This is a genomic window from Saccharothrix sp. NRRL B-16348, from assembly GCF_001280085.1.
Lineage (GTDB): Bacteria > Actinomycetota > Actinomycetes > Mycobacteriales > Pseudonocardiaceae > Actinosynnema.
The window spans coordinates 1-55,454 of record NZ_LGED01000203.1; the positions used below are offsets into that span (position 1 = coordinate 1).

General features: G+C 71.7%; 55 protein-coding genes and 1 pseudogene (1 of these 56 running past the window's edge). 26 read left to right on the forward strand and 30 right to left on the reverse strand.

Annotated features, from left to right (window positions below):
• The 5 genes and pseudogenes from ADK67_RS52680 to ADK67_RS22675 all read left to right on the forward strand — a co-directional run.
• A pseudogene (locus tag ADK67_RS52680) lies at nucleotides 1-1,135 on the forward strand (hypothetical protein); the annotation flags it as partial.
• Nucleotides 1,135-1,692, forward strand: a complete 558-nt coding sequence (locus ADK67_RS22660; protein ID WP_053718488.1) for a hypothetical protein — start codon at nucleotides 1,135-1,137, stop codon at nucleotides 1,690-1,692. The pseudogene ADK67_RS52680 and the gene ADK67_RS22660, both read left to right, overlap by 1 nt.
• A gap of 318 nt (nucleotides 1,693-2,010) precedes the next feature.
• Nucleotides 2,011-2,862 (forward strand): hypothetical protein, encoded by an 852-nt coding sequence (locus ADK67_RS22665; RefSeq protein ID WP_053718489.1) that lies wholly within the window; start codon nucleotides 2,011-2,013, stop codon nucleotides 2,860-2,862.
• Between the two features lie 218 nt (nucleotides 2,863-3,080).
• Nucleotides 3,081-3,665 (forward strand): hypothetical protein, encoded by a 585-nt coding sequence (locus tag ADK67_RS22670; RefSeq protein ID WP_053718490.1) that lies wholly within the window; start codon nucleotides 3,081-3,083, stop codon nucleotides 3,663-3,665.
• Between the two features lie 36 nt (nucleotides 3,666-3,701).
• Complete coding sequence (locus tag ADK67_RS22675) at nucleotides 3,702-4,358, forward strand: RES family NAD+ phosphorylase (RefSeq protein ID WP_053718491.1); 657 nt, start codon at nucleotides 3,702-3,704, stop codon at nucleotides 4,356-4,358.
• Here the strand turns inward: ADK67_RS22675 and ADK67_RS22680 are convergent.
• The 5 genes from ADK67_RS22680 to ADK67_RS22700 all read right to left on the reverse strand — a co-directional run bounded on the left by ADK67_RS22680 (nucleotide 4,340) and on the right by ADK67_RS22700 (nucleotide 9,389).
• Nucleotides 4,340-4,903 carry a GNAT family N-acetyltransferase gene (locus ADK67_RS22680; RefSeq protein WP_053718492.1) on the reverse strand — a complete coding sequence of 188 codons (564 nt, stop codon included), beginning with the start codon at nucleotides 4,901-4,903 and terminating at the stop codon, nucleotides 4,340-4,342. The two genes, ADK67_RS22675 and ADK67_RS22680, sit on opposite strands and share 19 nt — an antisense overlap.
• 33 nt (nucleotides 4,904-4,936) lie before the next feature.
• Nucleotides 4,937-5,533, reverse strand: coding sequence for a hypothetical protein (locus ADK67_RS22685; protein ID WP_053718493.1), 597 nt, complete (start codon nucleotides 5,531-5,533; stop codon nucleotides 4,937-4,939).
• 70 nt (nucleotides 5,534-5,603) lie between these two features.
• Nucleotides 5,604-6,287, reverse strand: a complete 684-nt coding sequence (locus tag ADK67_RS22690; protein ID WP_053718494.1) for a Crp/Fnr family transcriptional regulator — start codon at nucleotides 6,285-6,287, stop codon at nucleotides 5,604-5,606.
• Between the two features lie 124 nt (nucleotides 6,288-6,411).
• Nucleotides 6,412-8,322: a S9 family peptidase gene (locus ADK67_RS22695; RefSeq protein WP_053718495.1), complete on the reverse strand. Its 1,911-nt coding sequence runs from the start codon at nucleotides 8,320-8,322 to the stop codon at nucleotides 6,412-6,414.
• A 53-nt stretch (nucleotides 8,323-8,375) separates the two neighbouring features.
• A complete protein-coding gene (locus tag ADK67_RS22700) occupies nucleotides 8,376-9,389 on the reverse strand; it encodes a TerC family protein (RefSeq protein WP_053718496.1) in 1,014 nt (337 codons plus the stop codon).
• 275 nt (nucleotides 9,390-9,664) lie between these two features.
• Between ADK67_RS22700 and ADK67_RS22705 the strand changes: the two genes are divergently transcribed.
• Nucleotides 9,665-12,541, forward strand: coding sequence for an alpha/beta fold hydrolase (locus ADK67_RS22705; protein ID WP_053718497.1), 2,877 nt, complete (start codon nucleotides 9,665-9,667; stop codon nucleotides 12,539-12,541).
• Complete coding sequence (locus ADK67_RS22710) at nucleotides 12,538-13,464, forward strand: ABC transporter permease (protein ID WP_053718498.1); 927 nt, start codon at nucleotides 12,538-12,540, stop codon at nucleotides 13,462-13,464. Before ADK67_RS22705 ends, ADK67_RS22710 begins: the two co-directional genes overlap by 4 nt.
• A gap of 54 nt (nucleotides 13,465-13,518) precedes the next feature.
• Here ADK67_RS22710 and ADK67_RS22715 read toward each other — a convergent pair whose 3' ends face one another.
• Nucleotides 13,519-13,866 carry an MmcQ/YjbR family DNA-binding protein gene (locus ADK67_RS22715; RefSeq protein WP_053718499.1) on the reverse strand — a complete coding sequence of 116 codons (348 nt, stop codon included), beginning with the start codon at nucleotides 13,864-13,866 and terminating at the stop codon, nucleotides 13,519-13,521.
• A 36-nt stretch (nucleotides 13,867-13,902) separates the two neighbouring features.
• On the opposite strand from ADK67_RS22715, the gene ADK67_RS22720 reads away from it, so the two are divergent.
• The 3 genes from ADK67_RS22720 (at nucleotide 13,903) to ADK67_RS22730 (ending at nucleotide 16,293) form a co-directional block, all read left to right on the forward strand.
• On the forward strand, nucleotides 13,903-14,292 hold the full coding sequence (locus ADK67_RS22720) for a hypothetical protein (RefSeq protein ID WP_063797692.1): 390 nt from the start codon (nucleotides 13,903-13,905) through the stop codon (nucleotides 14,290-14,292).
• A 151-nt stretch (nucleotides 14,293-14,443) separates the two neighbouring features.
• Entirely contained in the window at nucleotides 14,444-15,067 is a 624-nt protein-coding gene (locus tag ADK67_RS22725) for a sigma-70 family RNA polymerase sigma factor (RefSeq protein ID WP_197289577.1), read from the forward strand.
• A complete protein-coding gene (locus tag ADK67_RS22730; RefSeq protein WP_053718500.1) occupies nucleotides 15,064-16,293 on the forward strand; it encodes a hypothetical protein in 1,230 nt (409 codons plus the stop codon). The genes ADK67_RS22725 and ADK67_RS22730 overlap by 4 nt, the downstream gene beginning before the upstream one ends.
• 545 nt (nucleotides 16,294-16,838) lie before the next feature.
• Here ADK67_RS22730 and uvrB read toward each other — a convergent pair.
• Nucleotides 16,839-18,998, reverse strand: coding sequence for an excinuclease ABC subunit UvrB (gene uvrB, locus ADK67_RS22735; protein WP_053718501.1), 2,160 nt, complete (start codon nucleotides 18,996-18,998; stop codon nucleotides 16,839-16,841).
• Nucleotides 18,999-19,060: 62 nt separating this feature from the next.
• Entirely contained in the window at nucleotides 19,061-20,392 is a 1,332-nt protein-coding gene (locus tag ADK67_RS22740; protein WP_053718502.1) for a DUF5685 family protein, read from the reverse strand.
• Between the two features lie 108 nt (nucleotides 20,393-20,500).
• Here ADK67_RS22740 and ADK67_RS22745 point away from each other — a divergent pair, with 108 nt between their 5' ends.
• Both ADK67_RS22745 and ADK67_RS22750 read left to right on the forward strand, forming a co-directional pair.
• Complete coding sequence (locus ADK67_RS22745; protein ID WP_053718560.1) at nucleotides 20,501-21,013, forward strand: DUF402 domain-containing protein; 513 nt, start codon at nucleotides 20,501-20,503, stop codon at nucleotides 21,011-21,013.
• Between the two features lie 136 nt (nucleotides 21,014-21,149).
• Nucleotides 21,150-21,668, forward strand: coding sequence for a DUF402 domain-containing protein (locus tag ADK67_RS22750; protein ID WP_053718503.1), 519 nt, complete (start codon nucleotides 21,150-21,152; stop codon nucleotides 21,666-21,668).
• Here the strand turns inward: ADK67_RS22750 and coaE are convergent.
• From coaE to rpsA, 3 genes are all read right to left on the reverse strand, one after another.
• Nucleotides 21,644-22,819: a dephospho-CoA kinase gene (coaE, locus tag ADK67_RS22755; protein ID WP_053718504.1), complete on the reverse strand. Its 1,176-nt coding sequence runs from the start codon at nucleotides 22,817-22,819 to the stop codon at nucleotides 21,644-21,646. The genes ADK67_RS22750 and coaE overlap by 25 nt on opposite strands.
• Nucleotides 22,820-22,847: 28 nt before the next feature.
• Nucleotides 22,848-23,456 (reverse strand): hypothetical protein, encoded by a 609-nt coding sequence (locus ADK67_RS22760; RefSeq protein ID WP_231648315.1) that lies wholly within the window; start codon nucleotides 23,454-23,456, stop codon nucleotides 22,848-22,850.
• A gap of 140 nt (nucleotides 23,457-23,596) precedes the next feature.
• Nucleotides 23,597-25,093, reverse strand: coding sequence for a 30S ribosomal protein S1 (rpsA, locus tag ADK67_RS22765; protein WP_033442914.1), 1,497 nt, complete (start codon nucleotides 25,091-25,093; stop codon nucleotides 23,597-23,599).
• A 192-nt stretch (nucleotides 25,094-25,285) separates the two neighbouring features.
• Between rpsA and ADK67_RS22770 the strand changes: the two genes are divergently transcribed.
• The 5 genes from ADK67_RS22770 (at nucleotide 25,286) to ADK67_RS22790 (ending at nucleotide 30,252) form a co-directional block, all read left to right on the forward strand.
• Complete coding sequence (locus ADK67_RS22770) at nucleotides 25,286-26,116, forward strand: class I SAM-dependent methyltransferase (protein WP_053718506.1); 831 nt, start codon at nucleotides 25,286-25,288, stop codon at nucleotides 26,114-26,116.
• A 10-nt stretch (nucleotides 26,117-26,126) separates the two neighbouring features.
• Nucleotides 26,127-27,050 (forward strand): GNAT family N-acetyltransferase, encoded by a 924-nt coding sequence (locus tag ADK67_RS22775; RefSeq protein WP_053718507.1) that lies wholly within the window; start codon nucleotides 26,127-26,129, stop codon nucleotides 27,048-27,050.
• A 96-nt stretch (nucleotides 27,051-27,146) separates the two neighbouring features.
• Nucleotides 27,147-27,770 (forward strand): hypothetical protein, encoded by a 624-nt coding sequence (locus ADK67_RS22780; RefSeq protein WP_053718508.1) that lies wholly within the window; start codon nucleotides 27,147-27,149, stop codon nucleotides 27,768-27,770.
• Complete coding sequence (locus tag ADK67_RS22785; RefSeq protein WP_053718509.1) at nucleotides 27,767-29,662, forward strand: YhgE/Pip domain-containing protein; 1,896 nt, start codon at nucleotides 27,767-27,769, stop codon at nucleotides 29,660-29,662. Before ADK67_RS22780 ends, ADK67_RS22785 begins: the two co-directional genes overlap by 4 nt.
• Complete coding sequence (locus ADK67_RS22790) at nucleotides 29,659-30,252, forward strand: TetR/AcrR family transcriptional regulator (protein WP_053718510.1); 594 nt, start codon at nucleotides 29,659-29,661, stop codon at nucleotides 30,250-30,252. Before ADK67_RS22785 ends, ADK67_RS22790 begins: the two co-directional genes overlap by 4 nt.
• Nucleotides 30,253-30,255: 3 nt before the next feature.
• Here ADK67_RS22790 and ADK67_RS22795 read toward each other — a convergent pair whose 3' ends face one another.
• From ADK67_RS22795 to ADK67_RS22820, 6 genes are all read right to left on the reverse strand, one after another.
• Nucleotides 30,256-31,035: a hypothetical protein gene (locus ADK67_RS22795; protein WP_053718511.1), complete on the reverse strand. Its 780-nt coding sequence runs from the start codon at nucleotides 31,033-31,035 to the stop codon at nucleotides 30,256-30,258.
• Nucleotides 31,036-31,042: 7 nt separating this feature from the next.
• Complete coding sequence (locus tag ADK67_RS22800) at nucleotides 31,043-32,023, reverse strand: P-loop NTPase fold protein (protein WP_053718512.1); 981 nt, start codon at nucleotides 32,021-32,023, stop codon at nucleotides 31,043-31,045.
• 89 nt (nucleotides 32,024-32,112) lie between these two features.
• The gene (locus ADK67_RS22805; RefSeq protein ID WP_053718513.1) at nucleotides 32,113-32,706 is read right to left on the reverse strand and encodes a hypothetical protein; all 594 of its coding nucleotides are present in this window, start codon (nucleotides 32,704-32,706) and stop codon (nucleotides 32,113-32,115) included.
• Nucleotides 32,703-33,299 carry an AAA family ATPase gene (locus ADK67_RS22810; protein ID WP_053718514.1) on the reverse strand — a complete coding sequence of 199 codons (597 nt, stop codon included), beginning with the start codon at nucleotides 33,297-33,299 and terminating at the stop codon, nucleotides 32,703-32,705. The genes ADK67_RS22805 and ADK67_RS22810 overlap by 4 nt, the downstream gene beginning before the upstream one ends.
• 9 nt (nucleotides 33,300-33,308) lie before the next feature.
• The gene (locus tag ADK67_RS22815; RefSeq protein ID WP_053718515.1) at nucleotides 33,309-34,601 is read right to left on the reverse strand and encodes a Gfo/Idh/MocA family protein; all 1,293 of its coding nucleotides are present in this window, start codon (nucleotides 34,599-34,601) and stop codon (nucleotides 33,309-33,311) included.
• Nucleotides 34,602-34,671: 70 nt separating this feature from the next.
• Complete coding sequence (locus tag ADK67_RS22820; RefSeq protein WP_331459337.1) at nucleotides 34,672-35,256, reverse strand: TetR/AcrR family transcriptional regulator; 585 nt, start codon at nucleotides 35,254-35,256, stop codon at nucleotides 34,672-34,674.
• 56 nt (nucleotides 35,257-35,312) lie between these two features.
• Between ADK67_RS22820 and ADK67_RS22825 the strand changes: the two genes are divergently transcribed.
• Nucleotides 35,313-35,768, forward strand: a complete 456-nt coding sequence (locus ADK67_RS22825) for a DUF1453 domain-containing protein (RefSeq protein ID WP_231648316.1) — start codon at nucleotides 35,313-35,315, stop codon at nucleotides 35,766-35,768.
• A 57-nt stretch (nucleotides 35,769-35,825) separates the two neighbouring features.
• Here the strand turns inward: ADK67_RS22825 and ADK67_RS22830 are convergent, their stop codons facing one another.
• Both ADK67_RS22830 and ADK67_RS22835 read right to left on the reverse strand, forming a co-directional pair.
• The gene (locus tag ADK67_RS22830) at nucleotides 35,826-37,127 is read right to left on the reverse strand and encodes a hypothetical protein (protein WP_231648317.1); all 1,302 of its coding nucleotides are present in this window, start codon (nucleotides 37,125-37,127) and stop codon (nucleotides 35,826-35,828) included.
• Nucleotides 37,128-37,141: 14 nt separating this feature from the next.
• The gene (locus ADK67_RS22835; protein WP_053718518.1) at nucleotides 37,142-37,645 is read right to left on the reverse strand and encodes a GNAT family N-acetyltransferase; all 504 of its coding nucleotides are present in this window, start codon (nucleotides 37,643-37,645) and stop codon (nucleotides 37,142-37,144) included.
• A gap of 77 nt (nucleotides 37,646-37,722) precedes the next feature.
• On the opposite strand from ADK67_RS22835, the gene ADK67_RS22840 reads away from it, so the two are divergent.
• Nucleotides 37,723-38,178, forward strand: a complete 456-nt coding sequence (locus ADK67_RS22840) for a winged helix-turn-helix transcriptional regulator (protein WP_053718519.1) — start codon at nucleotides 37,723-37,725, stop codon at nucleotides 38,176-38,178.
• Here the strand turns inward: ADK67_RS22840 and ADK67_RS22845 are convergent.
• Nucleotides 38,167-38,616 (reverse strand): hypothetical protein, encoded by a 450-nt coding sequence (locus ADK67_RS22845; protein WP_053718520.1) that lies wholly within the window; start codon nucleotides 38,614-38,616, stop codon nucleotides 38,167-38,169. The genes ADK67_RS22840 and ADK67_RS22845 overlap by 12 nt on opposite strands.
• Nucleotides 38,617-38,897: 281 nt before the next feature.
• On the opposite strand from ADK67_RS22845, the gene ADK67_RS22850 reads away from it, so the two are divergent.
• On the forward strand, nucleotides 38,898-39,260 hold the full coding sequence (locus ADK67_RS22850) for a hypothetical protein (RefSeq protein WP_053718521.1): 363 nt from the start codon (nucleotides 38,898-38,900) through the stop codon (nucleotides 39,258-39,260).
• A 27-nt stretch (nucleotides 39,261-39,287) separates the two neighbouring features.
• Here the strand turns inward: ADK67_RS22850 and polA are convergent, their stop codons facing one another.
• On the reverse strand, nucleotides 39,288-41,963 hold the full coding sequence (gene polA / locus ADK67_RS22855) for a DNA polymerase I (RefSeq protein WP_197289578.1): 2,676 nt from the start codon (nucleotides 41,961-41,963) through the stop codon (nucleotides 39,288-39,290).
• A 51-nt stretch (nucleotides 41,964-42,014) separates the two neighbouring features.
• Between polA and ADK67_RS22860 the strand changes: the two genes are divergently transcribed.
• Together ADK67_RS22860 and ADK67_RS22865 are read left to right on the forward strand one after the other, a co-directional pair.
• The gene (locus ADK67_RS22860) at nucleotides 42,015-42,437 is read left to right on the forward strand and encodes a hotdog fold thioesterase (RefSeq protein ID WP_053718522.1); all 423 of its coding nucleotides are present in this window, start codon (nucleotides 42,015-42,017) and stop codon (nucleotides 42,435-42,437) included.
• A 62-nt stretch (nucleotides 42,438-42,499) separates the two neighbouring features.
• Entirely contained in the window at nucleotides 42,500-43,072 is a 573-nt protein-coding gene (locus ADK67_RS22865) for a DUF4352 domain-containing protein (RefSeq protein WP_231648318.1), read from the forward strand.
• A 24-nt stretch (nucleotides 43,073-43,096) separates the two neighbouring features.
• Here the strand turns inward: ADK67_RS22865 and ADK67_RS22870 are convergent, their stop codons facing one another.
• The 7 genes from ADK67_RS22870 to ADK67_RS22900 form a co-directional block, all read right to left on the reverse strand.
• Entirely contained in the window at nucleotides 43,097-43,801 is a 705-nt protein-coding gene (locus ADK67_RS22870; protein WP_053718523.1) for an ABC transporter ATP-binding protein, read from the reverse strand.
• Complete coding sequence (locus ADK67_RS22875) at nucleotides 43,791-44,531, reverse strand: ABC transporter ATP-binding protein (RefSeq protein WP_157620774.1); 741 nt, start codon at nucleotides 44,529-44,531, stop codon at nucleotides 43,791-43,793. The genes ADK67_RS22870 and ADK67_RS22875 overlap by 11 nt, the downstream gene beginning before the upstream one ends.
• Nucleotides 44,532-44,563: 32 nt before the next feature.
• A complete protein-coding gene (locus tag ADK67_RS22880; protein ID WP_053718525.1) occupies nucleotides 44,564-45,727 on the reverse strand; it encodes a branched-chain amino acid ABC transporter permease in 1,164 nt (387 codons plus the stop codon).
• Complete coding sequence (locus ADK67_RS22885; protein ID WP_053718526.1) at nucleotides 45,724-46,686, reverse strand: branched-chain amino acid ABC transporter permease; 963 nt, start codon at nucleotides 46,684-46,686, stop codon at nucleotides 45,724-45,726. Before ADK67_RS22885 ends, ADK67_RS22880 begins: the two co-directional genes overlap by 4 nt.
• A 128-nt stretch (nucleotides 46,687-46,814) precedes the next feature.
• A complete protein-coding gene (locus tag ADK67_RS22890) occupies nucleotides 46,815-47,990 on the reverse strand; it encodes a branched-chain amino acid ABC transporter substrate-binding protein (RefSeq protein WP_231648320.1) in 1,176 nt (391 codons plus the stop codon).
• 278 nt (nucleotides 47,991-48,268) lie between these two features.
• Entirely contained in the window at nucleotides 48,269-48,874 is a 606-nt protein-coding gene (locus ADK67_RS22895; RefSeq protein ID WP_053718528.1) for an ANTAR domain-containing response regulator, read from the reverse strand.
• A gap of 206 nt (nucleotides 48,875-49,080) precedes the next feature.
• The gene (locus ADK67_RS22900) at nucleotides 49,081-50,055 is read right to left on the reverse strand and encodes a hypothetical protein (protein ID WP_053718529.1); all 975 of its coding nucleotides are present in this window, start codon (nucleotides 50,053-50,055) and stop codon (nucleotides 49,081-49,083) included.
• A gap of 222 nt (nucleotides 50,056-50,277) precedes the next feature.
• Between ADK67_RS22900 and ADK67_RS22905 the strand changes: the two genes are divergently transcribed.
• The 3 genes from ADK67_RS22905 to ADK67_RS22915 all read left to right on the forward strand — a co-directional run bounded on the left by ADK67_RS22905 (nucleotide 50,278) and on the right by ADK67_RS22915 (nucleotide 53,485).
• The gene (locus tag ADK67_RS22905) at nucleotides 50,278-51,861 is read left to right on the forward strand and encodes a thiamine pyrophosphate-binding protein (protein ID WP_053718530.1); all 1,584 of its coding nucleotides are present in this window, start codon (nucleotides 50,278-50,280) and stop codon (nucleotides 51,859-51,861) included.
• A 10-nt stretch (nucleotides 51,862-51,871) separates the two neighbouring features.
• The gene (locus tag ADK67_RS22910; protein ID WP_157620765.1) at nucleotides 51,872-52,381 is read left to right on the forward strand and encodes a DinB family protein; all 510 of its coding nucleotides are present in this window, start codon (nucleotides 51,872-51,874) and stop codon (nucleotides 52,379-52,381) included.
• Nucleotides 52,382-52,651: 270 nt separating this feature from the next.
• Nucleotides 52,652-53,485, forward strand: coding sequence for a S1 family peptidase (locus tag ADK67_RS22915; RefSeq protein ID WP_053718532.1), 834 nt, complete (start codon nucleotides 52,652-52,654; stop codon nucleotides 53,483-53,485).
• Here the strand turns inward: ADK67_RS22915 and ADK67_RS22920 are convergent.
• Complete coding sequence (locus ADK67_RS22920; RefSeq protein ID WP_053718533.1) at nucleotides 53,482-54,756, reverse strand: PI-PLC domain-containing protein; 1,275 nt, start codon at nucleotides 54,754-54,756, stop codon at nucleotides 53,482-53,484. The two genes, ADK67_RS22915 and ADK67_RS22920, sit on opposite strands and share 4 nt — an antisense overlap.
• A gap of 91 nt (nucleotides 54,757-54,847) precedes the next feature.
• Between ADK67_RS22920 and ADK67_RS22925 the strand changes: the two genes are divergently transcribed.
• The gene (locus ADK67_RS22925; protein WP_053718534.1) at nucleotides 54,848-55,267 is read left to right on the forward strand and encodes a CoA-binding protein; all 420 of its coding nucleotides are present in this window, start codon (nucleotides 54,848-54,850) and stop codon (nucleotides 55,265-55,267) included.
• On the opposite strand, the gene ADK67_RS22930 is transcribed toward ADK67_RS22925, so the two are convergent.
• Nucleotides 55,268-55,454, reverse strand: the end of a protein-coding gene (locus tag ADK67_RS22930) for an MFS transporter (protein ID WP_053718535.1). Its footprint extends 1,010 nt past the window's final position; only the last 187 of its 1,197 coding nucleotides appear in the window; its start codon lies beyond the right edge, outside the window; the stop codon is at nucleotides 55,268-55,270. It lies immediately after the preceding gene.

Consider the following 55,454-nt stretch of genomic DNA (forward strand, 5'->3'; position numbering starts at 1 on the left):
CACCGGCGCCGACGTCCTCGCACCCACCAAACCCGCCTGGACCGACACCAACGGCCGCGTCTACACCAGCGACGCCGACATCGGCCCCGACGGCAACCGCCAACCCAAAATCCCACCCAACGGCGAATGGCAAACCCACCACCCCGACGGCACCACCACCAAAACCGGCGACGACGGCTACGCACCCGGCACCAACGACACCGACAAGACCGACCACACCGACGCCGATGGCGCGGCGGATCGCGGCGATGTTGGCGACAACCCGGACAACGACAACCCCAAGGACGACCACAACGACCGGGACGACGACGACTCGTCGCCAGTCGACACGTCCAGCCCGGAGTACGAGCGACAGCGCGAGCAGGACTTCGGGGAAGTCGCCGACCGGAACCGCGAACTGCGTGAAGAGGGTGCCACCAACGTCCAGGAGATGAACGGTGGCACCGACCCCGACCTGGACGTCGAACGCAGGCCGAACGAACGCGCGCTGACCACCATGCGCTTCCGCCCCGATGACGGTGGTGCCGCTTCCGACCTGCACGGCTACAGCGGCAAGTCGCACGACTGGCCGCCCGCCGACGAGACGGCGGAGCGCCCGCCCAAGAACCGTCGACTGTTCGAGGACAAGGAAGCCGGTCCGTACGACGCGGACTCGCCGACCGGGCGCAGCGAGCGGACGTCGCCGCGCACCAACGACTCCGAGGTGAAGTTGCTGGAGGAGCTCACGCGGCAGCAGTTCGAGTCGCTGAGCGGCCTGTCCCGGCATGAGGTCGACGTGGCCATCCAGCGCGCGTGCAAGGACGTCGCCAACGACATCAAGTTCGGCCACAAGGAGTACCCGGATCACCTCGAAGGGGAGGTGGAACGGGTCAGGGACCGCGTGGAGAAGACGATCGAGCACCTCAACAAGATCGCCGAGCGCAACGCGGCGCGCGACGGCACCGACTACACTCCGTTCACCGTCGAGGACATCAAGGGCGACCTCCGACTGGTGGTCGACCTGCCCTCCGGTCGCAACGATCCGCTCGAAACCCAGATCTGCCAGTCCTGTCAGGACGTGATCACGCAGTACGAGGCGGTGTTCCCCGGCGTCCGCGTCGAGGCCCGCAACCTGGCCCAGGAGAACCTCATCTGATGAACCCCGAAGACCAGCAGGCGGTGGATGCGATCCGCGCGACGTTCGACCGGGTCGTGTCCGAAGGGCTGCGGGCCGAGTCCGTGGAGGGCGCCTCGGACGCGGAGATCGACGCGATGGCCGCCGCCCAGGGCGTGGACCGGGTGCCGACCGCCGTGCGCGAAGTGCTGCGGCGCATCGGCGTCAAGAACGGCTTGTGGCTGGGCGGCACGGCGCTCGGCGTGCACAAGATCGGTGAGAAGCAGAAGCGCAACGCCCTGGCGACGCTCGCCCAGCTGGGCGAGAACCCGTTCGCCGCCGCCGGGGAAATGCTGGTCCTCACCGAACACCAGGGGTACACCTACGACGTCGTGGACGGCGCGGACCTCGACAAAGCCGACCCGCCGGTCTGGGTGATCTCCGAAGGCGAGTACGCGAAAGTGTTCTGGCCGAGCGTGTCGAGCTGGTTCGAGGGCAACGCGCCCAGCGTCGCGGAGTACCGGTCTCGGCTGCGCGTGATGCGCCAACTCGGGAAGAAGCGAATGCCGCTCTGGGCCGCCGACATCCGCGTCGACTGAGCCCGTGCCTTCCGGGACGACAGGAGGGGTCGTCGGCCGCCGCTGGTCAGGACTGGCGGAACGTGGGAGTGGGTCCAGTGAGCGGTTATTCGGAACGGGGCACCGGCGAGCACGGTGCGCTGCAGGCGGCGTTCGACTCGTTGCAGGAGCGGGGCCGGCACGCGAGGGGCAGCTCGTACCGGTTCGACCTCTGATCCACCAGGTGGACCCGGTGGTGTCCGCCGGCCTGGGGACTCACCCAACCGGACCACGAGGGCGGGTCGTGGCCGTTAAGATCAGCCCACCGTGTCCGGGGGGATCCAGAGGGGTGTTCGACGCATGAGCCAGCCAGCCACACCGCTGACCGAGCAGGAGCAGAACCAGCTCGTCAAGCAGATCGGCCGCGCCATGCTCCCCGCCCTGCCGCCGGGGTGGCAGCGCATCCGGGCGGAGTACCGGGCGGCCGGTCGGCACATCGAGGTGGACCTGGCGTTCGCGGGCCCCGACGGGCAGTGGCGGCCGGTGCGCCCGCCCATGGACGTGGTGCAGCTGTTCGGTCAGCTGCGGGCCGGGATGTACGAGCCCGTGCGCGGCACGTGGCTGAGCGCGGTGTACGAGATCGAGGCGCCGGCCGCGTTCTCGGTCGACTTCAACGCCGACGACGAGCCGCGCTGGCGCAACGCGCCGCCGGTGATCGGCTTCCAGGACGAGCTGCGCACGTTCCCCCGGCAGGACGAGCGGATCCCGGCGTGGCTGCGGCAGCGCGTGGGTCTGCCGCCGCTGCCCGAGCCGGAGCCGGAGGCCGCGCCTGACCGGCAGGACGGCGAGCTGCGCACCGCGCACGTCTACGACGGCCGTGACGAAGAGGGCCGCCCGGTGGTGAACCGGCAACTGCTCGACCCGCAGCTGGCCGACGCGCTGCTGACCTACCTGGAGGGCGCACCGGTCGTGCTGGCCGCGCGCAACCTGGACGTGGACGAGTTCATCCCCGGCGACCAGGACGTGCCGCTGAACTTCCGCACCGACGGCGCCTGGATCTGGGCCGGCGCGGTGCCGCACTACCTGCGCAAGCACGGCCTCCCACCGGAGCCGGACCTGGTGGCGCACATCGTGGCCCGCGGTTTCCGGCTCGACGAGGTGGACGAGGCGACCCGGGAACGCGCGGTCACGTTGATCACCGGCGAAGCCTGACCGGCAGGACGCCGCGATTTTCAGCCGTCGCACGACCGCACGCGTGATTCGCACGTGCAACCCCCTCGGGTGACCTCCTCCCGCGAATGAGGCCCAGGTCACCATGCCCGACCTCGAATGTTTACGTAGAGTCGCTAGATGTGCGCACTCTGTCGACGCAGTCCGACGATCGGGCTACCTATGCGCACAGAAGCGCACGCTCGGGATACCCTGTGCGCATGAGTCCCGCGCTGGAGGCGGTGTTGGCCAAGGCAGGTTTGCAGGTCACCCCCGACGAGTTCCTGTCGCTCGTGGCCGACGCGGCGAAGAAGCTGGCGCCGCCACACCCGGACCCGGCGAGCTACTTCCCACCCGACCAGCGTGACGCGCTGGAGGACGTCGGGCTCGACCTGAGCCCGCACCGCGTCGCCGACGACCAGGGACGCGCGCGGACCGTGGTGGCGCACGCCGTGCTGCGCGACTCGGCGCTGACCGTCGCCGAGGCCGCCCGGCAGCTCGGCGTGGACACCAGCCGCATCCGGCACCGGCTCGGCGTCGGCCGCCTGGTCGGCTGGAAGGACCGGGGCAGCTGGCGGCTGCCCGCCTGGCAGTTCGCGGGCCCCGGCGTGCTGCCCGGGCTGGAGGCCGTGCTCGCGGCCGTGCCGCCGGACCAGCCCGCGCTCGTGGTCGCCGGGTTCATGACGACCGATCAGGAGGACCTGGTGGTGGACGGCGCGGCGACGACGCCGCGCGAGTGGCTGCTGGCCGGCGGCGAGCCCCGCCGCGTCGCGGCACTGGCCGCGCAACTGGGCACGCCCGCCTGACGGTCGAACCCCTGTCGCCGAGAACCTTGGACACGCATGTCACGGCTCCCCCAGCCGCCCTCTCCCGCTGTGCTCCAGGCGAACCTGCGCCGCACCGAGGACGTCGTGGCGGTGCACCGGGCCACCCGGTTGGTGCGCATCTTCGCCGCGAAGGGGCTGCACCCCCAGCGGTGGAACAGCTTCCGCTACACCGGTCCCCTGCCGCACGCCCGGTTCGACACCCAGCCGCCCGGCCCTGACGGCTCGCCGACGCACGCCCACGACCAGGGGGTGCTGTACTTCGGCCTGACCGTGCGGACGTCGGTGGCCGAGGTGTTCCAGGCGACGTCGGTGGTGGACCGGCGGACGCGCAGCCCGTTCCTGGTAATCCTGCGGCCGCGCCGGACGCTGCGGCTGCTCGACCTCACCGGCCTGTGGCCGACCCGGGCGGGCGCGTCGCAGGAGATCAGCGCCGGGCCCAAGGCGATCACGCAGCAGTGGGCGCGGGCGATCCGCGCGGCCTACCCCGAGCTGGACGGGCTGTGGTACCGCTCGTCGATGGACTCCGGCGACCCGGCGGTGTGCCTGTGGGACCCGCCGGGCGGCACGGGCCTGCCCGCCTCGCCGGACGTGCTGCTGCCGTTGGAGCACCCCGGCCTCGACCTGCCGCTGGCGCGGGTGTGCGAGGAGCTGAACTACACCCTGCTCGGCTGACCGCGCCTGCGCGGCGCCGGGAGGAACCGGCCGTACCTGACCTCGGGCAGCTCCTGGTCGCCCAGCTCGTAGCGGTGCACCAGCCCGTCGTGCCGCCAGCCGTGCGACTCGTAGAACCCGCGGCTGCGCGCGTTGTCCTGGAACACCCACAGGACCGCGTACCGGAACCCCTGGTCCATCAGGTGGCGCAGCCCGGCCTCGTGCACCTCGTGCCCCGCGCCCTGCCCGTGGTAGCGCGGGTCGGCGTAGATCGCCACCAGCTCCCCGGTGTGCAGGTCGGGGTGCGCGTCCGTGGTCTCGCGGACCGAGTCGACCGCGCAGTAGGCGCCGATCCGGCCGGTGCTCTCGTCGACCGCGACGAACACCCGACTGGGTTCGGGCAACCGCAGCACGCGCGCCCACGCCGGGAGCCTGCTCTCGGGCAGCATCCGGTCCAGCACCGGGTCGTCCACTATCCCGCGGTACGAGTGCTGCCACGCGTCCACGTTGATCCTGGCGATCTCGGGCGCGTCGTCGGGCCGTCCGGCCCGCACGGTCCACTGCATCCGGTGAGAGTGCCGCAACGACGCCGCCGTCCGCTAGCCATTGGCCCAACCCCGCCGGGGCGCGCCCGCGCACAGGTAGCCCGTGTACACCTGCTTCTTCGCCCGGAACCGGGTGAACCGGAACCGGGTGGGGTCGAGCTCGTGGAACCGGGTGCGCACGACGTCGTCGTACAGCTGCTGCGAGATCACCAGCACGAGGTCGTCCTCGGCGGTGGCCGCCAGCGCGTCGCGGACCACCTTGGCGTCGAGCAGCCGGCACGTCACGATCGGGGCGTCGCCGACCAGCCCGAACGCGCCCGCGGTGAGCGGGCCGCAGTGCATGGCCACGCGCATCCGCAGCGGCGTGCCCGCGCGGCGCAGGTCGGCCAACGCCTCGGCGAGCTGCCCGGTGAAGTGGGCGACCACCCACGCGGTGTCGGCGTCGGTGGGCAGCACGGCCAGTTCGCCGTCGCCGCTCACCTGCCGGTACCACAGGTCGCGGTCCAGCCCGGCCTTGCGGGCGGCCACGTCCAGCACGTCGCTCAGCCGCGACTGGACCAGCGACTGGTCCAGCGCGTCGAGCTTGCTGTAGCCCTCGACGTCCACGGCCACCACGAGGCGGTAGACCAAGCCGTGGAGGGGCCTCACCATTTCCAGCGTCACACGAGGAGCATCGCCCCGGTCCGCGCCCGGAAGTAGGGCGAACACCGGGTTTCCTGTTTCACAGTTCGGCGATCTTCCGCAGCACGTCCCGGTCCACGATCGTGGTGGTCCGGTACCCCATGGTCAGGACGCCCCGGTCGCGCAACGTGCGGAACTCCCGGCGAGCGGTGTCCTCTTCCACTCCGACGAGCGACCCGATCTCGCCTTGGGTGAGGTTGAGCTTCAACGCGATGCCGTCGACGCCTTGGTGGCCGTAGGCGTCGGTGAGGTACGCCAGCACGCGGGCCAGCCGCACGGACGCCGGGTAGCCGTTGAAGTCCATGCGCCGCTGCTCGCCCCACTCCAGCGTGCGCAGGATCATCTTGTCCAGGTCGAAGTGCGCGGCCGGGAACCGGGTGAGGTAGTCGGTGAACTGCGCCGCGCTGATCACCCGCGTGCGGGTGTCGACGCACGCGGTCACGGTCGCCGAGCGCGGCTTGCCGGTCAGGAACGCCATCTCCCCGACCAGGTCGCCGCCGACCTTGACGTTGAGCAGCGCGACCCGGCCGTTCTCCAGCGTCACCGTGGCCTTGACCAGGCCTTGGAGCAGCAGGATCACGTGGTCGGACCGCTCGGACTCGCGCACGAGCGCGTCGCCGCGCCGGAACACCTTCGGCACCCCGAGGCCCAGCAGTGCCGCGCGACCGGCGTCGGACACCGTCTCCAGGTACGTGCCGGTGGGCCAGCCCGATGGGATCACCATCTCGTTCGACCTCCTCCGCAAGGGACCAGTGTGCCGCTCGCGGAGGAGGTGGATCCGGGATTCCGACTGGTTTCGGGCCAAGTGGCGGTGTCAGGCCCAGTCGCGGTCAGGCCAAGTGCCGGTGTCAGGCCAGGTGGCGCGCCCACCAGTCCAGGACGGCCTCGAACCGCTGCGCGCGGTGGCGCGGCTTGCCCGAGCGGGTCAGCTCGTGGCCCTCGCCCGGGAACACCAGCATCTCGGCCTCGACGCCGTTGCGGCGCAACGCGACGAACAGCCGCTGCGCCTGCTCCAGCGGGCAGCGCCAGTCGTGCTCGGAGTGCACGACCATGAACGGCATGGAGATCTTCTCCGCGTAGGTCAGCGGGCTCATCGCGCGCTGGGTCTCCAGGCTCGGCCCGCAGTAGGCGTCGGCGAAGAACCAGCCGATGTCCGACGAACCGGCGAACGAGTCCCACGCGTTGACGGCGCGCTCGCTCCACGCGGCGCGGAACCGCTCGCCGTGGTGCGCGGCCAGCCAGGAGGTCATGAAGCCGCCGTAGGAGCCGCCCATCACGCCCACGCGGTCGGCGTCGAGGTCCGGGCGCTCCAGCGCGACGTCGAGCACGGCGAGGACGTCGTCCACGTCGACCGTGCCGAACCCGCCGATCACGGCCTGGCCGTGCGCCTGGCCGTACCCGGCGGACCCGCGCGGGTTGGGCAGCACGACCGCGTAGCCGGCCGCGGCGTACACCTGTGCCTCGTCGAAGAAACCCCAGCCGTGGTACATGAACGGGCCGCCGTGCACGGCCAGCACCACCGGGTGCGGCCCTTCGCCCTCGGGCAGCACGAGCCAGCCGTGCACCGGGTAGCCGTCCGGCGCGGCGCCGGTCAGCTCGACCGACGGCCGCAGCGGCACGGTCGAGCCGAAGTCGGTCAGCGTGCCGCCGCCGACGAGCTCGACCTCGCCGGTGTTGTCCGCGGTGGACACCACGGCCACGACCCGGTCGCCGTCGGCGGCGAACGACTTCACCTCGGCCTGGTCGCCCGCGAGCAGCTCGAGGTCGGCCAGCACGGCGTTGTCGGCGTCCAGCGGCACGCGGCGCAGCTCGACCGCGCCCCGGTGGCGGACCGCCACGAGCACGCCCGAGTCGGTCACGACCGGCGCGCCGGCGGCCTTCTCGCAGTCCACCGTCTCCATGTCGGTGAGCCGGGTGAGCCGCTCGCCGTCGAACCGCCACAGGCTCATGTTCCGGGCGATGGCGGCCGCGCGCGGCGCCTGCTCGGGCGAGTAGAACAGCACGCCGCCGTCGGGCAGCGCGACCGGGTGCGCGGCCCAGCCCGGGGTCTGCACGACCAGCTCGGGCTCACCGCCGGCCGCGGGCACGCGGTAGACGTCGTTGTTGAACGTCTCGGCCGCGCCGAGGTCCCGTTCGGCCAGGAACAGCACGGCCTCGCCGTCCGCGGTCCAGGCGGGCTCCGCGGCGGAGAACGTGCCGTCGGTCAGCTCGACCGGCTCGGCGTCGGCGTCGAGCGCGTCCACGGCGAACAGCCGCGAGTGCCGGTCGGCGGTGAAGCCGACGTCGTCCAGCCGGTAGTCGAGCCGGGTGATGCGCCGCGGCGCCTCGGCGTCCGGCGTCGGCGCTTCCCCGCCCTCGACGAGCGGGGCCCCGTAGCGACCGGCTTCGGGAACCCGCGCGGTGAACGCAATCCGCCGCGAGTCCGGCGCCCACACCGGCGCGCCCGCGCCGAGCTTCAGGTCGGTGAGCGCGCGCGCCTCGCCGCCGTCGGCGGGCATGACGTGCAGCTGCGGCGCCTTGCCGCGCGCCGTGACGCGCAGGAACGCGACCCAGCGGCCGTCCGGGGAGATCCGGGGTGCCAGGTCGCGTTCCGCCCACGTCCACCGCGTCGTCCCGCTGCCGTCCAGGGCGACGCGGTGCAGCCCGCCCCGGTAGGCGTTCGCGGCGACGTCCGGGGTGGAGACGTTCACCAGGACGAGGTCCCCACGCACCGACACGGAGCCGGGCTGGGTCAACGACTTCAAGTCATCGGGGCGCACGCTTCAGCACGTTACCCCAACGATTATTAGCAACGCTTACGAGATTTTGACGCTCACAGATGGTCACTGGGAGCGGGAACGTGCTTCACCGACTCGGGGTTCCGCCGCACCTTGACCAGGCTGGCGATGGTGGTGATGGCCAGCACGCCCACGATCACCGACAGCGACACCTCGATGCCGATCGTCGGCACGTGCAGCGGCTCACCGCCGTTGAGGAACGGCAGCGAGTTGGTGTGCAGCGCCTCCAGGATCAGCTTCACGCCGATGAAGCCGAGGATCACCGACAGGCCGATCGACAGGTACACGAGCTTGTTCAGCAGACCGCCGAGCAGGAAGTACAGCTGCCGCAGGCCCATCAGCGCGAACGCGTTCGCGGTGAAGACCAGGAACGGCTCCTTGGTCAGGCCGAAGATCGCCGGGATGGAGTCGAGCGCGAACAGCAGGTCCGTGGTGCCGATGGCGACGATGACGATGAACATCGGCGTGACGAACCGCTTGCCGTCGATCTTCACGAACGACTTGCCGCCCTGGTAGCTGTCCATCACCGGGTACAGCTTGCGGACGACCCGCAGCGCGACGTTCTCCTTGTACTCCTCCTTCTCCTCTTCCTCGTGGTCGGTCCGCGCCAGCTTGTAGCCGGTGTAGATGAGGAACGCCCCGAAGAGGTAGAAGACCCAGCTGAACTGCGCGATGACCGCCGCGCCGACCGCGATGAAGATGCCGCGCATGACCAGCGCCATCAGGATGCCGATCAGCAGCACCTTGTGCTGGTGGATCGCGGGCACCTTGAAGGTGGTCATGATGATCAAGAAGATGAACAGGTTGTCGACGCTCAGCGAGTACTCGGTGATGTACCCGGCGAAGAACTCGCCCGCGTAGACACCACCGGACCAGAGCCAGATGCCGAGGCCGAACAGGACCGCCACACCGACGTAGAAGGTGACCCACCGGGCGGCTTCGCCGATGGTGACCTCGTGCGGTTTGCGGTCGACGATGAAGAGGTCGATGGCCAACAGGACCATCAGGCCGGCAATCGTGGCGAACCACAGCCACACGGGAACAGACATCGACTAACCTCCGGTGCATCGCGCGCACGCCAATGACCGGAGGTCTCCTCCGCCGGCTTGAACGACCGACCGGCGGCACCGGGAACCTCACGCCAGGCTCCGTGCTGACGACACCGCCGCGAGGGAGTACTCCCCTCCACGCACCCACAGTCTCACGCATGAGTGCGGTTCCGCGCCAGCGGAGGTGATCAGAGGCACCCGACCGGGGCGGAACCGGTCGGTTCGGCTGAGAGCGCGAGGCGGTGCTGACAGCCCGTTCTCAGCTAATCACGCCTATGGTCAACTCCGTGGCCTCCCTCAACCGCCTCCGCGGCAGGTGGTCGCTCCCCGCGCTGGTCGTGCTGGTCGCCCTGGTGGGCGCCATCGTGGTCTTCACGCGCCAAGGGGACGACCCCGCCCCGGTGAGCACCCGCGACGCGGTGATCGACGTGCCGGAAAGACCGGACAGCGACCGCACCGTGCAGATCGACACCACCCTGTACCTGCCCGAACGCACACCCGCGCCCGCCGTCCTGCTGCCGCACGGCTTCGGCGGCAGCAAGGCGAGCGTCGCCTCCCAGGCCACCGAGCTGGCCCAGCGCGGGTTCGTCGTCCTGACCTACTCGGCGCGCGGCTTCGGCCGCAGCACCGGCCAGATCGCCCTGAACTCGCTCGACCACGAGGTCCGCGACGCGCAGAAGCTGCTCGACTGGCTGGCCACCCGTGAAGAGGTCGTGACCGACAGCGCCGGAGACCCGAAGATCGGCGTGACCGGCGGCTCCTACGGCGGCGCGCTCGCGCTGTCGCTGGCCGGCGTCGACCCGCGGGTCGACACCATCGCCCCGGTCATCACCTACAACGACCTGGCCCAGGCGCTGCTGCCGAACTCGGCGCGCGCCGAGGGCGTGCCGACCGACACCCCGGCGGCGGGCGCGTTCGCCGACGGGGGCGTGTTCAAGCGGTCGTGGGCGGGCATCTTCTTCTCCGCCGGCCTGTCCGGCGCGGACGCCACCAACCCCGGCCAGGAGGCCACCGAGCCTGGTCAGGAGGACGACGACGCCCAGGGCGTCGACAGCGCCGCCGCCGCGGTCACCACGCCGCCGCAGCTGGGTGGCGACAACCCCCGGCCCGTCGGACCGCTGAACGGCGCGTGCGGCCGGTTCCAGGCCGACGTGTGCGCCGCGTACACCGAGGTCGCGACCACCGGCAAGGCCGGGCCGCAGACCCTGGAGGTGCTGCGCCGCGCGTCGCCGTCGGCGGTGACGAACAAGATCACCCAGCCGACGATGCTGGTCCAGGGCGAGCAGGACACCCTGTTCGGCCTCGACCAGGCCGACGCCAACGCCCGCCAGATCGCCGCGAACGGCGCGAAGGTCAAGGTCGTCTGGTACTCGGGCGGCCACGACGGCGGCTCGCCCGGCCCCGAGCTGCGCGGCCAGATCGCCGACTGGATGGCGTTCCACCTGGAGGGCAAGGGCGCCGACCCCGGCACGAGCTTCGAGTACACCGTGGTCGGCGCGTTCCGCAGCAGCGGGACGCCGTCGTTGCGCAACGTCATCGCGCCGAGCTACCCGGGCCTGAACGGCTCGGGGGGCGTCGAGCGCCGCGACGTGCCGCTGACCGGCCGCGAGCAGGTCGTGGTCAACCCGGCGGGCGGCAACCCGGCGGCGGTGTCCAGCCTGCCCGGCCTCGGGTCGGTGGTGGCGCGGTCCAGCTCGCTGTCGTCGCGGCTGTCGATCGACCTGCCCGGCCAGGCCGCGGTGTTCCAGAGCGAGCCGCAGACCGCGCAGACGCTGCTGACCGGCGCGTCCACGGTGCGGCTGCGCGTGGCCGCCGTGCCGGGCCAGCCGGTGCCCGCCGAGGGCGCGGTGCTGTTCGTGAAGCTGTACGACGCCGACGCCAGTGGCGTGCGGACGCTGCCCGGCTCGGCGGTCGCGCCGGTGCGGGTGACCGACCTGCCGGCCGACGGCACGCCGGTCGAGGTGACCGTGACGCTGCCCGGCGCGGTGCGCCCGGTCGAGGCCGACCACCGGCTGCAGCTGGTCGTGTCGACCACCGACATGGCGTACTCGAACGCGCCGGAGCCCGCCGCGTACCGGATCTCGCTGGCCTCGGCCGCGCTGTCGGTGCCGGTGGTGCCGGGCGTGAACGCGACCAGCGAGGTGCCGACCGGCGCGCTGTGGGGCATCGCGATCGTGCTCATCATCTGCGTCATCGCGGGTGTCGTCGCGTGGTTCCGCCGCAGGCTGACCGCCGACGTCGACCCGGAGCTCGAGTCGGTGCCGCTGGTGATCGAGAACCTGAGCAAGTCCTACCCCGGCGGGTTCGTCGCGGTGAAGGACCTGTCGTTCCGGGTGGAGCACGGCCAGGTGCTCGGCCTGCTCGGGCCCAACGGCGCGGGCAAGACCACCACGCTGCGCATGCTGATGGGCCTGATCCGACCCAGCGAGGGCGGGATCAGGGTGTTCGGCCACCGGATCAGCCCCGGTGCGCCGGTGCTGTCTCGGATCGGGTCGTTCGTCGAGGGCTCGGGCTTCCTGCCGCACCTGTCCGGCGCGGAGAACCTGCGGCTGTACTGGGCGGCCACCGGCCGTCCGCTGGAGCAGGCGCACGTCGAGGAGGCCTTGGAGATCGCGGGCCTGGGCAACGCCGTGCGCCGGCGCGTGCGGACCTACAGCCAGGGCATGCGGCAGCGGTTGGCGATCGCGCAGGCCATGCTCGGCCTGCCGGACCTGCTGGTGCTCGACGAGCCGACCAACGGGCTCGACCCGCCGCAGATCCACCAGATGCGCGAGGTGCTGCGCCGCTACGCCGCGGCCGGGCGCACCGTGCTGGTGTCGTCCCACCTGCTCGCCGAGGTCGAGCAGACGTGCACGCACGTGGTCGTGATGCACAAGGGGTCGCTGGTCGCGGCCGGTCCGGTCGACGAGATCGCGACGGGCGGCGGCGAGGCGAGCTTCAAGGTCGACCGGCCGGACGAGGCGGCCACCGTGCTGAAGAGCCTGTCCGGCGTGCACGACGTGCACGTGGACGGCGAGCAGGTCCACGCGAGCCTCAACGGCACCCCCCGCGCGTCGGCGTTGCAGGCCCTCGTGGCCGCGGGCGTGGCCGTGGACCAGGCCGGTCCACGCCGCCGGTTGGAAGACGCGTTCCTCGAGTTGGTGGGCGAATGAGCGAGAACGGTGTGCACACCGATCCGGCGGCGATCTCCGATCTGACGGACGCCGCGACGGCCGAGCACTCGTCGGTCGCGCCGGACGGGTCGAAGGTCGGGTACCGGGCCGGGCGGACGTTGCCCGTGCGGGTGGAGCTGGTGCGGCAGTTGCGCCGCAGGCGGACGCAGTTGGTGCTGGGGTTCCTGGTGCTGCTGCCGTTCATCCTGGTCGTGGCGTTCGAGCTGGGGCAGGCGTCGCCGAACCGGCGGTCGGGCGGGTTCGTCGACCTGGCCACGGCCAGCGGCGTGAACTTCGTGATCCTGACGCTGTTCGTCAGCGGCAGCTTCCTGCTGCCGATGATCGTGGCGCTGTTCTTCGGCGACACGATCGCGAGCGAGGCGTCGTGGTCGTCGTTGAAGTACCTGCTGGCCGCGCCGATCCCCCGGCACCGGCTGCTGCGGCGCAAGGCGCTGGCGTCCGGGCTGATGTCGGTGTTCGCGCTGGCGCTGCTGCCCGCGGTGGCGCTGGTCGTCGGCGTGATCTGGTACGGGGCGGGCGAGGCGGTGTCGCCGACCGGTGAGGCCGCGTCCTTCGGCGCCAGCGTGTACGGCGTGGCGCTGGCCGTGGTCTACATCTCGATCCACCTGTTCTGGGTGGCCGGGCTGGCGCTGTACCTGTCGGTGTCCACGGACGCGCCGCTGGGCGCGGTGGGCGGCGCGGTGCTGGCGTCGATCGTGTCGCAGATCCTCGACCAGATCACCGCGCTCGAAGGGCTGCGGGACTACCTGCCGACGCACTACGCGCTGGCGTGGGCGGACCTGCTGTCGTCGGACGTCGACTGGTCGCAGATGGCGAAGGGCACGTTCTCCGCCTTGGCGTACGGCGCGTTCTTCACCTTGCTGGCGGCGCGGAAGTTCGCGCGCAAGGACATCACCAGCTGAGATCCGTCAGCGGGAACGGCGCACCGGGTGGTCCTGGTGCGCCGTTCCCGTGTTTCAGGACGGCCGCTTGGACCGGGGCAGCTTGTCCACGATCAGCTGGTAGGACAGGTCGAGGAGTTCGAGCAGCTCGTCGTCGGGCACCGCGCCGCCGAGGCTCACCCGGTTCCACCCGTAGCGGCCGATGTAGGCGCTGACCGCGATGTCGTCCGGGTACAGCTCGCGCCAGTGCGCCGCGTCGTCGGCGGTGGCGCCCGACTTCACGCCGACGCTGCCGCCGTCCAGCCCGATGAACGCGAAGATCTTCCCGCCGACCTTGCAGCACAGCTCGCCGTCGCCGAACGGGTACGTCTCCTCGGCGCCGGGCTTGGCCAGGCAGTGCTCGATCACCTCGTCCAACGTCATGGCACCACGCTAACCGGCGGCAATTAAGGTGATCACGTGACTGTCTACACGGACGCGGAGAGCCGGACCCTGCGCACGGCCGTCTTCGGCGCGATGGTGCTGGTGTCCACCGCCGAGCCGGGCGCGCTGGACGAGGAGAGCCACGCGGGCATCCGGGCGATGGCGGCGTTCTCGCCCCGGCTGCGGCAGGTGCTCGGCGCCGCACGTCCCGAACTGCCCGCGGGCTCGACGGCCGAGGTGGAGGCCGGTGTGCTCGACGCGTTGCGGCGCTCGGTCGACATCCTGGCCGCGAAGACGCCCGACGAGGCGACGGCGTTCCCGGCGGCGGTGCTCGCGGTCTGCGCGCAGGTCGCCTCGGCGGACGGCCGCGTCGGTGAGGCCGAGGACGCCGTGGTCGGCAAGGTCCGCGCCGCCCTGGAGGGCTGAGCGCCAGGGGGCCGATCGAGTGGTCCCGCGCCTCCCGGTGCACGGCGGGCCCGGCCGGCGCCTCTTACCCGTGACGGATCACCAACGGGGAACGGGGGGACATCCGCATGGACCACTCGACGACGGCCCGGCGTCCGCACGGCGGTGGGCGGTGAACGAAGCCGAGCTGCCCGAGGCGCCGGTCGGCAGCGCCACACCGGCGGACGTGCCCAATCAGCTCGGGCCGGGTCAAGCCGTGCCCGGTCAGCTCGGGCCTGGTCAGGCCGTGCCCGCTCGCGCGTCCGTCGGGCCGGGGCGCGAGATCGCGTTCACCGACTTCTACCGGGCCACGACGCCGTCGCTGATCGCGTTCCTGGTGTGGCAGGGCGCGCGATTGGCGGACGCGGCCGACGTGGCCCAGGAGACGATGGCGACGGCCTACCGCCGCTGGCACGACCTGGACAACCCGCGCGCGTGGGCGTTCCGGGTGGCCTCACGCGCTCTCATCCGGCGGCTGACGTCGACCCGCGAGGAGCCGTTCGCCGAGCCTCCCGAGCCGTCGCCGCTGGTGCGCGCGACCGCCATCGAGCACTGGGAGCAGCACCACGACATCGCCCGCGCGGTGACGCGGCTGCCACCGAGGCAGCGGCAGGTCATGGCGTGGACGCTCGCCGGCAGCACGCCCGCCGAGATCGCCGCCGAACTCGGCCTGAAAGCCGAAACCGTGCGGTCCACCCTGCTGAAAGCCCGCCGGGCGCTCGCCAAGGAACTGCACGGAGCCGGAGGTGGCCAGTGAACCCGAACCCGTCCGACGAGCACGAAGTCGACCGTTGGCTGACCGAGCGCACCCTCGACGCCGTGGGCGCCGCGCTGGACCTCGACGCCGGGCTCGCCGCGATCCTCCCCGCCGCGCCACGTCCACCGGCGGACGCACCGCCCCGCGGCGGAACGCCCGGGACCACGTTGCGCGAGTTCGCCGACCACCTCGCCACCCGTCCGCCGCACGAGCGCCTCGTCGCGCGGACCTGGCTGCCCCGGCTGGAGCTGGCCGCCGCGCGGTCGTTCACCCGGTCGTCGGCCGCCGTGCGGGCGTTCGACCACGACCTGGCCCGCGCCCGTGACATCGCGCTCACCGAGCGGATCGAGCACCGGCTCGCCGCGCACCCGTCCACCGACGACCTCGTGCGGGTCCGGGCCGACCTCCGGGACCGGGCCCGTGACCTGCGCCGGGACCGCGGGCTGGCCGACGTCCTCGACCGGGCGGTGCTGTCCGCTCTGGACCTCGGCTTCGGACTCGACCTCGGCCGGGCAGGGGACGGCGCGCGCGACCTGGCCCGTGGCCTCGACCTCGCCGTCACGGTGGAGCTCGCGCTGCACCAGGCGGTCACCACCGCCCTGGAGGTCACCCGTGGCCGGCCGTCGATCGACCGGAGGGTTGACGCGCTGCGGGTTCTGCTCGCCGACATCGACCAACGTGCGACGGCGGAGGGCTGTCTGGAGGTCCGTCTCGACGGGTCGATCCCCGCCCGCGTCCGGGACGCCGGTTTCGTCGGACCGCTGGTCCGCCACCTGAACACGGTCCGCGCGGCCGTCCGGGACGTGGTCTTCGCCCGTGACCGGAGCCTGGCCGACCTGCTCGCGCTCGTGCTCGGCGAGGGGCGCGACCTGGCCCTCGACCAGGCACGCGGCCGGGCCACGGCAGCCGACCACGCGTTGGCCCACGACCTGGCGACCGCGCTCGGGCACGGCGGCCGGCCGCACGACGACCGGTTCGACGCCGAGCTGGTCGACGCCGTGGACCGCATCGAGGACGCCGCCACCAACCTGGTAGACGCCGACCTCGCGCACGTGCCCTTGGACGGGATACCGCTGACAGGGCTGCGCTGGTCGACGCGGACGAGGTGGCACGTCGCCTGGCACGACCGGGTCCGGCGCGGCTCCGTCGAGCTGAGGCCGGGCCTCTTCGAGGTCCGCGGCGGGAACGTCGGCGCCGACGACGTGGTCACCGACCTGACCACGTAGCCGAACCGCCGCCCGCCGGGGTGCTCCCCACACCCCGGCGGGCGGCTGTGGCCGCTTCACGCCAGGCACGTCACGCCAGGCACGTCATACCGGACCAGCTCACGCTGGCCACTTCAACGCCGGGCTGCGTCGCCTGGGCAACCTCACGCCGGACTACCGCGCGCCTGCCTGCTCTGCCTCGGGCACTTCACGCCAGGCACCTCGCGCCGTGACTGGTGCACGCCGGGCTCCGTCGCGCCGGGCACGTCACGTTCGGCGGCTTCACCTCAGGCATCCCACGCCCGGCTGCTGCACGCCCGGCGGCTCCACCCTGGCACTTCACATGCCGGGCTGCCGTGCCGGGCACCTCACGCGGGCACCTCATGGCGTGGCCAGTTCACGCGGGCTGCGTCGCGCCCGGCAACCTCACCCCGGGCAGGTCATGCAGGGTTGCTGCACGCCCGGCAGCTTCATCCCGGGCACCCACGCCCGGCTGCGTCGTGCCCGGCGGCTTCACCTCGGCACTTCATGCCGGGTTGAGGCGCGCCGGGCACGTCACGCCGTGGTTACTTCACGCCGGCCGCGTCCATGCCGCGCAGCTCCTTCTTCAGGTCCTGGATCTCGTCGCGCAGTCGGGCGGCCAGCTCGAACTGCAGTTCGCGGGCCGCGTTCATCATCTGGTCGGTCAGCTGTTGCACCAGGTCGGCCAGCTCGGAACGGGCCATCGTGCCGGTGTCGCGGTCGGTCAGGACGCCGGAGCCGCCCCGGCCGTTCGCGCCCGGGTCGCCGGTCGGCTTCTTGCCGCGCGAGGTGTTGCGGCCCGAGCCGCCGGGGGCGATGGCGTCCTCCGCCTCGGCGTAGACCTGCTCCAGGATGTCGGTGATCTTCTTCCGCAGCGGCTGCGGGTCGAGGCCGCGTTCCTCGTTGTACGCGACCTGCTTCGCCCGCCTGCGGTTGGTCTCGTCGATCGCGTGCCGCATCGAGTCGGTGATCCGGTCCGCGTACATGTGGACCTCGCCGGACACGTTGCGGGCCGCGCGGCCGATGGTCTGGATCAGGCTGGTGCCCGAGCGGAGGAAGCCCTCCTTGTCCGCGTCGAGGATCGCGACCAGCGAGACCTCCGGCAGGTCGAGGCCCTCGCGGAGCAGGTTGATGCCGATCAGCACGTCGTAGTCGCCCAGGCGCAGCTGCCGCAGCAGCTCGACCCGGCGCAGCGTGTCGACCTCGGAGTGCAGGTAGCGGACGCGGATGCCGAGTTCGAGCAGGTAGTCCGTCAGGTCCTCGGCCATCTTCTTGGTCAGCGTGGTGACCAGGACCCGCTCGTCCTTCTCCGCACGCACCCGGATCTCGTGCACCAGGTCGTCGATCTGCCCCTCGGTCGGCTTGACCACGACCTCCGGGTCGACCAGGCCGGTCGGCCGGATGACCTGCTCGACGAACTCGCCGCCGGTCTGGCCAATCTCGTACGGGCCGGGCGTGGCCGACAGGTACACCGTCTGGCCGATCCGGTCGGCGAACTCCTCCCATGTCAACGGGCGGTTGTCCAGCGCGCTCGGCAGCCGGAAGCCGTGCTCGACCAGGTTGCGCTTGCGCGACGCGTCGCCCTCGTACATGCCGCCGATCTGCGGCACCGTCACGTGCGACTCGTCGATGACCAGCAGGAAGTCGTCCGGGAAGTAGTCGATGAGGGTCGCGGGCGCGGTGCCCGGGCCGCGGTCGTCGATGTGGCGCGAGTAGTTCTCGATGCCGTTGCAGAAGCCGACCTGGCGCATCATCTCGATGTCGTACGCCGTGCGCATGCGCAGCCGCTGCGCCTCCAGCAGCTTGCCCTGCCGCTCCAGGGTGGCCAGCCGCTCGGCCAGCTCGACCTCGATGTTGCGGATCGCCTTCTCCATGCGCTCCGGGCCCGCCACGTAGTGGGTGGCCGGGAAGATGCGCAGCTCGTCCACCTCCTTGACCACGTCGCCGGTCAGGGGGTGCAGGTAGTAGAGCTTGTCGATCTCGTCGCCGAAGAACTCGACCCGCAGCGCCAGCTCCTCGTACGCCGGGATGATCTCCACCGTGTCGCCGCGCACGCGGAACGTGCCGCGGTTGAACGCGATGTCGTTGCGCGTGTACTGGATGTCGACCAACGCCCGCAGCAGCAGGTCGCGCTCGACCTCGGCGCCGACCTCCAGCTTGATCGACCGGTCGAGGTACGACTGGGGCGTGCCGAGGCCGTAGATGCACGACACGGACGCGACCACGATCACGTCACGCCGGGTGAGCAGGCTCATCGTCGCCGAGTGGCGCAGCCGTTCGACGTCCTCGTTGACCGACGAGTCCTTCTCGATGTAGGTGTCGGTCTGCGGGATGTACGCCTCGGGCTGGTAGTAGTCGTAGTAGCTGACGAAGTACTCCACCGCGTTGTTCGGGAAGTAGCCCTTCAGCTCGTTCGCCAGCTGCGCGGCCAGCGTCTTGTTCGGCGCCATCACCAGCGTGGGCCGCTGCACCTTCTCGACCAGCCACGCCGTGGTGGCCGACTTGCCCGTGCCGGTCGCGCCGAGCAGCACGACGTCCTTCTCGCCGGCGCGGACGCGCTTCTCGAGCTCCGCGATCGCCGCGGGCTGGTCGCCCGCGGGCTGGTAGTCGCTGACCACGCGGAACTTCCCGTCGGTGCGGGGGATGTCACCGACGGGACGGTGCGACGAGTGCGCCTTGACCGGGATCTCGGTTGGGAAAGCCACGGGTACGACGGTACGCCGCGGGTACGACAATTTCCGATCCGGCCCAGGTCAGCGGGCCTTGATCAGCAGTTGCAGTCACACCCGCAGCAGTCGCAGTTGCAGTCGCAGTTCGGGCCGCAGTCGCAGCCGTTGCACCACGCTTCACGCGGCTTGCCGCTGAACGGGCCGGGGTACGGGTCGCGGCAGCAGTACTGGCACGTGCCGCACTGGTACAGCACGGCGAGGCAGCCCAGGATCGCGCCGCGGGTCACCGGCGGCGTCTTCAGCTTCGGCCAGCACCACAGCCCGCTGCCGGGAGGGGGCGGCCCGTCGCCGCGCTTGCCCTTCCTGCCGCCCTTGGGCGGGTCGGGCGGACCACCGTGACCGGGCGCGGAGGGCGGCGGCACGTGACCGGGAGGCGGCACGCTGCCGGGGTGCGGGCCGGGCTGCCCGTAGGGGCCGTGCGGTCCGGGCTGGGCGGGCGGCGGGTACATCCCCGGCGCGGGCTGCCAGCCGGGCGGCGGGGGCGGGTTGTGCGGACCCGGCCCGTGCGAGTGCGAGTGCGTGTGCGGGTCGCCGAACGCCCGCCGGATCGACTCGCGCAGCTCGTGCGCCAGCAGCACGTGCACCAGCCGGTCGTCGGCGAACTCCACCTCCGCCATCGCGAGCTTGATGCCCAACGCCGCGTCCTCGCACAGCCGCCGCGCCTCGTCCAACGTGGTGCCGGTCGCGACGAGGGGGTTCCACGCGCCGGACGCCCGGTCGGCGTCCAGGTCCTCCACCGCGTCCAGCAGGTGCGCCATCCGCCCGAACAGCCTGCCGACCTCGCGCAGCGGCGCCGCGTTGCCCGGCCGCCCGGCCAGCACCGCGGTCTGCGCCACGGCCTCGCCCGCCGCCGTCTCGGTCGGCTCCGTCACGGTCAGCACCGACGCGCCGAGGCCCGCCGCGGCCTCCACCGACGACTGCCGCCGCACGGCGTCCACCAGCACCGCCGTGTCGAAACCCAGGTCGAGCCCCGTCTCCGAGGCCTGCGCCGCCCACCGCCGCGCCACCTGCCTGCCGACACCGCGCATCGGGGCCCGCGCGAACACGCCGTCGCCGTCGGACACGTGGTCACCGACCTTCGCCGACGCCAGCACCAGGGACACCGACGCGGCCAAGCGCGCTCCCATGCCCACGGCGACGTCCGCCGACTGCATGCCCCTCAAGGCGCACGGCCCGGCGGACCGCCGCGACCGTCCGACCTGGGCCTCCACCAGCGCGGAGATGACCAGGCCGTCGTAGTTGGTGACCACGCGGGCCAGGTGGCCGTGGTCGTCGCGCAGCGCCAGGCACAGCCCGCACAGGTGCGCGAGCCACGACTCGCGCAGCTCAGGGCCCAGACGGTTGCGGCAGGGGCGGATGATGCCGAACATGGCGGGAAGAGTAAGCGATCATCCTACTTTCGGGTGACAGAAAGGGGCGTTCCGCCGATGTCGGTGCCTAAGGTCGGCGCTGTGACGTCGAGCGCCACCGGGACACGCATGCACATCCACCCGCCGAAGATCGAGTACTTCGACCTCGACGCGAAGAGCAACACCGACCCCAAGGGTCACCTGCGCGGCGTCGAGGAGTACCGGCTGACCGGGCACGGCCTCTACATGTACCGCCCGGTGACCGGCCACCCGCACCTGTCCCACTTCGAGTCGTGGCTGCTGCCCGCGCACGGCCTGCGCGTCACCCGGCAGTCGTGGCACCCGGGCCACGAGCGCGACTACGACCTGTACGTGGACGTGGTCGAGATCAGCTCCAGCGGCTCGGTGTGGAAGACCGTCGACCTGTACCTCGACCTGGTCGTGCGCACGGGTCGCAGCGTGACCGTGCTGGACACCGACGAGCTGCTGACGGCGCTCGACCACGGGCTCATCCAGGCCGACCGGGCGCAGTGGGCGCTGGAGACGACGTACCGCGCGGTGGCCGGCATCGCCGCGCACGGTCACGACGCGGTGCGCTGGCTCGCGGCCCAGGGAACGATCACCACCTGGCGTCGGCGGTAATACAGACCGTCACACTTGCAGGTCAACCGCCATCGGTGTCCGTCACCTGATAGAGACCGCTTACCACACAGACCGTGATGTAACGAATCGAACCGGATAGTTACCCGGAGCACACTTCCGGCTACCCTCGGGTCGCGTGGGAGCGGTCATCACACCTCAGCTCGTCGACGTGGTCGACACCGTCAGCGCAGTTCGCAGCTACTCCAGCGGCATGTCGCGGCACCTGTCGACGTGCCGGGTGGAGCCCTGGGGACTGCGCCTGGAGTGCCCGACGCCGGAGGACCCGTTCTCCGATTCGGAGGTCACCTGGTTGATGCCCGCGCTCGGACTGCGGCTCACGCACCAGCGACCCCGGTCCAGACACGCGCGCAGCGGCCCGAGCGTGCTCAGCGCGGTCCGCGTGCAGCGCGACGGCCGCGCGTGGCGCACCACCGACCTCCTGCTCGGCCTGGCCGTGCCCGGCGGCACCACCGCGCGGATCGTGCGCTGCGAGGAGTTCGCCGCCGCCGTCGCCGGACGCGTCCTCGGCCCCGGCGACGCCGACCAGGCGCTGCGCATCGTGCACCGGACCCTGGAGGAGGTCAGCCTCCACCGGCACGACCTCGGCTCGTGGCTGACCCACCGGGGCATCTACGACGTCTGGCCCTCCCTGTAGAAGGCGTCCACCCGCGCGGTCGCGGCGGCCATCCACGGCTCCTTCGACTCGCCGTAGGCGAAGCCCTCCGCGTCACCCCGGTGCTTCTCCGCCATCTCCAGCTTCATCGCCGCGTACTCGTCCCGCGCCACGGCGTCGGCCCGCAGCCAGTCGCGGAACCGCAGCGCCCAGTTCCACGCCGGACCGCCCTCGACCCGGACGTGCAGGTTGACCCGCCGTCCCGGATCCGCGCCCGCGTGCAGCCTCTTGTGCCAGTCCTCCGGCGCGTCGCCCTCGTACCTCACGCTGTCCTCAAGGTCGCCCAGGCACGGGAAACCCGCCTGCGCCAACGCCTCCTCCAGCTCCGCCGCCTCCGCCAACGACGTCACGCCGAGCTGGAAGTCCAGCACGTCCTTGGCCGCGAGACCGGGCACCGACGTGGAGCCGATGTGCTCGACCGTGCGGCCACCGGCGGCCAGCCGGATGCGTGCCGCGACCCGTGCCGCCTGGACGGGCCACGTCTCGTCGTACGGCACCACGATCGGGGCGCCGCCGGCGTAGCGGCGCAGCCTGACGTTCGACTCGTACCGCACCAGCCGGTCCGCCCACAGCGCGTCCACCTGCGCCAGCACCAGGTCGGGCGTGCCCGAGTTGTCCAGCCACACGTCCGCGACGGCCCGGCGGCGCGCGTCGTCGGCCTGCGCGGCGACGCGGCGGCGCGCGTCGTCCTCCGCCATGCCGCGGTCGCGCAGCCGGACGAGCCGCTGGTCGAGGTCCGCGTGCACGATCACCACCAGGTGGTACAGCGGCGCCATGTCCTTCTCCACCAGCAACGGGACGTCGTGCACGACGATCGCGTCCTCGGCCGCGGCGGCGATCAGCTCGCCCGTGCGGGCGGCGATCTTCGGGTGCGTGATGCCGTTGAGCGTGGTCAGGGCCTGTTCGTCGCCGAAGACCTTCGCCGCGAGCGCGGGCCGGTCCAGCGTGCCGTCCGCGGCGAGGACGTCCGCACCGAACGCCTCCACGACCTCCCGCAGGCCGTCGGTGCCGGGTTCGAGCACCTCGCGGGCCAGCCGGTCGGCGTCGATCACCACCGCGCCGTGTTCGGCGAGCCTGCCCGCCACCGTCGACTTGCCCGACCCGATGCCCCCGGAGAGCCCCACTCGCAACATGGCGACCAGCCTGCCACGCGGCGGATCTTCAGGCGCCCTCAATAGGTGTCATGGACTGCTGGGCGACGGCGGCGAGGAAGCCGCCGATCGCGTCGTCCGGCAGCACGCCGACCTTCGCCCGGGCCACGAACGTGGTCTTGCCGAGCCAGCCGACGAGCAGCCGCTCGTCCTTGGCGCTGATCAGCTGGCCCTTCCGCTTGCCGACGTCGACCTCGCGGACGGTCGCGCCGTCCTCGCGCTCGGCGGCCACGCTGTCGGCGACCCGGGCGGCGGCCGTCGGCTCGTCGGTGTACGTGGCCAGGCCGATGACGACGGGCGCGGCGGCGATCGGCTGCCGCTCGGGCACGCCGTAGTAACAGTCGATCTTGCCGGTGCGGCCGAGCGACGGTTCCGGGATGCCGATGATGGTCTTCAGCTCGCCGGGCAGCTCGCGGCCGAGCTTCTGGTGGAACAGCTCGACCGGGATGACCAGCTCGCAGTCGTCCGGCAGCGGCCGGTCCGTCATCTGGGGTATCCGGCTGAACGACGTCGGCGGCACGATCGTCGGGATCTGCGGCTGCGCGACGGGCTGCGTCGCCACGGCCGAGCAGCCCGCGCACGCGAGCACCACCATCGCCGCCAACACCGCCGTCCGCATGCCCATAGCATTCTCAATTTAGCGCACGGCGACGCCACGCACCCCCGAAGGAGTGAACGACGATCGCCCCCCGCCCGAGGTGGGCGAGGGGCGATCAGTGTCGTTCAGTCTGCCGGCGAGGATCCGCCGACCGGTGCTGCTCAGGCGCCGCCCGACAGCTTCTCGCGGAGCGCGGCCAGCTGCTCGTCGCTGGCCAGGGTGCCGCCGGCCTGAGCCGGGGCGCCCGTGCTGGACGAGGTCGCGGCGGCCGGAGCCTCGCCACCGGAGGAGTAGTTCGTCTCCCCGGCGGCCTCTTCCTCGGCCGCGGCGGCCTTGGCCACCTGCTTCATGTGGGCCTCGTAGCGCGTGTGGGCCTCGGCGTACTGCCGCTCCCACTCCTCGCGCTGCTTGTCGAAGCCTTCCTGCCACTCCTGGGTCTCCGGGTCGAAGCCCTCGGGGTAGATGTAGTTCCCCTGGTCGTCGTACTCGGCGGCCATGCCGTACTGGGTCGGGTCGAACTCGGAGTCGACCGTGAAGCCCTCGTTGGCCTGCTTGAGCGACAGCGAGATGCGGCGGCGGTCCAGGTCGATGTCGATGACCTTGACCATGACGTCGTCGCCGACCTGCACGACCTGCTCCGGGATCTCGACGTGGCGCTCGGCCAGCTCGGAGATGTGGACCAGGCCCTCGATGCCCTCGTCCACCCGGACGAACGCGCCGAACGGGACGAGCTTGGTGACCTTGCCCGGCACGATCTGGCCGATCGCGTGGGTGCGGGCGAACTGGCGCCACGGGTCTTCCTGCGTCGCCTTGAGCGACAGCGACACGCGCTCGCGCTCCATGTCGACGTCCAGGACCTCGACCGTGACCTCCTGGCCGACCTCGACGACCTCGGAGGGGTGGTCGATGTGCTTCCAGGACAGCTCCGAGACGTGCACCAGGCCGTCCACGCCACCCAGGTCCACGAAGGCACCGAAGTTGACGATGGAGGACACGACGCCCTTGCGGACCTGGCCCTTCTGCAGCTGGTTGAGGAACTCGCTGCGGACCTCGGACTGGGTCTGCTCCAGCCACGCGCGGCGGGACAGGACCACGTTGTTGCGGTTCTTGTCCAGCTCGATGATCTTGGCTTCGAGCTCGCGGCCGACGTACGGCTGGAGGTCGCGGACGCGGCGCATCTCGACGAGGGAGGCGGGGAGGAAGCCCCGCAGGCCGATGTCCAGGATGAGGCCGCCCTTGACGACCTCGATGACCGTGCCCTTGACGGGCTCGTCCTTCTCCTTGAGCGCCTCGATGGTGCCCCAGGCGCGCTCGTACTGCGCGCGCTTCTTGGAGAGGATCAGCCGACCTTCCTTGTCCTCCTTCTGGAGAACAAGAGCCTCGACCTCGTCACCAACCTTGACGACCTCGTTGGGGTCGACGTCGTGCTTGATCGACAACTCGCGCGAGGGGATGACGCCCTCGGTCTTGTAGCCGATGTCGAGCAGGACCTCGTCCCGGTCGACCTTGACGATGGTGCCCTCGACGATATCGCCGTCGTTGAAGTACTTGATCGTCTTGTCGATAGCAGCGAGGAAGTCCTCCTCCGTCCCGATATCGTTGATGGCGACCTGCTTCGGCGCAGCGGCAACCGGGACAGTGGTGGTGTCGGTGGACATTAGGTAGGTGGCTCCGGTACGGATTGGGGTTTGTGGCCTGCGGGTTCAACGCTACGCGGAGGGCACGCCCGACCGCGAAGACCGACTCACCAAGTGATCACCGATCGCAGGACAGCGCGAACCCACTACGCGGGCGATATCGTACGCGGCCGGAAGCCCGCCGGGCAAACCGGCACCCTTGAATGGAGCAGTGTGTCCGACCAGCACGCGAGCGCGGAACAGGCGCTCGGCACGACCGGCATCGCCAAGCGGGGCGTCGACGCGGCCGAGTCGCGCGCGGCCAACCGGATGTGGTGGGACGCCGACGCCGACGACTACCACGCCGAGCACGGCGACTTCCTCGGCGCGGCCGACTTCGTGTGGTGCCCCGAGGGCGTCCGCGAGGAAGACGCCGGCTACCTCGGTGACCTGCGCGGACGTCGCGTGCTGGAGGTCGGCTGCGGCTCCGCGCCGTGCGCCAGGTGGCTGACGTCGCGGGGCGCGCACGCGGTGGCGTTCGACATCTCGGCCGGGATGCTGCGGCACGCGGTGGCGGCGAACGCGGCGACCGGCGTGACCGTGCCGCTGGTGCAGGCCAGCGCCGACCAGCTGCCGTTCGCGTCGGGCAGCTTCGACGCGGCCTGCTCGGCGTTCGGCGCGGTGCCGTTCGTGGCGGACGTGGGCGAGGTGTTCGGGGAGGTCGCGCGGGTGCTGCGGCCGGGCGCGCCGTGGGTGTTCTCGGTGACTCACCCGATCCGGTGGATTTTCCCGGACGACCCGGGACCGGGTGGGCTGACCGTCACCCAGTCGTACTTCGACCGGACGCCGTACGTGGAGGTCGACGACACCGGCCGGGCCACGTACGTGGAGCACCACCGGACCACCGGGGACTACGTGCGGGCGCTCGTCGGTGCGGGCCTGGAGCTGGTGGACGTGGTGGAGCCGGAGTGGCCCGCCGGGCACACCCGCACGTGGGGGCAGTGGAGCCCGCTGCGCGGCAGGCTGTTCCCGGGCACCGCGATCTTCCGCACCCGAAAGCCGTAACCTGCCAGGCATGACCGTCGGTCAAGGGCTGATGGAGGCGCAGAGCGCGCGCTTCGCGAGCGTCGACCCGCTGCTGCCGCCGGCGGTCGTGCCGCCGGACGGCGACGTGATCACCGCGGCGCTGCCGGACGGGACCAGGGTCGCGGGCGTGCTGCAGCGCCAGGTGCACGACCGGCGGTCGCCCGCCCGGCTCTGGTCGGCCACCGAGGTGTGGGAGCTGACGCCGCTGCTGGGCAACGCGGGCGCGGCGGGCATGGACGTGCTGCTGCGCGCGTGGCGCAAGCGGCTCGACCTGCTGGGACCGGCCGAGCGCGACTCGGCGTGCGTGCTGACCTGGCCGAGCCGGGACGCCGAGGCGACCAGGGCGCTGCTGGACCACGGCCTGGTGCCGCTGACCGTGGTCGCGGTGCGGCAGGCGCCTCCGCCGCCGGTGACGGGCGCGGCGACGATCCGCCGGGCCACGCCGGCCGACCTGGAGACGGTGCTGGCCCTGGCGCTGGCCGAGCTGCGCTACTCGTCCATGGTGGGCTCGACGGTGCACCGGCCGGACGCGGTGGCGCTGAAGCGGCGGACGCTGGCCGAGCGGCTGGCCACGGGCGGTCCGGCGTGGCTGGCCGAGCGGGACGGCATCGCGGTGGCGCTGGCCGAGTGCGCGGTGGTGACGTCGGAGCCGGGCAACTGGACGGCGACGAGGCTGCCGCACGGCCGCTGGGGCTACGTGAACTGCGTGTCCGTGCTGCCGGGCGCGCGCGGCACCGGGGTGGGCCGGCAGCTGATGGCGCACGCGCACCGCGAGCTGCACCGGCTGGGCACGGTCGGCACCTATCTGTACTACAACCCGCCGAACCCGCTGTCCTCGGTCTTCTGGCCGCGGCAGGGCTATCGCCCGCTGTGGACGATGTGGGAGGTCCGCCCCGCCGGGGCGTTGCGCTAACCGGCCGCGCGCCACATCACACCGCGTCGAGTTGCGCGCCACCCTCGACCGGACCACTATTTGAACTGACCGGTCAGTTCAAAAGGAGGTCCCGCTGTGCAGATCCACGCACGGCGCGTCGGCGTGAACGGACCGCACGGTCCGCTGCTGAAGCCGACATCGCTGCTGGTGAAGCCGGGCGAGCTGGTGCTGGTCGCGGGCGACCCCGGCGCCGGGCACACGGCCCTCGGCCTGGTGCTGTCCGGGCGGATGCGCCCCAGCACCGGCGAGGTCTCCCCCGCCGCCGCCGACCTGCGCCGGCACGTCGTGCTGGTCGACTCACCCGACGTCAGCGAGCCCGAGGCGTCGCTGACGCTGGCCGGCGTGGTCGGCGAGGAGCTGGCCGTGAACGGCGCCCGCAGCGGCCGCAAGGCGGTGGCCGACTGGCTGGTCGAGCGCGGCGCGGACGCGCACCTGGACCACCGGTTCGAGCAGGTGCCCGCCGCCACCCGGTGCGCGCTGATGCTGGAGCTGGCCGCGGGCAGGCCCGGCGCGACGACCCTCGTGCTGGACAACCCCGACCGCTACCACGGCGACCCGAAGGGGTGGCTGGAGCTGGCGCGCGGGCACGTGACGCCCGAGCGGTCCGTCGTCGTCCTCTGCACCACCACCAGCGCCACCGTGCTCGACGTGCCCGTCGCGCGGATCGGCGCCGACAACGTTGACGAGGAGTCCGAGTGACCGCCGTCCGGATGGCGTTCAACGAGCTGCGCCGGATCACCTCCGGCACGCTGCCCAAGCTCGCCGTGGTGGCGTTGACGCTGGTGCCGCTGCTCTACGCGGCGCTGTACCTGTACGCCAACAAGGACCCTTACGCGCACCTCAACCAGGTGCCCGCCGCGCTCGTCGTGGAGGACAAGGGCGCGACCGCGAGCGACGGCACGCGCCTGGACGCGGGCCACGAGGTGGCCGAGGAGCTGGTGGACGGGGACAGGTTCGACTGGCGCCGGGTGGACGCCGCGCAGGCCGAGCAGGGCGTGCGCGACGGGACGTACACGTTCGCGCTGACCCTGCCCGAGGACTTCTCGCAGGCACTGCTGTCGTCCGGCGACTTCACGCCGCGCCAGGGCGTGATCGTGCTGACCACCAACGACGCGAACAACTACCTCGGCTCCACGATCGCCAACCAGGTCGTGGCCGAGGTGCGCCGGTCGGTGTCGGTGCAGGTCGGCGCCGAGGCCGCGGACAAGCTGCTGCTCGGCTTCTCCACCATCCGGCAGAAGACCGCAGAGGCCGCCGACGGCGCGACGAAGCTCGCCACCGGCCAGCAGGACGCCTACACCGGGGCGCAGCAGCTCGCCGACGGCACGGCGCCCTTGGCGGACGGCGCGGCGCAGGTGTCGTCCGGCCTCACGCAGCTGCGCGACTCGACGGCGGACCTGCCGGTGAAGTCGCAGCAGCTGGCGTCCGGGGCCAAGCAGGTCGCCGACGGCAACGAGACCGTCGCCAGGACCGCCGAGGACTACGCCGCCAAGGCGCAGGACCTGGTCACCCGGCTGGACGCGGTCAACGGCGACGTGGCCGCCAGGTTGCGCGCGCTCGGGTTCACCGAGGAGCAGGTGCAACGGGTGCTCGGCACGTTGGGCGAGGCCCGCCGGCCCGTGGACGACGCCAACGCCAAGGTGCAGGGCACGGCCGGGCAGCTGCGCACGCTCGCCGACGGGGCCAGGCAGGTCTCCGACGGCGCGGCCCAGCTCGCCGCGAGCACGCCCGCGTTGGCCAACGCGATCACCCGGCTGAACGACGGCGCGGCGCAGGTGTCGTCCGGCGCGGCGCAGGTGCGCGACGGCGCGGGCCGGCTGCGCGACGGGGAGGCGCAGCTGGTGGACGGGGCGAACCAACTGCGCGACGGCCTGGCCGCGGGCGTCTCGGAGATCCCCAACCCCGACGACCCGACCCGCGAGTCGACCGCGCGGACCATCGGCGACCCCGTGAACGTGCGCGGGGTGAGCCAGACGTCGGCGGGCAGCTACGGCGCGGGCCTGGCGCCGTTCTTCCTCGGGCTGGCCGCGTGGATCGGCGCGTTCGTGCTGTTCCTGCTGCTCAAGCCGCTGTCGAGGCGCGGGTTGGCGGCCGGGCAGTCGCCGCTGCGGGTGGCGCTGGGCGGCTGGCTGCCCGGCGCGCTGCTCGGCGCGGCGCAGGTCGTGGTGATGTATGCGGCGGTCACGCTGGTGGTGGACATCCGGCCGTCGCACCCGCTGGGCGCGCTGGCGTTCCTGCTGCTGGTGTCGGCCACGTTCGTGGCCGTGCTGCACGCGTTGAACGCCCTGTTCGGCGCGGTCGGCAAGTTCATCGGCCTGGTGCTGCTGATCCTCCAGCTGGTCAGCGCGGGCGGCACGTTCCCGTGGCAGACCATCCCCGTGCCGCTGTACCCGCTGCACTACGGGCTGCCCATGGGCTACGCCGTGGACGGCCTGCGGCACCTCATGTACGGCGGTTCGCTGGGCGGCGTCGGCCGGGACGCGCTGATCCTGGTCGGCTACCTGGCGGCGGGCCTTGCCTTGTCGACGCTCGCCGCGTACAAGCAGCGGGTGTGGACTCCCAGCCGACTCAAGCCGGAACTCGTGCTGTGACCGGCCCGCGCCGCGGCCGCACCGCCGCGACCAAGCAGAAGCTGTTCGACGCCGCCCTGCGGCTCGTCGGCGAGCGGGGCGCGGCCAGTGTCACGGTGGACGAGATCGCCGCCGAGGCGGGCGTGGCGAAGGGCACCGTCTACTACAACTTCGCCAGCAAGGACGCGCTGGTGGACGCCCTGCTGCGGCACGGCGTCGACCTGCTGGCCGCGCGGCTCAAGGTCGCCGAGGAGGAGGACGAGACGTCGTCGGCGATGGCGTCGCTGGTGGACGGGATGCTCGGGTTCTTCGCCGAGTACCCCGCGTTCGGGCAGCTGCTGGTGTCGGAGCTGTGGCGCACCCCCGGCCAGTGGCACGACACGTTGAGCCTGCTGCGCGACGACATCGTGTCCATCGTGCGCGGCCAGATGCAGCGGCTGTCCGACGCGGGCCGGCTGCCCGACGGCGTGCAGGTCGGCACGGCGTCGGCGGCGTTGTTCGGCACGCTGCTGGTGATCGCGCTGGACTGGCAGGTGTTCCAGCCCGAACGCAGCCTCGCCGACGTGCGCGAATCGGTGTTGTCGCTGGTGCGGGGCCTGCGGCCGGGCTAGCCGCTACCTCGGGTCGACCGACGGGACCATGTGCAGCAGGTTCCGCACCACCGGAGACAACGGCGGCCCGGCGCCCAGGAACCGCACGAGCGCCTCGTCGTCCTCGTCTCCCAGGTGCTCCTCCAGCGCCCGCAACAGGCCTTCGTCGGTCCACAGCCGGTCGACGACGTCCGGCCACACGTCCCGGAGCACCACCCACTTGGCCAGGTGGGCGGGTGTGACGGGCGAGCCCGCGTCGAAGACGCCGCGTTCCACCGCCACCACGACGGCGAGCCGGAGCTGGTTGCGCCACCGGTCGACGTCGAACGGGTCGGCCGGCTTCGGCGCGAAGTCCTGCAACGCCGCCCACGCGGCCCGGGTGCGGCTTTCGCGGGTAGCTCCCGCGGCTTCGGCGGACGGCTCGTCGGCCACCGTCACCGACGTCCCGCTCTCCGCCGCCCGATCGGGGGCCCGGTCCGGGAGCAGCCAGAACACGACCGCGAACGCCAGCGCCGCGCCGCCGATGACGACCGCGGCCGAGACCGCGGGCACGTCGCCGCCCCCGACCCAGCCCTGGAACAGCCCGCCCAGCGACTCCAGGACGACGTCGCCCCACTGGATGAGCGAGTAGACGATCATGCCGAGGAACAGGAACCCGATGAACCCGGCGAGGCTCTTCTGATCCCCGAACAGGTACCTGATCCCCATGACAGCGATGATGATCGCGACCAGAGGCGCGATGAACCCCCGGATGTCTGGCGCGATGGCCTCGCCGGAGACCGCCAACAGGATGTCCAACGTCATGTCCGGCTCACCGTTCCCAGACCTCGTCGCTCGTCGCGTGCGGCAGGGCCACGACGTTGGGGATCAGCTTGCGCACGTGCCGGCGGCCCAGGCGGCGGGCGTGCGCGGACTCCACCGGCAGCCCCGTCTTGCGGACCGCGGCCTCCTCCATCGTCCTCAGGTCGCCGAGGAACACCAGCACGACGCCGGGAGCACGCACGATCTTCTTGGCCGTCTCGCACAGCTCGAGCACGAAGTCGCCACCGCACCTGTCGATGTTCCGCACGACGACCACGAACCGGCGACCGTGCCGGCGAGCGCGCAACGCCTGGCGGACGAGCTTCGCCAACTGGTCGCGGACCTCCTCGAACGTGCCCTTCGTGGCCTCGTCCCGCACGCTCGCGGTGAACCGGGCGATCGCGGTCGTCGCCGTCCACGCCCGGCCCAGCACGACCCAGAACACCAGGGCGAGCAGGACGGCGGCCACCACCGGTGAGCGGACGGCCTGGGACGCGAGTTCGCCGACCGGGCCGCCCTTGCCCGCCATGCTGAAGACGGCGGCGCGCACGTCGGGCAGCGCGACGACGCCGGCCGCGATGAACGCCGACACCACACCGGCGAGGACCTTGCGCCGCCGTCGCGTCCGCGGCGAACTCATCTCGACGGAGATCGGCTGGAACGCCCGGCGCACCCGGTTCCGGCGTTCCCCGGCGGCACGCGCGACGCCGCGCGCCAGCAGCCCGCCGGCCGGCAGCGCGTCACCTTCCCAGTCGGCCGCGTCGAGCGAGCAGACGACGTGGGACCGCGCGGGCAGCCGCTCCCGGAGCAGATCGGCGATGTCCGGCTGTCCTCCCGTGTCCCAGCCCGTGACGGCGACCGTGATCGGCGGGTCGTCGTCGGGCCACTCGACGACCACCACCTCGATCGCGGTGACGACCGCGTCGGCGGGAGACGGTCTGGCGTGGTCGGGCTTCGCCGGCGTCGTGCTCGAGGAGGTCCCGGGCTTCATGCGCGCCTCCCCGTGAGCGTTCCGGCACGCGGAGTATCGCACCGAACACGCGACGTGAACCCGCATCGAGCGGTGTGTCGGCGGGCGGGCTAGTGGCGCATCACCCAGGTGTCGACCTCGCCCACCTGGTGCACCGACGGCGGCCGGCCGTCCAGGGCGCGGTGGACGGCTTCGAGCACGCCGACCGACGCCTCCTCGTGGCTGAGCCAGCGGGTGCTGCCGCCGTGCCGGACGAACCCCAGCACGACCTGCTGCGTCGGGTGGCCGTCCAGGGCCGGGTCGGGCACGCCGCGGACCGCGTGGATGGCGCCGCTGTCGTGCACCTCGACCACCGGCGCGTGCGGTGCGAGCAGGGGCGCGACGGCCCGCAGCACGGCGTCCCGGTAGCTCGCGTGCACCCAGGCCACGAGCAGGTCGGCGGGCCGGTCGACGACCTCCCGGACCCGCTCTGCCAGCTCGACCGGTCTGGCCCAGTCCGCCGCGACCGCGACCCGCGAGCCCTCCACGCCGGTCACGTGCGGCACGTGGCCGCGCCCGCGCAGGGCCGCCTTCGCCGCGCTGCCCAGCACGCCCTCGGGTCGCCGGCTGGGCAGCACGACCTGCCACCCCTGCGCCAGCAGCTCGTCCGCGCACCCCTTCAACATCCCGGTGCCACCCAGGACCAACGCCGTCCGCTCGCTCATCGCACCGACTCCTCGCCGCGCTCCGCCGCCCGTCGCAACGGGCCGGACCGCCATTGGTCGACCTCACGCTGCCCGCGCAGCCGCACCACCGCGAGTCGATCGGCGTGCTCGCCCCGGAGCACCGCCCGGACCCGCTCGCCGGTGCGGGCATGCGACTTCCACGCCCACCGCAACAGGTGCTCGGGATCGGTGAACACCGTGCGCAGGGGCGGTTCGACGTTGCCGTTCCACAGCTCCTCGCGGCGCAGCCGGCGCACCGCCGTCCGCACCGTCACCCGCCGCATCACCACGTGCCGCGGGTGGTCCAGCCAGAGCAGCGTGTCGGCGTGCTCCAGCAGCACCGGCCGCGCCAGGCTGTACTGCCACTCGGTGGCCCACGCGTCGCCCTTGACGAACCGGCGCACGTCGGCCTCGAACTCGGGCCTGGCCGTCCACTGTGGACCGTGGAACAGCGAGTCCATCTCCACATAGGACAGCCCGAGCGTGCGTGCGACGAGACTGGCCAGGGTCGATTTCCCGGAGCCGGACGTGCCGGCCACGAGCACCCGACGCGGCGGGTGCGGCAACTCGTCGGCTGGTCCCAGGAGCGGCACCGAGCCAGGCTACCGCCAACCGGCGTCGAGCAACTCCGCCACGCGCACGGGTTCTCCCGTCTCCAGGCTCCGGTTCGCCGCGAAGCCCGTGACCAGGGACAATGCCCCGTCGCGGTGCGTGGCCCGGCGGCCGAGCGGGTCCGGTTGGCCGGGCGGGCCGTAGAGCACCGCGGTCATCCGCGCGTCCGCGCCGCCGTGCCCGGCGCCGCCCGCCTCCAGCGGGACCTCCGCGGCCCGCCCGAACAGCGGCTGCACGGTCAGCCGGACGTGCCCCTCCTCGGGGTTGGCCTCCTTGCCGTGCACGCCGGGCTGCTGGCCGCTGACCCAGCTGTTCTCCACGACCTCCAGCTCCAGCCGGCCGCGGCTGCCGTTGACCATGAGCCGGTAGCCCTCCCACGGCGAGTAGGCCGTGAGGTGGTAGGTCAGGTTCGCGCCGTTGGCGTAGCGCACCAGCACCGACAGGTCGTCCTCAATGGACACACCGGGCGCGAACGGGTTCCGGTCGCGGTGGTAGCCGTCCTCGTGCTCGGCGTCGAGGTAGAGCCGGCGCAGCCACTTGTCGCGCTCGACGTGCAGGGCGAACGGGTCGTCCTGGGCCTCCGGCGAGCCGTGCACCCGGTCGTAGGGCCGGTGGTGGCCGTGGCGCTTGCCGTTCTCGTCGCCGTAGAAGAACAGCCGCCCGTGCGCGTGCACGACCTCCGGCGCCGAGTCGACCCACCAGTTGAGCAGGTCGAAGTGGTGGGTGGCCTTGTGCACCAGCAGGCCGCCGGAGTTGGCCTTGTCCCGGTGCCAGCGGCGGAAGTAGTCGGCGCCGTGGCGCACGTCGAGCAGCCACTCGAAGTGCACTGAACCGATCTCGCCGACCGCGCCGCCGGTCAGCAGCTCGCGGACCTTCTCGTGCACCGGGTTGTACCGGTAGTTGAACGTGACGGCGACCCGGCCGTCGGTGCGCTCGACCGCGTCGAAGACCTTGCCGACGCCCGCCGGGTCGACCGTCATCGGCTTCTCGGTGACGACGTCGCAGCCCGCGTCCAGCGCCTCCACGATGTAGGTGTCGTGGTGGCGGTCGACCGTGCAGACCACGACGACGTCGACCCGCTCGGCCTCGATCATCCGCAGGAAGTCCTCGGCGGCGTAGGTCGGCACAGGCCGGTCCAGGCGTTCGTTGTGCACGGCCATGCGGGTGGGGTTGACGTCGCAGAACGCGACCAGCTCCCCCTGCTCCGCGTGCCTGACGATCGCGTCGACGTGCAGCTCGGCGCGTGCGCCGGTGCCCACGACCGCGTAACGCCTGCGTGCCATGCGCGCCTCCTGGTAAGCGTTTTCCACACACGCTAACCCGCGCCGGCCGCACACCGTCAAGGGCGTGGTCTCACCCGGTGGTCAGCGACTCCAGGTGCCGGCGCAGCACGGCGCGCATGACGTCCGGCGTGGTGAGGTCCGGCTGGAGCACCCCGTTCACGGCGAGGCCGTCGAGCAGGGAGGCCAGCCGCTCGGTCTCCAGCGCCGCGTCCGACACCCCGCCCTCGGTCAGGACCTTGCCGATCAGCGTGCGCATCCCCTGGTGCAGCCGCCGCGCCTCGGGCCGCAACGCCGGCCGGGTGCGCGCGGCGGTGACGAAGGCCAGCCAGATCTCCGACTCGTCGCGCCGGTCCGGGTCGAGGGGCAGGAGTTCGCCGAGCAGGTCCGCGACCGCCTGCCGCCTGCCCTCGCGCGTCGGCGCCGACCTGGCCTGGGCGGCGCGGGCCAGGACGCGGCGCTCGAGCCGGTCGGTGAGCTCCTCCAGCGCGAAGCGGAGCAGGTCGTCGTGGTCGGCGAAGTAGTGCCGGACCGAGCCGATGGCGAGGCCGGCCTCGTCGGCGACGTTGCGCAGCGACGCCTGCTCCAGGCCGTGCCGGCGGACGACGCGGAACACGGCCTCGGCCACCTCGCGGCGGCGGGCTTCGGGATCGACCACCTTGGGCACGATCCTTTTTAGCACAGCCGTGCTAGATTATTTGGCACGGTCATGCCATGAACGAGGGGGACGTCGTGCTGACTTGGGTGTTGATCGCCGTCGCGGTGGTCGTGGTGGTCGTGAAGCGGTTCCACGGCGAGCGGGTGAACGCGCGCGACCTCGCCGGGCCGCCGCTGGTGCTGCTGGGGCTCGGTGTCCACGGGCTGACGGAGGTGGAGCTGACCGCGGTCGACTGGCTGTGGCTGGTGACGGGCTCGGCGGTCGGCCTGGGGCTGGGCGTGGCGCGCGGCGCGACCGTCCGCGTGTTCTCGCGCGACGGCGTGCCGTGGCAGCGGTACACGCCGTGGACGCTGCTGGTGTGGGCCGGCTCGGCCGCGGTGAGCGTGGCGCTGGGCCTCGCCGCGTCGGCGGCCGGCACGCCGGCGGACGCGCGCCCGCTGACGCTGTCGATCGGGATCGGCCTGCTCGGCGAGGCGATCCCGATCGGCGTGCGCCTGCTGAAGGCGGCTTAGTGCCGTGACCGGCAGCCTGTGCCCGGCAGACGCGGCGAAGGCTGCCGGGTCACGGCGCTAGCAGGCCGGGAAGAGGCGGCGGGTGGTGTTGGGCGCGGTGTAGGCGGCCGGGTCGCTGAACCGGCAGCCGTAGTCCGGCGCGGCGACCACGGCCGGGTCGTCCACCACGTCACCGGCGGGACGGCGGCCGGTGTCGGCCCAGGTCACCAGGTCGTCCCAGGCGGCGCCGACCTCGGTCGGGCTGAACTCGCAGTGGCCGACCGCGCGGATCGCCCGCTGCGCGAGCAGGTGGCCGCGGCCGTTGCGCTCGACGTCGCGCTCGTAGACCTGCTCCATCGAGAACGGCACGAACAGGTCGCCGAGGTCGTGCAGCGACAGCACCGGCGCGGTCGGGCGGCCGGCGATGGCCGGCACCTCGGTCAGCTTCGGCGTGAGGCGGGCCCGCACGTTCTCCGGCAGCACGCGCTGGACCTCGCGGTTGACGTCGACCGGCGCGTTCGGCTCGTACCGGGTCAGGGCGTTGGTGGCGAGCTGACCGGGATTGGTCGCCAGGCCCTCGCCGGACGACGTGGCGGCCAGGCCGAACACGAAGTCCTTCCAGTACGCGAACGCGGGCGCGGCGCCGGGACGCGGGCCGCCGCTGCGGTTCGCGACGACCGCGGCGAACTGCGCGCCGCGCTCGTTCGGCGTGCCGGTCAGCCCGAGTTCGGCCTGGATCCGGGGCACCACGGCGGACAGGTAGTCGTCCGGCGCCGGCCAGGCGCGGACGCCGCTGATGGCCTGCGCGGCCAGGTTGAAGTCGAGGATGAAGTCGAACAGCTCGTGGTCGCCCAGCACACCGCACAGCGGCAGCGCGGCTTTGTAGAAGCCGGGGAACTGCTCCAGGGACCGGCCGATGACGTGGCCGCCCATGGAGACGCCGACGATGAACGTGTCGCGGGGCTTGCCGACGAGCTTGTGGAACTGCTTGGCCAGGCCGTGGGTGCTCAGCACACCGGCCTTCACGTCGTAGTTGTTGGCGTAGTAGCTCGACGCGGCCCAGGCGAAGCCCTGGTCGAGGAGCTTCTGACGCAGGCCGTACGCGGGCGGGTCGACGGTGAGCACGGTGCTCGCGCCGCGGTAGCCGTGCGCCCACATGGCCAGCCGGCCGTTCCAGCGCGGCGGCACCTCGATCGTGTAGGCCGCGTGCTCGTGCACGCCTTGGAGCACCCGCGACGGCTCACCGCCGACCTGCGCCGGGGGCAACGGCGGGTTGTTGATCGTGTAGCCGGGCAGTGGCTGGTCACCGGGCGGCGTCGACGCCGCGGCCGGTGGCGCCAGCAGGACCAGGACGAGCGCCAACCCGAAGATCCGTCGCATGGCGCCCATTCTGCTCACCACCGCAGGTCCGCCACCAGCTCTTCGTGGGTCAACTGGTAGTTCAACGGATAGGTGACCCGGATGACGTCGTCCTCGTCGCGGGTCAGGCGCGCGCCGGGGAACACGCGGGCGACCAGCCGCAGCATCGGCTGGTTCTCCCCCAGCACGTCGCCGTGCAGCTCGGCGTAGCGCAGGTCGGTCGCCAGGCTGCCGAGGGCGGCCATGAGCCGGGTGCCGACGCCCTTGCGCTGCCACGGGTCCACCACGGCGAGGGCGATCTCCGCGGTGTCGTCACCCGTGGCGATCAGGCGGGCGATGCCGACGGGTGTGCGGTGGCGCTCCGCGACGACGGCGACCTTGCGGTGGCCGTCGAGGTCGGTCAGCCGGCGGCGCATGGACGCGGTGAGGCGGGGCACCGGCGCGTGGAAGCGCAGGTAGCGGCTCCGCGGGGACAGGCCGTCGAAGACGGTGTCGACGGCGTGGCCCGCCTCGGCGGCGTGCAGTTCGCGGACTCTCATGGCGGACGCCCCTTGGGTTCGGATTCCGAACCCTAGCTGGATCCGTTTTCCGAACGCAAGGGGTATCGTCGGTGGGCATGGCCCCCGTGAAGGTCGCCGACGAGCTGTGCACCCTGTCGCTGCCCGCCGCCCTGCTGGGCGAGCGCTGGACCTTGCTGCTGCTGAGGCAGGCGTTCCTGGGCACGCGGCGGTTCGAGGACTTCCAGACCGAGATGGACATCTCCCGCAGCGTGCTGACCGAACGGCTCGGCACGTTGGTCGAGGAGGGCATCCTGCGCCGTGAGGCGTACAAGGACGTGCGGACGCGGTACGAGTACCGGCTGACCGAGAAGGGCCTGGAGCTCTACCCGGTGCTGATGGCGTTGCGGAAGTGGGGCGACCGCTGGATGTCGCCCGCCGAGGGCCCGTCGTTCGACGTGCACCACCGCACGTGCGGCGGCGACATCGGCGTGCACGTGTCGTGCGAGGGGTGCGGCGCCGAGCTGACCGCGCGGGACGTCCGCGTCACGCCGCTGCGCGACTCACGCGCGTGACGCAAGCACCTGCTCGACGGCCGAGACGACGAAGATCAACCCGAGCAGCACGGCGAACATGACGAAGTAGACCGTGTGCTCCTGCAGCTCGGCGCGGTCGGCCGCCCACACGTCCATGGCGGCGAACGCGGTGAACCACGCCAGCCACCCGACCACGGCCGCGGCGAGCCACCGGGTGCTGCGCCGCAGCACGGCGGCCACGGCGAGCAGGCCCAGCACCAGCTCGACCAGCTTGACGACCCAGATCACCGGCAGCACCCAGTCCGGGCCCACGTCCAGCGTGGCGTCGAGGTAGCGGCCCACCTGCTGCTGCCGGTCCTTCCAGCCCAACGGGAGCTCGGCGAAGTTCAGCACGCCGAACAGGGCGAGGAACACCCCGATCGGCCCGAACAGCCTCGACCACCGGGCACTGCCGCCCAACACCGGACCACCGGACATGGCCACCCCCTCCGCCTCCCCGAATGATGACCCGGCGGCACGGTGAGCGAAGTACGGCTGTCCGCACCCCCTCGGTGACGCCCGCAGAGGTTAACGGCCCGGAAATACGTCACCAATCGTGCGCGTTACCGCCGGGAGTCATCTCTTTCCGGTGATTAACGCGTTCCACCGGACCGCGGCGCGGCACCCTAACCGGGCATTGCCGGCACAGAAAGTCGACTCCTATATTCGGACGAGCTCGATTGCGCTGACCCGAGCTTTTCCCGATGAGGAGAAATCTGATGATGAAGACGGTAAAGGCGCTGGCGGTGACCGCACTGGGGATCGCGCTCGCGTTCGGCCCGGCGGTCGCCGCCACCGCGGTGCCCGCCACGCCGGACACCGCGACCATCGCCTCGGCGAGCCCGCGGGCGGAGTACCTGGGCGGGGTGAACCTCTGGGAATTCTGCCGCAAGCTCGGCCACCGCGACGTCACCAACAATTCCCCGCACACGGTCTACAGCTGGTACTGCATCAGGAACGACGACACGCTCGAAGACATCAACATGTACGCGGCCTGCCAGTGGCAGTACAACAAGCAATGGGCCAAGCCCGCCTTCTGGGACGAGTACAACGAGTACAGCTGGTACTGCTACCTCGACTGACCGAGGCGCATTCGAGAGGCAGGGCCCTCAGTGGGCGGCGGCGTCCCAGGAACGGCCGACGCCCACTGAGACCTCCATCGCCACCGACAACTCGTACGCGCCGCCCATCTGCGCGCGGACCAGCGCCTCGACCTGCTCGCGCTCGCCCTCGGCGATCTCCAGCACCAGTTCGTCGTGCACCTGGAGCAGCATCCGCGACCGCAGGCCCGACTCCTCCAACGCGCGGAACACGCCGAGCATCGCGACCTTGATGATGTCCGCCGCGCTGCCCTGGATCGGCGCGTTCAACGCCATCCGCTCGGCCATCTCCCGGCGCTGCCGGTTGTCGCTGGTCAAGTCGGGCAGGTAACGCCGGCGGCCGAGGATCGTCTCGGTGTAGCCCTTCTTCCGCGCGTCCTCGACCACCGCGTGCAGGTAGTCGCGCACCCCGCCGAACCGGGCGAAGTACGCCTCCTTCTGCTCCCGCGCCTCGGCCGCCGAGATCCGCAGCTGCTGCGCCAGCCCGTACTCCGACAGCCCGTACGCCAGCCCGTACGACATGGCCTTCACCCGGCGGCGCTGCTCGGCGGTGACCTCCGAGGTCGGCACGGAGAACGCGCGCGACGCGACGAACGTGTGCAGGTCCTCGCCGCTGCGGAACGCCTCGATCAGGCCCGCGTCCTCGGACAGGTGCGCCATGATCCGCATCTCGATCTGGCTGTAGTCCGCGGTCATCAGCTCGGCGTAGCCCGGCCCGACCACGAACGCCTCGCGGATCCGCCTGCCCTCGTCCGTGCGGATCGGGATGTTCTGCAGGTTCGGGTCGGTGGACGACAGCCGACCGGTCGCCGCGATCGTCTGGTGGAACGTGGTGTGGATGCGGCCGTCGTCGGCCACCGACTTGAGCAGCCCGTCGACGGTGGACTTCAGCCTGGTCACGTCCCGGTGCGCGAGCAGGTGCTGCAGGAACGGGTGCTGGGTCGCCTCGAACAGGTTCTGCAGCGCGTCCGCGTCGGTCGTGTACCCGGTCTTGGTCTTCTTCGTCTTCGGCATGTTCAGCTCGTCGAACAGCACCGTCTGCAGCTGCTTGGGCGAGCCGAGGTTGATCTCCTTGCCGATCACCGAGTACGCGTCCTGCGCGGCCTGCTTCACGCCCGCCGCGAAGTGCGCCTCCAACGCCGCCAGGTGCTCGGTGTCGATCGCGATGCCGACCGCCTCGACGTCGTCGAGCACCACCATCAGCGGCAGCTCCAGGTTCGCCAGCAGCTCGCCCTGGCCGGTCGCGACCAGCTCCGCGTCCAGCGCGTCGGCCAGTTCCGCCACCGCGAACGCCCGCACGATCGCCGCCTGCGCGGTCTTCTGCCGCTCCTCCTCCTCGTCGGCCAGCAGCGACAGCTGCCCGTCGTCGGGCTCCTCGGCCCGCAGCTCGCGCTTGAGGTAGCGCAGCGCCAGGTCGTCCAGCGCGAACGACCGCTGGCCGGGCCGCACCAGGTAGGCGGCCAGCGCCGTGTCGCTGCTCACGCCGCGCAGCCGCCAGCCGCGCGCCCGCAACGCCCGCAGCGGCAGCTTCAGGTCGTGCGCCGCCTTGACCACCGACTCGTCGGCCAGCCACGCGGCCAGCGCGTTCTCGTCGGCCTCGGTCAGCGACGCGACCTCCACGTACCCGCCCTCGCCGCCGACCGCGGCCAGCGCCAGGCCCTCCAGGTCGCCGCCCGAGGAGCGGAACGCGATGCCGACCCGGCCCGACCGGGCGTGCGCGTCGAGCCACGCGGCCACGCCGCCGACCTCCACCGCGCCGCCGCGGACCGTGAAGCCCTCCTCGGCCTCCGGCTCGGCGGTGGGCAGGGTCGAGAACAGCCGGTCCCGCAGCACCCGGAACTCCAGCTCGTCGAACAGCCGGTGCACGGCGTCGCGGTCCCACTGCCTGGCTTCCAGCTCCGCCGGGCCCAGCGGCAGCTCGACGTCGCGCACCAGCTCGGTGAGCTGCCGGTTCAGCATGATGTTGGCCAGGTTGGCCCGCAGCGCGTCGCCGACCTTGCCCGGCACCTCGTCGATGTGGTCGATCAGCCCGTTGAGGGAGCCGAACTGGGTGAGCAGCTTCACGATCGTCTTCGGGCCGACGCCGGGCGTGTTCGGCAGGTTGTCCGACGAGTCGCCGCGCACCGCCGCGTAGTCGGCGTACAGCTCGGGCGGCACGCCCTGCTTCTCCAGCACCAGCTCGGGGGTGTACCGGGCCATCTCGGACACGCCCTTGACCGGGTACAGCACCGTCACCTTGTCCGTGACCAGCTGCAACGCGTCGCGGTCGCCGGTGCAGATCAGCACCTCGAAGCCGAGCGCCGTGGCCTGCGTGGTGAGCGTGGCGATCAGGTCGTCGGCCTCGTAGTTGGCCTTGGACAGCACCGGGACGTTCAGCGTGCCCAGCACGTCCTCGATGAGGCTGACCTGGCCGCGGAACTCGTCCGGTGTCTCGCTGCGACCGGCCTTGTACTCCGCGTAGGCCTCGGTGCGGAACGTCTTGCGCGAGACGTCGAACGCCACCGCGATGTGCGTCGGCTTCTCGTCCCGCAGCAGGTTGATGAGCATCGACGTGAAGCCGTAGACCGCGTTGGTGGTCTGGCCCGTGCCTGTCTGGAAGTTCTCCTTGGGCAGCGCGAAGAAGGCGCGGTAGGCCATGGAGTGACCGTCGACCAGCAGCAGGCGGGAGGCTTCTGAAGTGCTCACGGCCCGAGTCTAGGGTGAGGGTCCGACAGCGCCGCACCGACTGGAGAACACGTGACGCCAGCACCCGAGGACATCCCCGGCGCCGACCAGGCCGCCGCCCACGAGCAGCTCACCTCGAAGCTCGGCATCGAGATCACCCGATGGGATGCCGACCGGCTGGTCGGGACGATGCCGGTGAAGGGCAACCGCCAGCCGTACGGGCTGCTGCACGGCGGCGCGAACGCGGCGCTGGCGGAGACGCTCGGCTCGGTCGCGGCGGCCATGCACGCGGCGCCGGAGCGGCTGGCCGTGGGCCTGGAGCTGTCGTGCACGCACCACCGGGCCGTCGCCGAGGGCATCGTCACGGGGGTGTGCACGCCGATCCACCGCGGGCGCAGCACCGCCACCTACGAGATCGTGATCACCGACGAGGAAGGCAGGCGCGCCTGCACGGCCCGGCTGACGTGCTTCCTCAAGGATGCCCCGAAAGGGTGAACGTGCCGGTTGGGTCACCCGGAGGTGTGCAAGGCCGGGTGACCGAGGGTATGCAAGCAGTGGTGAGGCGGAGGTGGGGCGTGCGGCGCGTGCTGGTGATGATGGCCGTGGTGCTGGCGGCGGCCGGGTGCGGTGACACCCCGGTCGTGGCGGGGCCGGAGACCACGGCGTCCGCGGCGGCGACCTACCCGGTGCCCCCGCAGACGGTGCGGCCCGACGAGAAGCCGCTCAAGATCCCCACCACCGCGGACGGCGACACGGCGTTCACGCTGGTCGGCCTGACCACGGGGGTGGAGACGCTGATCGGCAGCCACGCCGAGTTCCACGCCAAGGGCCAGTTCGTGCGGATCCGGATGAGCGTGATCAACAACGGGCGCAGCAGCGTGTCGTTCGACGCGCGCCGGCACGTGCTGATCGACGACCGCGAGGCCGAATACACCGTGGACACGCAGGCCATGACCATCAAGCGGCAGCCGGAGACGATCGACCTCGGCGCGAACGTCCGCCTGGAGTACGACGTCTACTACGACCTGCCCGAGGACGCGAAGCCGCAGGCCCTGCGCGTGTACGGCGGGCCGACGCTGACCGACCTGAAGGACGAGTCGAGCACCGAGATCCCGCTGGCCCAGCCCTGACGGCCGGGCCGGCGGGTCTCCGGCTCAGTGCCCGCCGAGGTACGCCGCGCGCACCTGGGGGTCGTCCAGCAGCTCCGGACCGGGCGCGCTCTTCACGACCCGGCCGGTCTCCAGCACGTACGCGCGGTGGGAGAGCTTCAGCGCCTGCTGCGCGTTCTGCTCGACCAGCAGCACGGTCGTGCCGCGCTTGTTGATCTCCTTGATGATCTCGAAGATCTGCGCGATGAGCATGGGCGCGAGGCCCATCGACGGCTCGTCGAGCAGGAGCACCTTCGGCTTGGTCATCAGCGCCCGGCCGATGGCGATCATCTGCTGCTCGCCGCCGGACATGGTGCCGCCGAACTGGCTCTTGCGCTCCGCGAGCCGCGGGAACAGCTCGTAGACCTCGGCCAGGTCGGCGTCGAGCGCGTCCTTGCGGGTGAAGGCGCCCATCAGCAGGTTCTCCTGCACCGTCATGCCGGGGAACACACCGCGGCCTTCCGGTGACTGGCCGATGCCCGCCACGACCCGCTTGTGGCCGGGCATCTTGGAGATGTCCTGGCCGTTGAACAGCACCTGGCCGCTGGTCAGGGGGCGCAACCCGGAGATGGTCTTCAGCGTGGTCGTCTTGCCCGCGCCGTTGGCGCCGATGAGCGAGACGATCTCACCGTCCTCGACCTGCAGGCTGATGCCCTTGATCGCGGCGATCTTGCCGTAGTGGACGTGGATGTCCTTGAGCTCAAGAAGCATCTTCGGACACCCCCAGGTACGCCTCGATGACCTTCGGGTTGTTCTGCACCTCTTGCGGGAGCCCTTCTGCGATCAGCTGGCCGAAGTCCAGCACCGCCACGCGGTCGCTGACGCCCATGACCAGGCTCATGTCGTGCTCGATCAGCAGCACGGTCCGGCCGCTGTCGCGGATCTTGCGGATCAGCGCCTGCAGCGATTCCTTCTCGGCCGGGTTCATGCCGGCCGCGGGCTCGTCCAGCAGCAGCAGCTTCGGGTCCGTGGCCAGCGCGCGGGCGATCTCGAGCCGCCGCTGGTCGCCGTAGGGCAGGTTCTTCGCGGTCTCGGTCATCCGGCCGGGGATGCCGACGAAGTCGAGCAGCTCCCGGGCCAGCTCACGGCCGCGCTTCTCCTCCTTGCGGTGCCAGGGCAGGCCGAGCGTGGCGCCGATCGCACCGGTCTTGTGGTGCGCGTCCGCGCCGACCATCACGTTCTCCAGCGCCGACATGTTGTGGAACAGCCGGATGTTCTGGAACGTGCGGGCGATGCCCTGCTTGGTGATCTTGAACCGCTTGGTGCCGTCGAGCCGGGCGCCGTTGAACAGCACCTGGCCCTCGGTGGGCTGGTAGACGCCGGTGACCACGTTGAACACGGTGGTCTTGCCCGCGCCGTTGGGCCCGATCAGGGCAAAGATCTCGCCCTGGCCGACGCTGATCTTCGCTTCGCGGAGCGCGACCACGCCGCCGAAGCGCATGGTCACGTTGTCCAGCTGAAGGACGGGAGTGCTCACTTGGCCGCCTCCGTCGAGACATCGGTGTCCGGACCCGCGACCTCGGCGCCCATCGCGCCCATGCCGCCGGTGCCCTCGTGCAGTTCGGCCTTGCGCCTGCGGGAGGGCAGCAGGCCCTCCGGCCGCAACGCCATCATCAGCACCAGCACACCGCCGAACAGCAGGATGCGGTACTCGGCCGGGTCCTTGCCCAGCGCTTCCTTGAGCCACTCGACCTCGCGGAACCGCTCGGGCAGCCAGGCGATGACGAACGCGCCGAGCATGACGCCGGGCAGGTTGCCCGCGCCGCCGAGGACGACCGCGGCGAGGATGGTCGCGGACAGGATGAACGGGAACGTGCCCGGCTCGATGAACACGGCCTTGCCCGCGTAGATGCCGCCGGCCAGACCGCCGATCATGGCGCCGATCGCGAACGCGAGCAGCTTGAACTTGAACGTCGGCACGCCCATCAGCTCGGCCGCGTCCTCGTCCTCCCGGATCGCCGCCCACGCGCGGCCGACGCGGCTCTTCTGCAGCCGCACCGAGAAGACGATCACCACCACGATGGCGGCGACCATCAGGTAGTAGTACGGCGCGGGCAGCACGCCGAAGTCCAGGCCGATGGCCGGCATGTCCGTCGGGTGCGGGATGTTGGGGATGCCGCGCGCGCCGCCGATCTCGTCGGTGTTGTTCGCGGTGATGCGGATGATCTCGCCGAAGCCGAGCGTCACGATCGCCAGGTAGTCGCCGCGCAGCCGCAGCGTCGGCGCGCCGAGGATGACGCCCGAGACCGCCGCCAGGAAGATGCCGAACACCACCGTCGGCCAGTACGACCAGCCGTGCTCGGTGGCGAAGTAGGCCAGCGTGTAGCCGCCGATGGCGAAGAACGCGACGAAACCGAGGTCGAGCAGACCGGCTTGGCCGACGACCACGTTCAGGCCGATCGCCAGCAGCATGTAGGTGCCGATCGGGTAGATCAGCACCGTCGTCCAGTCCGCGCCGGGCGACATGAACGTGCCGATCCACGGCGCGGGCAGGATCAGCGCGAACACGAGCGCGCCGATGTAGACGACGAACCGCTGCCAGGTCTTGGCGCGTTCCCACCAGTCGCGTGCGCCGTCGAACAGGGCGCCGACGCGCCTCAACGGATTCGCGTTGCCAGTCACTCCGTTGCCTTTCATGCGCGGGCCTTCTGCAGGGATTCGCCGAGGATGCCGGTCGGGCGGAACATCAGCACGATCACCAGCACGGTGAACGCGATCACGTCCTTCCACTCCGAACCCAGGAAGATCGCGCCCCAGTTCTCGATGAGGCCGAGCACGATACCGCCGAGCAGCGCGCCGCGCAGGTTGCCGATACCGCCGAGCACCGCCGCCGTGAACGCCTTGATGCCGAGCACGAAACCGACGTTGAAGACGGTGTTCTCGAACTCCATCAAATACAGCGCGCCCGCGACGCCCGCCATCGCGCCACCGAGCAGGAACGTGACCCGCACGATGTTGTCGATGCTGACGCCCATGAGCACCGCGGCTTCGGGGTCCTGGGCGGTGGCGCGGATGCCGCGACCGATCTTGGTCTTGTTCACCAGCCGGTCCAGCGCGATCATCATGATGACCGCGGCGACCACGACGATGATGTGGTCGGTGCGCACCGCCGCGTTGCCGATGGTGAACACCGTGTCGCGGTCGACGATGCGCGGCGCGGACTGCTGGTTGCGCCCCGCGTTGCCGGTCAGCCAGGGAATGATGACCAGCGCGAACAGTTCCTGGAGGAACAGCGACGCGCCGATCGCGGAGATGAGCGCGGTGAGCCTGGTCGCGCCCTTGCGGCGCAGCGGCCGGTAGGCCACCACCTCCAGCAGCATCGCGGCGCCGCCGGAGATCGCCGCGGACGCCACGATGATCAACAGCATCACGCCGAACAGGGCGAACCCGGTCAGCGGCGACGCGGGCGCGATCGCCGTGATCACCACGAGCGACGTGAACGTGCCGATCATGAAGATCTCGGAGTGCGCGAAGTTGATCAGACGCAGCACGCCGTAGACCATCGTGTAGCCGAGGGCGATGAGCGCGTAGATGGAGCCGAACACCAGTCCGCCCACCGTGCTGGGCAGGAACTGGTTGAGGAAATCATCAAGCATGACAGGTTTGCCTCACGAGACGGGCGGGGAGAGAAACTTCGCCAAAGTGGTGGGGAGCGGGAGCTGTCGTACCCACGACACTCCCGCTCCCCAGCGCGCTAGCTTGCTTGCCTGATCCGTCCCGCAGATCAGCCTTCCAGCTTCGCTTCCTCCGCCGGACCCAACAGCTTCACCTTGCCGTCGACGACCTGGTAGATGAAGATCGCGTTGTTCTCCGGCTCACCGTTCGCCTTGAACTTGAGCGGCTTGGAGACGCCCTCGAAGCTGACGGTCTTCAGGAACTCGTTGATCTTCTCACCGGTGGTGTTGCCCGCCTCGACGGCCTTGATGAACGACGTCGCGGCGTCGTAGCCCTCGGTCGCATAGATGGCCGGGTCGACGTTGGCGCTCTTCTTGTAGTTCTCGAAGAACGTCTTCAGCGCGCCGGTCACGTCGGGCGTCGGGATGTTGCACGGGCAGGCGAGGACGGCGCCCTCGGCGGCCGCGGTGCCCGCACCCGTGACGAGCTGCTGGTCGAGCGAGCCGTCACCGGAGGCGAACGTGGCCTTGACCCCGCCGTCGCGCAGCTGCTTGAGCAGCCGGCCGGCCTGCGCGTAGTAACCACCGAAGACGATCACGTCGGGGTTCGACGCGGCGACCTTCGTGACCGTGGACGAGTAGTCGGACGCGTCCTTGGAGAACTTGTCGGTCTCGACCGCCACGTTCGAGTCCTTGAACGACTTGGCGACCGCGTCGGCCAGGCCGACGCTGTACTCCTGGTCGTCGGACAGGACGAACGCCTTCTTCGGGCTCTTCGCCTTCACCAGGAATTCGGCGATGCCGGGGCCCTGGTCGGCGTCGTTCGCCACGACGCGGTGCCAGTAGGTCCAGCCGTTCTGGGCCAGACCGGGGTTCGTGGCCGACGGCGAGACGCTGGGGATCTTGCCCTCTTCCAGCTGGCCGCCGATGGCCTTGGACTCACCGGAGAAGGCCGGGCCGATGAGGGCCACGATCTTGTCCTGCGTGATGGCCTTCGTGATCAACGAGGTGGCCTGGTCCGCCTTGCCCTGGCTGTCGTACTGCACCAGCTCGATCTTGACCTTGGGGTTCTTGGCGTTGTACTCGTTGACCGCCATCACCGCGCCGTTCCGGGGCGGGATCACGATCGCCGCGTTCTCACCGGTGAGGTCACCCATGAACCCGATCTTGACCGAGGTGACGTCGCCACCAGCATCGCCACCGCCGCCGCCTCCGGCACAAGCCGCGAGCACCAGCGACGAAGCCGCCGCCAGCGCCAGAACTCGGCCGAGTCGTGCTCCTGACACCGGAATACCTCCCATGACACCAACCATCCCGCCGGTAGGCGGAGCCCTCACACGAGGGCGTGGGTTAGGGAGGGAACGTAGCTTCAGTTGAGTTCGCTGAACAGGTGGTCTTACTGCTCTGTGTCCACATCGTGACGGTAGTCACCGGAAAATGCCCCGATGTTAACCACCTCAAATCCAGCTCAAATCGCCGCAGGTCACAAGGTCAATGCGGGCAGTAACCAAGAATGACCTGACGGTCTGTCCGATACTCGAACGTGTATCACTCGCGGGGATAGTCACCCGAAGTTTTCGATGACGGCTTCGGCCACGGCCTTCATGGTGGTACGGCGATCCATCGCGGTGCGCTGCACCCACCGGAATGCCTCGGGCTCCGACAGACCCTGCTTGGTCATCAGCAATCCCTTGGCGCGTTCGACGACCTTGCGCGTCTCCAGCCGCTCGGTGAGCCCGGCGACCTCGTTCTCCAGCGCCTGCAACTCCGCGAACCGGCTCATCGCCAACTCGATCGCGGGCACCAGGTCGCGCTTGGCGAACGGCTTGACCAGGTAGGCCATGGCGCCCGCGTCACGCGCGCGTTCCACCAGGTCCCGCTGGCTGAACGCGGTGAGGATCACGACCGGCGCGATGCGCTTGCCCGCGATCACCGACGCGGCCTCGATGCCGTCGACCTTGGGCATCTTCACGTCCATGATGACCAGGTCGGGCCGCAGCTCGGTGGCCAGCGTGACCGCCTCGTCGCCGTCGGCGGCCTGCCCGGCCACCTCGTACCCTTCCTCGCGCAGCATCTCGACCAGGTCGAGGCGGATGAGGGCTTCGTCCTCGGCCACGAGCACGCGCCGGGGCGCGACCTCGGGCTGGGCCTCGGCAGCCTGATGGGTCACCGGGGTCCTCCTGACACTCTGACGGCGGCTCGACGCGGTCGCGTCGGACGAAACCGCAGTCTACCGGCGTGCACCGCCCGGTCCGCGCGGTTGGGCCGTGATCACGGCCACCGGCGACGACTTCGTCGGTTCGGCCCCCTCCGCTCGACCGAACGCCGTGGGTGAACACCTCCCCGGGCAGGTGTCACCCGCCCGGGGAGGTCCGCTCACCGGACCGCCTGCGGCGGCTCCCACCAGCCCGTGACGCCCTCCGGCCACTCCACCGCGGCCAGCGCCTCCTCGTGGTCGGGGTCCGGGCCGTCGACTTCGCGCAGGAAAAGGTCGTACCAGCCGGTCGACACGCCGAGGCCGCCGCCGACGCTGGGCACCTCCACCGCGCCGGGCAGCCCGAACACCGGGTGCAGCAACTGGTCGGCCACCTTCGGCACGCCGAGGCTCGCGGGCCACTCGACCCACCACCGGTCGCCCTGCGCCAGCGCGCGCACCCACGGCGCCGCGCTGAACAGGTGGTACCGGCGCAGCACGGCGCTGCCGACGCCCGTCGGGTACGGCGTCTCCGCCAAGTGGTCGCGCTCGACGGCGGTCAGCGGGCCGTCGATGAACGTGCCGCCCAGGTTGCGGCCCTTGAGCAGGTTGCGCACGTACTTCAGGCCGTCCGCCCACGCCCGCTCGTCCACGCCCGCGAGGTGCACGGCCGGTGGGTTCGCCGCGTCGAGCCCGATCAGCCGCAGCTCCACCGACCGCGGGTGGTGGACGACGCGCAGACCGGCCACGCCCGCCACCCACGACTCGTCGTAGCGCGGCAGCAGCTCGTACAGCAGCGGCCCGAGGGCGTGTTCGGTGAGATGCACGCGCGGGTGCGCGCCCGGCTCGACCGCGCGGAACGCGTGGGCCGGCCGCAACATGCTCGCGGGCGGGCGCAGCTGCAGGTGCGCGCCGGCGTCCAGACCCGCTTGCAGCACCACGCACTCCAGCGCGCGCTGGTCGTCGTCCTCCGCGTCGGGCAGGAACAGGCCGCGCACGTCGGCTTGGCCGCGCAGCGCGTCGACCACGCGTTCGCGGCGGTCGTCGGGCAGCCCGTGCAGCACCGCTTTCACCGCGGGCACGGCTTGGGTGAGGTTCTCGCCGGTGTACTTCCGGCGTAGGTCGACCAGCTGTTCGGTCAACGACGATCGCGCCATGGCAGTCCTCGCTCCCACCGCCCGGCTCGGCACGACAAGGACGCGTCACGCGTCGGTCAACGGTCTTCGGTGGTACTCCATGAGCAGGGGTGCCCTCACCCCGCGGCGGATCGGCCACCCGGTTGCCGGGGAGTGGCTCCAGCCTCACGTCTGCTCACACACGCCGCTTCCGACGATAGCGCACCGTTGCCCGCGAGGCGTCGCGTCCCTAGCGTCTGGCGCATGGTGAGCGGGGCGGAGCGGTTGCTGGGTGTGCTGGCCGCGCACGGCGTCGAGGTCGTGTTCGGGTTGCCCGGTGTGCACAACCTGCCGGTGTGGGAGGCGTTGCGGACTTCGGGCATCCGGCTGGTCGGCGTCCGGCACGAGCAGACCGCGGTGTACGCGGCCGACGGCTACGCCCGCGCCACCGGCCGACTCGGCGTCGCGCTGGTGACCACCGGTCCGGGCGCGGCGAACTGCCTCGGCGCGACCGGCGAGGCGTACGCGTCCGGGTCGCCGGTGCTGGTGATCGCCACCGACATCCCGTCGACGCTGCGCCGTCCCGGCGAGTACCGCGGCACCCTGCACGAGACGCGTGACCAGCGGGCGATGTTCCTGCCGGTGGTGAAGGGCGGGTGGACGCTGCGCGCCGCCGAGTCGATCGGCGTCTACGCCGACAGCGCGGCGCTGCTGGCCGCCACCGCGCCGCAGGGGCCGGTGTACCTGGGCGTGCCGACCGACTTCCTCACCGCGGACGCGGGCGTGTGGAACCGCATCCCGACCCGCGCGCCGGACGTGCCGGACGTGACGCCGGGCGTGGAGTTGGTGGCGGGCGCCGAACGTCCGCTGATCTGGGCCGGTGGCGGCGCCGCGCGGTCGGGCGCGGGCGCGGCGCTGGCCGCGTTGGCTTCGCGCGTCGGCGCGCCGATCGTCACCACGTACGGCGCGCGCGGGCTGGTCGACCACCCGCACGTGGTGCACGGGCCCGTGCACCTGCCGGAGGTCGGCGCGCTGTGGGACGAGGCCGACCTCGTCATCGGCGTGGGCAGCGACTTCGACGGGATGATGACGCAGAACTGGCTGCAGCCCGCGCCGCCGCGGCTGCTGAACGTCAACGTGGAGACGATCCGCAACTACCGGCCCGACGTGACGTTGCGCGGCGACGCGCGGATGGTGGTGTCGGCGCTGGCCGACGCCGTGCCCGAGCGGCCGGACACCGGCGTCGCCTCCCGGGTGGCCGAGCTGAACGACCTGGTGCGCAAGGCGGTCGAGGCGGACGAGCCGGGCGCGGTGCCGTTGCTGGAGGCGCTGGAGGGGCACCGGGTGGTGGCCGACATGTGCGTCGCCGGGTACTGGGTCGGCGGGTTCGGCCGGATCACCCGGCCGCGCGGGCTGGCCTACCCCGTCGGGTGGGGCACGCTCGGCTTCGGCTTCCCCGCCGCGCTGGGTGCGGCGGTGACCGGGCGGGTGGTGGCGGTGTGCGGTGACGGCGGGTTCCTGTTCGCGGTCGGCGACCTGGCCACCGCCGCGCAGGAGCAGCTGCCGGTGACCGTGGTGCTCGTCGACGACGGCGGGTACGGGATGCTGCGGCACGACCAGGCGCGGGCCGGGCACGAGCCGTTCGGCGTGGACCTGCGGTCGCCGGACTTCGTGGCGCTGGCCGGGAGCTTCGGCGTGGAGGCGTCCGTTGTGGACGGTTTCGGCGACGGGTTCCGCGCGCGCCTGGACGACTACGCGGCCCGGTCCGGGCCCAACGTGCTGGTGGTGCGCGCGGCGGCGTTGAAGCCACCGGTCACCACCTCACCCCGCTGGTACCGCAGGAGTTAAGGTGTCGAACATGAGTTCGAACGAACGCGTGTGGCCGGCGGCGGACGCCCACGACGAGCTGCGGCTGCTGACCGAGTTCCTGACCTTCCTGCGGCTGACCGCGGTGTCCAAGGTCGAGGGCCTGAGCTGGGAGGACGCCGCGGCCACGCCGATCCCGACGTCACCGGTGGTGAGCGCGCTCGGCGTGCTGCGCCACCTGACCGCGGTGGAGCGGTGGTGGCTGTCGATCGAGGCGGGCGGCGTCGAGCTGCCGTCGTTGTGGGGCGCGGACGCCGACGCGTCGTGGCTCCTGCACGAGGGCGACACGGTGGAGTCGGTGATCGCCGAGTACCGCGCCGAGTGGGAGCGGTCGGACAGCGCGCTCAAGGGCCTCGGGCCGGACGACCGCACCCGGGGCGACCACGACGGCAACGGCCGCACGGTGCGCTGGGTGCTCGCCCACCTGGTGCAGGAGACCGGCCGGCACGTCGGCCACCTGGACTTCCTCCGCGAACTGGCGGACGGCGAGAAGGGCGAGTAGCACTCCGGGGTGGTCCGCGGTGGTGGAGCTGGTGGCCGCCGCCCGCGAGGCCTGGCGGCGCAGCGGGAGTAGGTGCCGTCGCCGGTCCACGGAGGCGGAGTTCGTGGCCGCCGCGGACCGGTGAGCCCTGGCGGCGCAGCGGGAGTTGGGGGCCGGCGCCGGTCCGCGGGCAGGCGGTGGCCACCGTCGAGTGGCCGGTCGGGGCCGGTGATGACGCGAGCGGGTGAACGGGCGTGCGCCGTCCGGTGGCGGCTGATTGGATCAACGCCCATGCGCCATCTGGTAGCGGTGCTCGCCGCGCTCCTGTTGTCCGTGTCCGCCCTCACCGCGCCGGCGTCCGCCGCGCCGGCCGCTCCGGCGCGCGTCGAGCTGGACTTCACCGGCGCCGTGTCGTTGAACGGCTGCTCGGGCGCGGTCGTCCGGCCGCCCGTCCACCAGCCGTCGGACCCCGCGCTGGTGATGACGAACGGGCACTGCGTGCGGTTCATGGAGCCCGAGGAGGTCATGGTCGACGTGCCCTCGGACCGGAAGTTCACGCTGCTCGACAGCTCCGGCGAGGACTCCCTCGGCACGCTGCGCGCGTCCGCGCTGGTGTACGCCACGATGTCCCGCACCGACGTCGCGCTGTACCGGCTCACGTCCACCTACGGCGAGGTCGAGGCGATGGGCGGCCGGGCGCTGGAGCTGTCGGCGGAGCACCCCGCCGCCGGCATCGACATCGGCGTGGTGTCGGGCTACTGGCGGCACGTCTACTCGTGCCGGGTGGACGGTTTCGTGCACGAGCTGCGCGAGGGCCGGTGGACCTGGCGCGACTCGGTGCGCTACACCGAGGACTGCCGCACCAGGGGCGGCACGTCCGGCTCGCCCGTGGTGGACGTGGCCACCGGCAAGGTGGTGGCGGTCAACAACACCGGCAACGAGGACGGCGAGCGGTGCACGGACAACAACCCGTGCGAGGTCGACGCGACCGGTGAGGTGACCGTGCGCCAGGGCATCGGGTACGCGCAGCAGACGTTCCAGATCGTGCCGTGCCTGACCGGGGGCGGCCGGGTGGACCTGACCGCCCCCGACTGCGGGCTGCCGCGACCGGCGGCCCGGAGTTAGAACCGCTCGCCGGACAGGGCTTGGACGGCGGCCATCGGGTTGCCCAGGTGGTAGTGGTCGACGGCCAGGTAGGTCGGGGTCTTGCGGGCGGCGGGCTCGCAGAACCGGCGGGCCCGGTCGGCGAGCTTGCCGTTGTCGGTGGTCGCGGTGCCGGTGATCGGGACGTCCCGGAAGTGGTTCATCACGAACAGCGGCCGGAAGCCGGGTTCGGTGCGGGTGAGCGGCGTGGTCCAGCGGCTGTGGCACGACCAGTCGGACGTGCCCAGGCCCGACCCCATCGACCAGTGGTTCTCCACCGTCCACTCCGGCTGGTACATCACGCCGAACGTGTCGCGCTGCGGCGAGTCGCCCGACCGGCCGTGGTCGGTGAAGATCATCAGCCGCTTGTTCGTGGCGCGCAACGCGTTCAGGGTCGGCCAGCCGGTCGTCCGCACGCCTGCCTGGTCCGGGCGAAACAGGACGTCCGCCAGGCCGTCGACGCGGGCGAGTTCGGCGCGCAGCACCTCGGCGGAGACGTAGTCCTCCAGGAAGACCGTGACGAACTCGGCGGGGTTGCGGCCGAGGAAGTCCACGATCCGCTGCACGTCCACCCACAGCGCCACCGGGCGGCTGACCCACGTGCAGCTGTTGTGGCACAGGATCGCGCCGTCCGGCGTCTGGTGGACGTCCAGCTGGAACCCGCGCACGCCGTCCCTGAGCTGCTGCTCGATGCCGCGCGCCTGGTTCGGCGCGAGGTTGACGAACGGCGGGGCGAAACCGCCGTCCACGCCGTTGGCGTAGGCGTTGTGCGCGGTGAGGAAGGTGACCTGGTCCAGCCGCCGCTCGCCCTCCGGCGGCATCGGCGTGCGTCGGGGTGACACCGGGGTGAGGTACCAGAGGTCGGCGCCGGCGCCGATCCGCACCTGGTCCGTGCCCGAGGCGATCAGGTGGCGGTCGGCGCCGGGCACCTTGAGCCGGTGGCGGTCGCCGTCTGGCAGCACGTCCCACTGCGCGTCGGCGCTGCCGCAGGAGACCATCACGGCCTGGTCGCCCTGGCGGCCCAGGCACTGCGTGCCCTCGCGCAGCGTGCGGCCGGCGAGGGTCCACTGCTGGCGGTCCTCGTCGCCCTTGGGCCTGCGTTGGAGCACGGACGTGCCCGAGACGCCGGCGTTCAGGCCGGTGGTGGTGCTTTGCAGGTAGTAGAGGCCGTCGGCGGGCGCGGCTTGCGCGGTGAGCGGTGACATCAGGGAGGCGACGAGCGTGGCGATCAGGACTGACCGGGTGGCGCGCATCAAGAAGTCCTCTCGAAGGCTCCGCGGCGGCGGACAGTTCCACAGGGTAAACGCGAAAGCTCTTCACGTCAGCCCGTCCTACGCTGGTGTCATGACCGAACCGTGGGGTGACCCCGACAAGATCCGCCGCGTCCTCGCCACCGGCGGGACCTGGGCCGTGGTGGGGCTGGCCGACCACCCCCACCGCGCCGCCCACGGCGTGGCGAAGTTCCTCCAGCAGCGCGGCAAGCGGATCGTGCCCGTGCACCCGGACGCGCCGACCGTGCACGGCGAGCAGGGCTACGCGACGCTGGCCGACATCCCGTTCCCGGTCGACGTGGTCGACGTGTTCCGCCGGTCCGAGGCGGCGGGCGCGTTCGCCGACGAGGCGGTGGCGATCGGCGCGAAGGCCGTGTGGTTCCAGCTCGACGTGATCGACGAGGAAGCGTACGAGCGGGCCACCGCCGCCGGGCTGGACGTGGTCATGGACCGCTGCCCGGCCATCGAGTGGTCCGAGCACGGGCCGCGCTGATCACCGCCGGACCGCCGGGAACCCGTGCGCGCGGGCGGCGACGACCACGGCCAAGGCGGGCACGAGGAGCACCAGCGCGCTCCACGGCAACGAACCCGCGCCGAGCCGGTCGAGCAGCAGGCCGCCCGCGACGCCGCCGCCCGCCATGGCCGCGTTCCACAACGTGACCAGCAGTGCCTGCGCGGAG

Excerpts from the sequence above, each read along its gene's own strand:
- ADK67_RS22660 (WP_053718488.1), top strand. The coding sequence starts at position 1,135 with ATGAACCCCGAAGACCAGCAGGCGGTGGATGCGATCCGCGCGACGTTC.
- ADK67_RS22665 (WP_053718489.1), top strand. The coding sequence starts at position 2,011 with ATGAGCCAGCCAGCCACACCGCTGACCGAGCAGGAGCAGAACCAGCTC.
- ADK67_RS22670 (WP_053718490.1), top strand. The coding sequence starts at position 3,081 with ATGAGTCCCGCGCTGGAGGCGGTGTTGGCCAAGGCAGGTTTGCAGGTC.
- ADK67_RS22675 (WP_053718491.1), top strand. The coding sequence starts at position 3,702 with ATGTCACGGCTCCCCCAGCCGCCCTCTCCCGCTGTGCTCCAGGCGAAC.
- ADK67_RS22680 (WP_053718492.1), bottom strand. The coding sequence starts at position 4,903 with ATGCAGTGGACCGTGCGGGCCGGACGGCCCGACGACGCGCCCGAGATC.
- ADK67_RS22685 (WP_053718493.1), bottom strand. The coding sequence starts at position 5,533 with ATGGTGAGGCCCCTCCACGGCTTGGTCTACCGCCTCGTGGTGGCCGTG.
- ADK67_RS22690 (WP_053718494.1), bottom strand. The coding sequence starts at position 6,287 with ATGGTGATCCCATCGGGCTGGCCCACCGGCACGTACCTGGAGACGGTG.
- ADK67_RS22700 (WP_053718496.1), bottom strand. The coding sequence starts at position 9,389 with ATGTCTGTTCCCGTGTGGCTGTGGTTCGCCACGATTGCCGGCCTGATG.
- ADK67_RS22705 (WP_053718497.1), top strand. The coding sequence starts at position 9,665 with ATGGTCAACTCCGTGGCCTCCCTCAACCGCCTCCGCGGCAGGTGGTCG.
- ADK67_RS22710 (WP_053718498.1), top strand. The coding sequence starts at position 12,538 with ATGAGCGAGAACGGTGTGCACACCGATCCGGCGGCGATCTCCGATCTG.
- ADK67_RS22715 (WP_053718499.1), bottom strand. The coding sequence starts at position 13,866 with ATGACGTTGGACGAGGTGATCGAGCACTGCCTGGCCAAGCCCGGCGCC.
- ADK67_RS22740 (WP_053718502.1), bottom strand. The coding sequence starts at position 20,392 with ATGTTCGGCATCATCCGCCCCTGCCGCAACCGTCTGGGCCCTGAGCTG.
- ADK67_RS22745 (WP_053718560.1), top strand. The coding sequence starts at position 20,501 with ATGCACATCCACCCGCCGAAGATCGAGTACTTCGACCTCGACGCGAAG.
- coaE (WP_053718504.1), bottom strand. The coding sequence starts at position 22,819 with ATGTTGCGAGTGGGGCTCTCCGGGGGCATCGGGTCGGGCAAGTCGACG.
- ADK67_RS22760 (WP_231648315.1), bottom strand. The coding sequence starts at position 23,456 with ATGCGGACGGCGGTGTTGGCGGCGATGGTGGTGCTCGCGTGCGCGGGC.
- rpsA (WP_033442914.1), bottom strand. The coding sequence starts at position 25,093 with ATGTCCACCGACACCACCACTGTCCCGGTTGCCGCTGCGCCGAAGCAG.
- ADK67_RS22775 (WP_053718507.1), top strand. The coding sequence starts at position 26,127 with ATGACCGTCGGTCAAGGGCTGATGGAGGCGCAGAGCGCGCGCTTCGCG.
- ADK67_RS22795 (WP_053718511.1), bottom strand. The coding sequence starts at position 31,035 with ATGACGTTGGACATCCTGTTGGCGGTCTCCGGCGAGGCCATCGCGCCA.
- ADK67_RS22800 (WP_053718512.1), bottom strand. The coding sequence starts at position 32,023 with ATGAAGCCCGGGACCTCCTCGAGCACGACGCCGGCGAAGCCCGACCAC.
- ADK67_RS22805 (WP_053718513.1), bottom strand. The coding sequence starts at position 32,706 with ATGAGCGAGCGGACGGCGTTGGTCCTGGGTGGCACCGGGATGTTGAAG.
- ADK67_RS22815 (WP_053718515.1), bottom strand. The coding sequence starts at position 34,601 with ATGGCACGCAGGCGTTACGCGGTCGTGGGCACCGGCGCACGCGCCGAG.
- ADK67_RS22825 (WP_231648316.1), top strand. The coding sequence starts at position 35,313 with ATGAACGAGGGGGACGTCGTGCTGACTTGGGTGTTGATCGCCGTCGCG.
- ADK67_RS22830 (WP_231648317.1), bottom strand. The coding sequence starts at position 37,127 with ATGCGACGGATCTTCGGGTTGGCGCTCGTCCTGGTCCTGCTGGCGCCA.
- ADK67_RS22835 (WP_053718518.1), bottom strand. The coding sequence starts at position 37,645 with ATGAGAGTCCGCGAACTGCACGCCGCCGAGGCGGGCCACGCCGTCGAC.
- ADK67_RS22840 (WP_053718519.1), top strand. The coding sequence starts at position 37,723 with ATGGCCCCCGTGAAGGTCGCCGACGAGCTGTGCACCCTGTCGCTGCCC.
- ADK67_RS22845 (WP_053718520.1), bottom strand. The coding sequence starts at position 38,616 with ATGTCCGGTGGTCCGGTGTTGGGCGGCAGTGCCCGGTGGTCGAGGCTG.
- ADK67_RS22850 (WP_053718521.1), top strand. The coding sequence starts at position 38,898 with ATGATGAAGACGGTAAAGGCGCTGGCGGTGACCGCACTGGGGATCGCG.
- ADK67_RS22870 (WP_053718523.1), bottom strand. The coding sequence starts at position 43,801 with ATGCTTCTTGAGCTCAAGGACATCCACGTCCACTACGGCAAGATCGCC.
- ADK67_RS22875 (WP_157620774.1), bottom strand. The coding sequence starts at position 44,531 with ATGCGCTTCGGCGGCGTGGTCGCGCTCCGCGAAGCGAAGATCAGCGTC.
- ADK67_RS22880 (WP_053718525.1), bottom strand. The coding sequence starts at position 45,727 with ATGAAAGGCAACGGAGTGACTGGCAACGCGAATCCGTTGAGGCGCGTC.
- ADK67_RS22885 (WP_053718526.1), bottom strand. The coding sequence starts at position 46,686 with ATGCTTGATGATTTCCTCAACCAGTTCCTGCCCAGCACGGTGGGCGGA.
- ADK67_RS22900 (WP_053718529.1), bottom strand. The coding sequence starts at position 50,055 with ATGGCGCGATCGTCGTTGACCGAACAGCTGGTCGACCTACGCCGGAAG.
- ADK67_RS22905 (WP_053718530.1), top strand. The coding sequence starts at position 50,278 with ATGGTGAGCGGGGCGGAGCGGTTGCTGGGTGTGCTGGCCGCGCACGGC.
- ADK67_RS22910 (WP_157620765.1), top strand. The coding sequence starts at position 51,872 with ATGAGTTCGAACGAACGCGTGTGGCCGGCGGCGGACGCCCACGACGAG.
- ADK67_RS22915 (WP_053718532.1), top strand. The coding sequence starts at position 52,652 with ATGCGCCATCTGGTAGCGGTGCTCGCCGCGCTCCTGTTGTCCGTGTCC.
- ADK67_RS22920 (WP_053718533.1), bottom strand. The coding sequence starts at position 54,756 with ATGCGCGCCACCCGGTCAGTCCTGATCGCCACGCTCGTCGCCTCCCTG.
- ADK67_RS22925 (WP_053718534.1), top strand. The coding sequence starts at position 54,848 with ATGACCGAACCGTGGGGTGACCCCGACAAGATCCGCCGCGTCCTCGCC.